We start from the raw sequence: 43,256 nt of genomic DNA on the forward strand, positions 1-43,256 counted from the left end.
TTTTTAATTAAAAATTACTCAGCAATTAAAAAGTTAGTGGTTGAAACCTGATGCTCAATTACATCATCTTGTGTGCGGTCTTTTAAATTAACCCCAGTTAGTTTTAGTTTTTTAGCTTCACGTAATAAGTACAGTGCGCGTCTCGCCGCTTCTGTATAAGATAGGCCTGCAGGGCGAATATTCGATATGCAATTACGACATGCATCGTTAAGTCCTGTTTTGGGCTCCCATGTTAAATACAAGCCAAGGCTATCTGGCGAACTAAGTCCTGGGCGCTCTCCTATTAACACCATAACCACCTGCGCATTTAGCAACTCACCTATATCGTCGCCAATCGCTACTCGCCCTTGCTCAACCAAAGTAATGGGAGCAATTTTAAATTGCTTGTCTGTTGTAAGGTGCGTTAATAGCTCTGTTATAAATGGGTATGCATTTTTTTGTACCGCCAACGACGAAAGTCCATCAACCACTACAATCGCTAAATCGTATTTAGCCTGCGCAGTGTGCTTTTGTTTATTCATATAGCTGAGAAGTACTTGCCTACCATTTTCATCAAGTTTGCGGCCTAAATCGGGTCGCTGAAGGTAAGTAACCCTGTCAACGGCTTGGCTGTGTAAATGCAGGGGAGGGGCAACCTCTTTTAGATCACTAATACTGCCTAGTTGCTCAGTCATTTCGTTAATATCAAGCGGAAAACTCACCGCATCACGCGCTTGTGCATGAGATAGCTGAAAAGCCAGCATTTCTGAGGTTGGCAAACTTATACCAGCGCGACCAAGCCCAATACGGGCGTCGGTAAAACGCCGTAAATCACTCCAAGGGTTGTGCACTACATTACCGTTATTTTTATGCTCATTTACTGAGTTATCTAATGGAGTGGTCGGTTTTGAACGTGATTTCATGAGCCACCTCCAGCAATTGCACCCAGAGGTTTAGCAAAAGCGGGAGGCAAGGTATCTGAAAGTGTGATGTCGGTAGTGCTTTGCATAATTTTCATTTTGCTTAGCCATGCTTCAAACTCAGGGGCGGGTCTAGAGCCAAGAACTCGACGCACATATAATGCATCATGAAACGACGTAGTTTGGTAGTTAAGCATAATATCGTCAGAGCCAGGTATTCCCATTACAAACGAGCAACCTGCAACACCTAATAGCGTTAGCAAATTATCCATATCGTTTTGATCGGCCTCTGCATGATTGGTGTAACACACGTCGCACCCCATCGGTATGCCTAGTAACTTAGCGCAAAAGTGATCCTCAAGTCCTGCTCGGGTAATTTCTTTACCATCAAACAAATATTCAGGGCCAATAAACCCCACCACGGTATTAACCAGTAACGGATCAAACTTACGAGCAACTGCATAAGCGCGAGCTTCACACGTTTGCTGATCAAGCCCATGATGCGCATTTGCTGAAAGCGAACTGCCTTGCCCAGTTTCAAAATACATCACATTATTGCCAACAGTGCCGCGCTTTAAACTCAAAGCGGCATCTTGCGCTTCAGCTAAGGTATTTAAATTAAAACCAAAACTTGAGTTAGTAGCCTCCGTGCCGCCAATCGACTGAAATACCAAATCAACCGGTGCGCCAGCTTCTATACATTCAATAGTGTTAGTAACATGTGTAAGCACACAGCTTTGCGTCGGTATGGCGTATTTTTGAATAACATCATCCATTAATGTCATTAATTTAATGGCCTGGGCAACGTTGTCGGTTGCTGGGTTTATACCTATTACGGCATCGCCATTACCGTATAGCAGACCATCGAGCATGCATGCAGCAATACCGTTAATATCGTCAGTTGGATGATTTGGTTGTAAACGTGTAGATAAATGCCCAGGGAGGCCAATAGTGTTTCTAAAAGCACTTGTAACATGGCACTTTTTAGCAATTAATATGAGATCTTGATTGCGCATTATTTTGCTAACAGCAGCAGCCATTTCAGGCGTAATACCTTGCCTTATACTTGCAAGTACAGCGGGTGTTGCAAAGTCGCTTAAAAGCCAATTACGAAAATCACCTACGGTTAAATGTGCAATAGCCATAAAGGCATTGGCATCGTGCTCGTCAATAATTAAGCGTGTAATTTCGTCATCTTCGTAGGGAATAAGTACCTCATTTAAAAATGTTTTAAGAGGTACATCGGCCAATGTCATTTGAGCCACAGCACGTTCTTGTGCTGATTGTGCAATGACACCCGCTAAGCGATCACCCGAACGTTGCGGCGTTGCTTTAGCCATTAACTGGGCTAAGTTCTTGAATTTATAAGTGTGTGTACCTAAAGTGTAACTGTACGCTTGCCCCATGATTTACTCCACATAACTAATATGATAAACCTTGGTATAGGTTTTGCTGCATCTTTAGCTATAAATCAATTTTCAATAGTTACAAGACAGCTTATTTTGTACCAAGTAACTATCGAATTTCGGCAAAAGATTATTTATTAATCCAATTCAATTGGTTACACACGCAAAGCGGTGTTAACTTAACCATAATAAAAGTGTAACGAAAAAGAGCATCCCCTATATGGCGCAGCAAAGTAGCTACAACGCACCACTAAAGAGCAAGGTGCAAACACACGATATAGACGAGCAAGCGCATAGCCTTACTCAATGGCAGCAAAAATACGATCAAATGAGCGACGGCAGCTTTTATGGTTTTATTGAAGAAACAGATTACGCCAATATTCATGTGTTTAAAGAATACACCGAGCGAGCGCTTCGTCAGCAATGTAACATCGCCCCCAATTCTGTTTGGCTTGGCATTCCTTGTCAGTCGCAGCAAAGTAAGATTAATGGTCTAAGTGTGGCAAGTAATCAATTTATGTGCCGTACAAGTGATAATGACTTTGAGCTGATAACCCCTGAGCAATTTAATATTTATGGTTTGGTAATCGATTGGAATTCAATTGAATATATGGCGCAGCTACAAGGCGTAACATTGAAAAACCTGTCATCTGCACAATCAGCTCGCTTATCGGTGAGCAACTCATCATTACAAACGGCAAGGCAAATAATTAATAGCATGGTTGTAGGCAAGGGCTTTGGACTTAAAACCGAATCGCAACAAGATATGCTAAACATGTTGGCACTACACTTATTACAGGCAGATAATCCACAACAAAATATTGCGCCAAGTTATAAACATAGAAAAGCCGTAGTAGATAAAGTAAAAGATTACGTGGCCACAAATCCACAAAACCCAATAACCATAACCGAGCTGTGCGAGCTTGCTTTTGTAAGTAGGCGCACACTTCAGTATAGTTTTGAGAGTATTTTAGGAATTAACCCTTTGCGGTTTTTACGTTTAACACGCTTAAATAATGTAAGGCGGGAACTAAAAAAATTAAACCAAGATAAGCCAATTTCAGTAATAGCAGCCAATTGGGGATTTTGGCATGCGGGACAATTTGCTAAAGATTACACGCAACTATTTGGTGAAAACCCATCACAAACAGTTAAAAATTCAGCACAGCAGTTTAAACCACCGTGCTCTACAAACTTGTAGGTGCGAATTTACTTCGCGCTCATGTAACGTGGCTTTAATGCTTTAAAAGTGAAAGCGAGGTATAAAACCTCACCTACATCGTGCAAACAGCAAACCCGTAGGCGCGAATTTATTTCGCGCTTATGTAATTTAGCTTTAATACTTTAAAAGTAAAAGCGAGGTATAAAATCTCACCTATATTGTGCAAACACCAAACCCGTAGGCGCGAATTTACTTCGCGCTTATGTAATTTAGCTTTAATACTTTAAAAGTAAAAGCGAGGTATAAAACCTCACCTACATCGTGCAAACACCAAACCCGTAGGTGCGAATTTATTTCGCGCTAATGTAACGTGGCTTAAATGCTCTAAAAGTGAAAGCGAAGTATAAAACCTCACCTACATCAACACCGAACCCGTAGGTGCGAATTTATTTCGCGCTCATGTAACATGGCTTTAATGCTCTAAAAGTGAAAGTGAGGTATAAAACCTCACCTACATCGTGCAAACACCAAACCCGTAGGTGCGAATTTATTTCGCGCTCATGTAACTACATCGTTCAAACACCAAACCCGTAGGTGCGAATTTATTTCGCGCTTATGTAACGTGGCTTGTATGCTTTAAAAGTAAAAGCGAGGTATAAAACCTCGCTTACTATATTCAAAAGCCCTATTTGATCGGTGCTATTTAAGCCGCGATTAAATAGGACTCTTGTCCTGAATGCTTGTTGTTGCGTTTAAACGAACCTTTGCCTTTTTTAGCTTTAACCACTTGTGGTTTAAATAATTTAGAGGTGACCATCGCCGCTAGTGCATTGTGGTTTATAACGCCTCGCCCTGTATCTACCGCGCTGGTGTTTGCGGTTTTTGCTTTAGATTTTTTAGTCATATATTTCCTATCAACTAATGGTTATTTTAAGTTAAATAATAAAGAGGCTTTTATATTAGCCTATTTAAGAGATGGCGATTGTAGGCTTAATTTTCAACCGCGCAAGTATTTTTAATGCCCAACAGGTACTTTTTTATAATAAAAAAGCATAAAAAAAGCGCAGTTAATAACTGCGCTTAATATTACTTAGTTTGCTTTACTTTTTTATAAGATAATTAAAAACTAAAGCTTACTTTTGCATAGTACGTTCTGCCGTCAAAGCCGTATGGCAATGCGCGTACAGGGTATTTAAATGCACCGTTGGTGATAAAGTTAAGTACTTCGTCGTCGCCTAGCTCGTCTGGCGTTTCGTCAAATACGTTATCGGCACCCACCGAAAGCGCAAACATGTCGTTAATTTGGTAGCTCACGTTTAAGTCAACTAACACAGCAGATTCAACCGTACTTGTTGGTTTAAACGACCCTGTTGGCGAAAGCTCACCTGGTAATGAAATATGGTCGTTACCAAAGTATTTTACATCTGTTTCGCCAAAGTAGTTAAAGCGAATGGTTGATGTGTAGGCATCGCGTTCGTAGTCAAAGGTAAGCGTTGCACGTTCGCTCGGTTGTCCGTCGGTAAAAAAGCTACGTTGTAAATCATCAAAAGCAACCGCTTCAGGAATACCGTCTTCAGCATTTACGCCGTCAATTTTAGTATCGTTTAGGTTACCTGCAAAGGTTACTCCTAAATTACCGCCTTCAACTTCAGTGCGGTACGATGCAATAATATCAACACCTTGCGTAGTAGAATCAACCGAGTTTGAGAAGTAATTAGCTTGTACTGCTCCCGTTGCTTGTAGCGCTGCTACAGCGTCTGAGCTAAACGATACGTCGTCAGCCGTAAGTAAGCTGCCAAGCGTAATACGGTCTTCAATTTCTACGCGGTAAAAATCAACCGTTAGTGAAAGCTCGCTTGTTACATCGTAAACAAAACCAGCACTGTAGTTTGTTGAAGTTTCAAGCTCTAAGCTATCTACGCCTAACGCACTTGGGAAGGCTGTACCGGTGTTTGCAGTGAACGACTGCGTTAATGTGCCGTCTGAACCTAAGTTAGTTGTAAAGGCTGTATAACCACTTTGTTGAAGTGATGGCGCTCTAAAACCAGTAGATACCGCACCACGAACTGCAAAGTCATCTGAAAATTCATAACGTGTTGCTAATTTACCAATTAAATCATCCCCAGCATCTGAGAAATCTTCATAGCGTAGCGCACCACTGACGTTCCATGCGTCGGTGATCATAGTTTCTACGTCTACATAAACTGCGTAGCTGTTACGGTCGCTATCGTTAGCCGCTTCAGGGCGTAGGCCGTTATAAGCCTGAAAACCACACTGTGCAAATTGGTCTGGATCATTTACTGATGGGTACGAGGTATCCATATTTGCTAGTCCACAGGCGTATGATGCTTCATCGCCAGGCACTATTTCGTAGTTTTCTTTACGGTATTCAGCGCCTACTGTTACATATAAAGGTTCACCACGGCCAATATCTACAATACCGTTTACATCAAGGTTAACCGTTGTTTGATCAAATCTAAAACCACCTGAGTAACCGCCACTAGGGCCTGAGTTTGCTGCAATATCGGCATCGCTTGCACTTGGGTTGTTAAATAAATACTCAGCCGCGTAAGAAGCGTTTAATGTATTGCGTGATGTAAAGTCGTATTGGTTTTCACCATAAACAGCCGATACATCGTAATTCCAATCTGTGTTTATATCGCCTTTAAAACCAAGCGCGACTGAAATATCTTGTGCTTCGTTATATATGCGCGGTAAAAAACCATCGCTATATACTTGGGTTACGTTTTTAGACGCTTCGTTAAAATTACGGTAAAAACCATTACCCAGCGCCGTGCGCTCTGAGTAGCCACCAAACGAGTAAAGCTCGCCGTCGCCCATTGGTAATGCCATGTTGTAAAATAACGACGTAAATTCACTTTCTGAGTTACCTTGGCCCCAGCGTACGTCTTCACTTAACGTACCTGGTTCAACATTAAGCGAACCACCCGTATCACGCTCGGCGCGGTTAGTGCCATCGGCATCACGGTACTCAAGCGATAGGTTAATAAAGCCGCCTTCGTTGCCTAATTCAAAACCACGGTTTAAACCTGCTGAAATAGTGTCGCCGTCACCTTCACTTGTGCCGCCGTATTGTACAAAACCCGTTGTAATACCGGTTGAGTTATTAAGAGATAAGTTAATTACGCCTGCAATAGCATCAGAGCCATATTGCGCCGCTGCGCCATCGCGTAATACTTCAACGCCTTTAAGGGCCGTTAGCGGAATGGCATTCATATCGGTACCCGCAGCGCCTGCGCCAACCGTACCGTTAAGGCCAAAAATTGATTGGTTATGGCGACGTTTACCATTTACTAATACAAGGGTTTGATCTGGCTGTAAGCCACGAAGTGTGGCGGGTCTAAATAAATCAGAACCGTCAGATACTTGTGTACGCGAAAAGTTAAATGAAGGCGCTGTCGCTTGCAGGCTTTGGCCAAGCTCGGTAAAGCCACCTTTGGTTAAATCATCTGCGTCAATTAAATCAATAGGAGAAGAAGACTCAGTAGAAGTACGGTTAGATACACGCGATCCTAATACAGATATTTGCTCAATGTTTTTAGCAGCTTGCACTGGTGCTTCTTCTGCGTTAACAATGCTTGGTGCGCTAAACGCGAAAGCAACGGCTACAGCAAGTGTGTTTAAACGGTATGTTGGCATAGTGACGACCCTGTTTTTTTGTGTTCTTATAATATGTGTGTGGTTATGATGCTCATAACCTGTTGCAAACATCCTAGCAACATATGCAAACAAAAAGAAATGAAAAAAACTAAATATTTGGTCTAAGTATGCAAATAAAATTCAAGATAAGAAAAAACCACCTTTAATCGATTAAAATACATGCTGCAAGGGCATTAAACTTCAAAAAAAGATCTATTAACTTTTTATTTACATTGTGGTTTTGCTCGTTTGTTTACGCTTTTAAAGGTAATAGGCAGCGGATGGTCGTACCTGTCCCTAATGTGCTGTTAACTTCTATTTTTCCGCTATGATCGCTCACCATAGCGTATACAAGTGTCATACCCATACCGGTACCTTCTCCAACTTCTTTCGTTGTATAAAAAGGGTCAAACATATGCGCTATTGTGTCTTCACTCATTCCACAGCCATTATCTTTTACCTCAATACAGATATTTGTGTCTAGTTCAAAAATATTCACCTCAATAATGCAGCCTTTTTCTAAATCAAGCTCGCATGCTTGCCAAGCATTCATTAATAGATTTACAAAAATTTGATTAATTGATGATAAATTACACCAAATAAGTGGTAGGGGTTCAAACCGCGTTTTTATTTCGCATAATTTAAGTTTGCTACTTAATAATCTTAAAGCATTATTAGCACCCGTTGTTACATCGGTTAGTTGTTTATCTTGCGAGGAGGAGGGGTGGGCAAAGTTTAATAAGTCATGCACAATTTGTTTTATTCGTTTGAGCCCTTCAACGCTGTCGTTAACTTGTCCCTGCAAATTGTTATAAAGCCACGCATACGGATACTGTAAATTGAGTATGTCGATTTCGTGTTTAAAACGGCTTTCTTTAATTTCATTGTTTAAGTATTGCTCGTTAAGTTTTAGCAACGTGATAAGCAAAGGGGTAGAATTTTGTAAGCTTTCTATATTACTCATTGCATAGGCAAGCGGGGTATTTATTTCATGGGCTACGCCTGCACAAAGCGTTCCTAAGGTTGCCATTTTTTCGGTTTGCACAAACAGCATTTGCTGATGTTCTAAATCGGCTACTTTTTTTTGTAATTCATTATTTATGGCAACTAAAACGGTGCTTTTATCTTTGAGTAATTGTTCTGCGGCCAAGCGCAGCTTTTGTTCGTTTAAAAAAGCACGTTCAAAATTACCATCTGATCCATTCATTCCTTTCATCCATATAGATAACTTTATACTTAACGTTTAGTCGTCTACATGCAAATTTGCAACTTTAGTGTGAGCATTTATCTACTTATAGATAATAACCGCATTAGGTGACTCCTACTCTATATAAAAGGTAAGCATAAACAGGTCACGGATGTTTTTTTAAGCTATTATTTAGCCAGAAGTAATTTAAAGGCGGCGCAATGACTCAAGTAACACCAAACACACCCATGAATCAGGTTGATGTACTTTGTATTGATGATGACGAAATAGTACTACGCACGTTAACACGACTACTTGAAGTAAATGGCTTAACGGTTATTGTTTGCGATAATCCGCAAAACGCATTAACACTTTTTAAAAATCATGAATTTGGTTTAATTATTAGCGACATGCGGATGCCAGTAATGAACGGCGCCGAGTTTTTAGAAAAAGCGCGTGCGCTGGCACCCGACACTCAGCGCATTTTATTAACCGGTTACGCCGATATACAAACAACCCTAGCGGCTGTTAACCAAGGGCAAATAAATGGTTATATTCAAAAACCATGGCAAAACGACTTATTACTTCGAAGCATTAAAGATAGCCTAGAAAAATTTGCGCTAAAAAAGCAAAACAAAAAATTAGAAACACAAGTTAAGGCACAAAACCAAGAACTACTTGAGCTAAACAACACGTTAGAGCAACGAGTAGAAAAACGTACCTTACAAATTAAACAAGTTTTAAAAAAGCTAGAAGACGCCAACGAGCGCGAAAAACAAGAGCACAAATCAACCGTTGAGCTGCTATATAATTTTGTTAACGCAAACCCTTACCTTGATGGCAACAAAGCACAAAATATTGCAAATACCTGCACACAAATAGCGCTTTACTTAAACCTGTCGCAAAAAAGCATCGATCTTGCCCCAATGGCGGGTTATTTAGCACAAATAGGTTTGCTTGCTATGGATCCTGAACTTTATAAAAAACCGCTAAATCGGTTAAATGAGCAACAACGTAAGACCTTTTATACTCACCCAAGTACAGCACAATTAATGCTAATGCCAGCAATACATTTACACGATTTATCGGATGCTATTTATTATCAGTTTGAACGTTTTAACGGAAATGGAATGCCCAAAGGCCTTGCCGGAAACGACATACCGATAGGGGCTATGGTATTAGGGTTAGCGCGCGACTATTGGGATGCGTTTGAGCAGAGCAATGCAAGCGATGAAAAGCAGCGCCACGAGGACGCACTCGAAAGTGTAAAACTTTATAGTGGTTCGTTTTACCACCCTAAAATAGTTCGTGCGCTTGAAGCAAGCCATGCAAAACTACACGAACAAAAAAGTTCAGCAGGATCAGTACTAATTTGTAATGCTCATGAACTCAAAGATCAAATGATACTCGGCCATGCTCTGCACAGCCATTCGGGTATAATGCTGCTGCCTAAAGGTCATGTGTTTAGCCGCAAATCAATAGAAAAACTGCAGCAACTAGAATCTAAAAAACCAGCCCCATTTAGAATTATGGTTAAAACTGCTAAATGATTGATCTAAACGGCAGTTTTTTTCGTTACAATGTGCATAAAATACATTATTGAATTTGCTTGAAGGAGCACTCTGTGTCGCGATTTTCTGCGGTTACTGACAATCCCCATGATGGGCGTTTTAACCAAAAAACGGGAATACTGCTTACTAACCTAGGTAGCCCTGATGCACCAACAGCTGCTGCGCTTCTTATATACTTACGTGAGTTTTTATCAGATCCACGCATTGTAGAAATACCACGCCTAGTATGGATGATAATTTTACATGGCATTATTTTGCGTGTGCGCCCTAAGCGTTCAGCTAAATTATACGAAAGTATATGGACCGAAAATGGCTCACCGCTTACTCACATTACTCGCCAACAAAGCGTAAAGCTAAATACCTTATTAAAAGAGCAAGGTTATACCAATACCGAAGTCGTAATGGCTATGCGCTATGGCAATCCCTCAATAGAGGCCGGCCTTGAGGAGCTTCGTGATAAAGGCTTAACGCGTATTATTATATTGCCAATGTATCCGCAATATTCTAGCCCAACCACGGGTTCAACGTTCGATGCTGTATCAAGCGTACTGCGTAAATGGCGCTGGGTGCCAGAGCTGCATTTTATTAATGGCTATCATAAAAACACCCGTTATATTGAGTCACTTGCTAATAGTATTAGTGAGGATTTAGAAGCGAATGGTATGCCACAAAAAATTGTTTTTTCGTATCACGGTATGCCTAAACTATTTTTAGAGCGCGGCGATCCGTACCATTGCCTATGTTTACAAACCACGCGCTTAGTTGTAGAAAAACTAGGCCTTGATAAAGACAAAGTAATTAGTACTTTTCAAAGTCGATTTGGTAAAGCCGAGTGGTTAAAGCCATATACCGATGCAACCCTTGAAGCCCTGCCTGATGAGGGGATTACCGATGTAGCTATTATCAGCCCTGCTTTTAGCGCCGACTGCCTAGAAACACTTGAAGAGCTAGAAGGCGAAAATCGTGAAATATTCGAAAACGCAGGCGGCAAAAAATACCGTTATATAGCGGCACTAAACGACAGAGACGACCATATAGAAGCTGTGTTTGATGTTATAAAACCTATGTTGTAACCCAAGCTTACTAAAGCACATAGCTAAACATATTTCGCATTAAGCGGTGTTAAAATTAACACCGCTTTTTTGTTTTTAGGGCTTTTAAAATTTTGTTGTAGAGGGGCAGCCATGGCAGCATGTAAAAGCGTAGTTTTTAGGTGAGTAAGTAATCAAAAGCTGTGCTTCTCGTGTAAGAAAGTGCTCTACAAGTCATACTCAAACTTTGGTATAAACACCTGTAGACGTGCAGCTTGCTGGCGTTTAAAAGCAACGCTTTTACAGAATTGTTAAGCTACATATGTATCAAACCCTATACACAAAACAAGGAGAAGCTACGCTTCTAACGTGAGCAAGCTCTACCTCTACAAAACAACGTATTACGTCAAATTCGATGCAATGTTTACAGTAGACGCGCAGCTTTTTGGCGAGTAAAAACGTAGTTTTTTAATAGTAATTAAAATAAATAAAAACGCATTGTGGAGGGGAAGAATACCTAAGCAACAGCAATTAAACGCTATCGCTTAAAGTATAAATCAATCGCTTTAGTGAGGAGCTCGTCGAGTTGTTCTTCAAATTCTTCAATATTAATATCAAAGTGCTTTAAGTAAGCTCGAGCCTGAGCAAGTGATAAATTACGGCTGTTAACGCTATATTGTCGCTCGTCTATGGCTTTATCGTAACGAGGTAAAAATACAAATTGGCCATAAAATGGTGACTTAATATGTTTATTTGCAAAACGACAAAAATCTTCAACATGCTCAGCACCCTCAGGGCCAAGGCAACCGGGCTCAATGCGATACATTAAGCGAATTTTTTTGTCGTCATTTATTTGCATATAAAGCCTTTATCTAAAAAACAGTACGCGTACTATTTTTCCATCTTTAATTTGGTAACTCGAAATCAGTTCTGAGCGTTTATCAACTACCTTTTCGTCAGTTGAGCAGGTTTCTGATAGTTCGTGATCAATCACTATATCACCGTGCACTATGCGCTTAATTGGTGATGAGTGAATACACTTTAACTTTTTAAACATTAGCCCATAACGTTCTATTAGTTTTTCTTTACCTTTAAATAATAGCTCATTAGGGAAAATATAAAACTCAACATCTTCGGCATACACACGAAGAAACTCTTCAATGTTACGTGCGTTATATGCTTTAACTAACTGCTCTACTACCGCAAGTGATTCGCGCGATTGCTTAGCTTTTGTTTGTTGCTTAACTGTCAGCGCTTCTTTTGCTTGCGTAACTGCTTTTTCAGCTTCGGCTACAGCCACTGCTTTTTCTATTTTATTTTTAGGTTTTTCAGTAGGTTTAATCTGCTCGTTACCCAATACCTTTGAATCGTCTGGTTTAGTCGCATCAATTGTTGGCTTTTTAAGCTCAGGTGCTTTGTATTCAAGCGTATTTACTTTGTCGTCAGCTTTGACTTGAGTTACTGATTGCTCATCTTCAACTTTTGGTTTTTCAGCGTTTGCTTGAGCTTCAACTTGCTGCTCTTTTTGCTCAGGCTCGCTTTGTTCTGCGGCGTAAGTAATAAGCGCAACGGTGGTAATTAACGAGGCAAAAATAATAGATAACGGTTTCATAACTTTCCTAAAATGAACACTAAACACGTGTAATACCAATTACATTAAATAAGCGATCTATTATAGCGTCAAGAAAATAGCACAATAATAAGGCGAAAATTGTGACATATAGTTGTTCTATATGAATAATTTTTAACGCAGTTAGTGAGTTATTTAATGCGATAGAATGATCATATTTTTGATAATATTGGTATAAGGGTGCAACATAGCAAATTTTAACGTTATCGGGTAGTTAATACCACCACTGTAGCCTACCAGTACTGCTCTACAGTAATGTTACCGGGTGCTTTGCGGCGGTTACGCGTAAAGTTTTTATCGAGAAGTAGCGCGGTGGTGTCTTTTACCATTTGTGGGTTTCCGCAAATCATAAATTGTGCATTACTAGGCTCAGGGTTTAATTTTACATGTTCAAACAAGCCGTTGCTCTCAATTGCGTTAGTAATCCGGCCACTTAAGCCTTGTAATGGCTCTTCTCTACTTACAACAGGAATATAGTTGAGTTGCTCGGGGTACACTCTTAATAACTCGTTAATAAGTGCTTGATAGCTTAAATCGTTATTAAAACGTACACCATGCACTAAGTTTATGCTTTTGTATTTTTTCCACACATCGGGCTGTTGCAATATTGATAAAAAAGGCCCTATGGCAGTGCCAGTACCTAACATCCAAAGCTGATCGCTTTGTGGTATTTCATCAAGGGTAAAAAAGCCAGTTGCGCGTTGTTCTATTAATACGGTTTCGCCAGGTTGTAATGTAGCTAAACGAGGAGAAAGCAAACCGTCAATAACGTTAATAAGGTAAAATTCAAGATCGGGATTTTCAGGGGCATTCACATATGAATAAGCCCGAGCAATACGCTTGTCGCCATCCATTATAGAAAGCTTTGTAAATTGCCCTGCTTTAAACGGCTCTACATTAGCATTAACGGTTAAGCTAAAGAGCGTTTCGCTCCACCATGTTACGCTTTTTACTGTTGCTTCAACCCAATTAGACATAGTTACCTCTTGGTTTAGCCATTAAAGTTTTAAATAACTCACTCCATAAACATTAGCATTAAGTGACAAAGACTTACAGGAGAATATGACTAGATTTAAAGCAGTGATGTATGCAGTATTTACCAATAAAATAATGTGAATAATTAGCTCTGCGATGCTGTATACGTTGAGCTTGCTCACGTCAGAAGTGAAGCTTCTAATTACTTAACTCATGATCACAAAGATAAACACAATCCCAAAATGGATATTCCTCAGCTTTATTCACAAGCCCAGCGCGTAAAGGGTTAGCGATTATATAACGTGCTTGGTTAATTAAATCATCCTCTGCTTTAAGCTGGTGCTCAAAATAGTTTTGCTGCCAAATTTGCCCATTAGAACAATTAAACTTATTAATGTTCACCGTGGTAATACTTTTATATTGCCTTACAACGTCATTAAGAGGTAAATCTTTCAATTGAAACAACCAATGGAGATGATCTGGCATTAGGGTATAGCAGATTGTATTCACCTTATTTTGCATATAAACCAAACCTCTTGTGGCAATACATGCATTTTCAAAGCTCTTGAATAACGGAGTTCTTTGTTTTGTGCATATTGTTACAGAGTAAAATTTATTTTTTGAGGAGTGACGTCCTGTTAATAGCTTTTTAGAGGAATACATAAAGATTTTAATTTATTGGTTTTTATAAATATAGATAAAATGTGTTATACGACAAGTTAAATAAAACCACGGCGTTAAGTTTGGCGGTAGGCGTAGAGCTTGCTCACGCGAGAAGCGTAGCTTCTAATTACTCAATCACTCATCATAAAAACTACGTTTTTAAACGCCAGCAAGCTGCGCGTCTACAGGGGTTATGGCCTCTAAAAATTTAACTATTCACCACACATAAAAAAACGGTGCTAAATTTAGCACCGTTTTTATAAGCAATTAGAAAAAGTTTATGCTTTTTTCTCTTCACAACTTGCTAGGTATTCGTCAAACGTACCTTGGAAGTCGATTACTTTTTTATCTTTAATATCAATGATACGCGTAGCTAATGACGATACAAACTCACGGTCATGGCTTACAAAAATAAGCGTACCTTCAAAGTCTTTAAGCGCATTGTTAAGCGCTTCAATAGCTTCCATATCCATGTGGTTAGTTGGTTCGTCCATAACAAGCACGTTAACGTCTTGCATCATTAACTTACCAAATAACAGGCGGTTTTTTTCACCACCAGAACAGTTACGCGCTTTCTTGTTTGAATCGTCTGCGGTAAACAACAAACGGCCTAACATGCCACGAACCATTAAATCGTTGTGCTTAGCTGTACGCCATTGCGACATCCAATCAAACAACGTTAAATCGTTTTCAAAATCTTTAGTGCTGTCTTGCGGGCAATAACCAAAGGTCGCATTTTCAGACCATTTAATTTCGCCTTCATTACTTTTAAGCTCGTCTACTAAACAGCGTAAAAATGTAGTTTTACCCACACCATTTTCGCCAATTACAGCAAGCTTAGCGCCAGCTTCTAGTAGTAAGTCGCCACCAGTAAATAATGTTTCGCCATCAAAACCATGGCCAAGCTTATTAACTTCAAGCGCTTGGCGGTACATTTTTTTACCTTCGTCAAACGAAAGTGATGGGCTCATACGGCTTGAAGATTTAACTTCATCAAGCTTAATTTTATCCATTTTTTTAGCACGCGAACTCGCTTGCTTAGCTTTTGACGCGTTAGCACCAAAACGATTAACAAAGTCTTGTAGCTCGTCAATCTCAGCGCTCTTTTTAGCGTTTTCAGCTAAAAGTTGCTCGCGTTGTAGGCCCGCAGCATCTAAAAACTTCTCGTAGTTACCAGGGTAAATACGCAGCTCGCCGTAATCAATGTCGGCCATGTGTGTACATACCGAGTTTAAAAAGTGACGGTCATGCGAAATAATAATCATCGTACATTTACGTTTGTTAAGCTCGTTAGCAAGCCACGTAATTGTATGAATATCCAAGTTATTGGTAGGCTCATCCAGTAGCAAAATGTCAGGATTTGCAAATAACGCTTGTGCTAAAAGCACACGTAGTTTCCAACCTGGAGCAACGTTTGCCATTAACCCGTAATGAAATTCTTTATCGATACCCGCTTCAAGCAAAATTTCTTCAGCGCGGCTCTCTGCCGTGTAACCGTCCATTTCAGCAAATATGCTTTCAAGATCGGCTACTTTCATACCGTCGTCTTCGCTCATTTCTGGTAACGAGTAAATACGTTCGCGCTCTTGCTTTACTTTCCAAAGCTCCACGTCGCCCATAATTACCGCGTCTACAACGCTGTATTGCTCAAAAGCAAACTGGTCTTGGCTTAGGTTACCTAATTTCAACCCTGGAGTAATAGATACATTACCCGCACTTGGAACAAGCGCACCGCTTAAAATTTTCATGAAAGTCGACTTGCCGCAGCCGTTAGCGCCAATTAAACCGTAACGGTTACCGTTACCAAATTTAGCTGAAATGTTTTCAAACAACGGCTCTGCGCCAAACTGCATCGTAATATTTGCGGTGGAGATCAAAAAGGGTAATCCTAGATTAGTACTGACAGGAGTACGCTGCAGCAAAACGCCACAAACAAGAACCAGACAATAGGGTAAATTAGCTGGCGAATTATACAGATCAGCCACAACGAATGAAAGATAAAAGGTAGCTAATTTATAACCAAGCGAAAATAACGGCAATTCTCGTTTTTAAGCCACTATTTTTAGCGTGAGCGGTGATGCTTACTTACAGCGGGGAATATAAATAACCACTACCGCCAATAACATTAAATAAGTGTTGTAGCCAAATAACCACGTTATTGCCCATGCTTTAATGCACAGGCTGATAAATTAACTTTATAGCGGCCGCATTTTTGATAATTAGTTGATTAACCGTCGCCACGTCATCAAGAGTTAGCGACTCTTTACTTAGCATAAAATGTACGTTGTTAACGTTAATTGGTGTAATAGACTTTACCTGCGTAATTGAGGGGTGTTTTTTTACAAAGTACTGTGCAACAGCAGAGTCTTCAATAACATAGTCAATTCGTTTTTTATCTAACATGCTAAATCGATTATTTGCTTGGGCAGTAAGCACCACCTGTGTTGGATACTTAGTTTTTAACTGTTCAAGCTCGTTACCAAAAAAGCTCCCACGGTTAATACCAGCTGTAAACTTTTTACTAAAAAGCTCAGCTAAGCTTGTTACATCAGGCGTATCTTTATGTTTATAAAGCCGCATAACCTCGTCGCGGTAAGGCAAGCTAAAATGCGCATATTGAGCGCGTTGTTCTGTATAACTTGCCGCGTAGGTTATATCTACTCGGCCATTTTTAAGCTCAGCTTGAACACGTGAAAAACTCGGAAAATAAGTCCATTTAATACAAAATTTTGAATCTTTAAAAATAGCGTTTGCAGCATCCACTTCTGCGCCTAAAAATGTATCACCTTGCTTAACAAGGTAAGGCGGCCAATTAGTTTCGTTAGTGCCCATTACTAATGTTTTTGAACACGCAAGGGCATTAAAGTGAGTAAATAGCAGTGTAGTAAATGCTAAAAATAAAGTTTTCATTACACTCCTTAAATTAATTTTTAAACAACGCTTTAAGTGCTGTTTTATTTTTGTTTATATATTCATTAATTACCGCAAGCTCAGTAACCGACACCGTTTGTTTGCTAAACATTAAATAAATATCGTCTTTATTTACATGCTCAATATTGGTTACTAATTTTATATTTGAGCCTTTTTTGCCAAAATAAGCCCCCACTAACTCGTCTTCAATAGCAAAATCAATACGTTGTTTATTAAGCATTTCAAAGCGTTTACTGGTTGCACTGGTGTATTCAATCTGCTTTTTATATTTAGTTTTATATTGCTCAAACTTCTCGCCGTAATAGCTTCCAAAGTTAGCGCCAACAATAAAGCCTTGTTTAAAAATGTCTTCGAGGTTTTTAACACTATGCTGATTATTTTTGTTTTCGTATAAGCGCATAACCTCAGTTCGGTAGTTATCACTAAAGTGCACATATTTAGCGCGCTCGTCTGTATAACTTGCAGCCCATCCTAAATCAATACGGCCGTATTTAAGCTCAATAAAAGCCCGCTTAGAATTTGGCAGTAACTTAACTTCAAAACAAAAAGGGGAGTCAGCAAATATAATGTTAAGCGCATCAACCTCCAAGCCTTGCAGCTTACCGTTAATGCCCATTACATAAGGCGGCCAAAAAGCATCGTGCGATGCCACGCTAAAGGTTCTCTCACAAGCAAATACATTAAATGGAGCCGTAAACAGCAAACATAAAAATACAGTAATTAATTTATTCATTGCGCCTCATAGTTATTATTTTTGCTTATTATTACAACAGTATAAACCAGCTTTTGTATTTTAGCGGCGCGGGCTTGTTAAATTTGTAAATATTTCGTTAAAAATTCATTTTTAGGATAAAACAACTAAACTAGCGTTGTTGGTAGCTTTATCTATGGGTACACTAATAATAAATTTATACATAGCAGGGCACGTTATGTCACCAGCCAAAATACGCAGTGATGTTATAAAACTCAGTGAATTAAGCACTAAAAAACCAGATTATTACTTTATCCAAGGCTACTTAATGGGATTAGGTGTATTACCTCAACTACTTGTTCCCAGTGAGTGGCACCCAGATCTATTTGGAGAGTTTAATATTCAAAACGAGACTGAGCTAAAATACCTCGAAAGCTTAATGGCTCTGTATAACCAAAGCATGGATAAAATAATTCAAAACGAATTAAAAATGCCAGCAAAATGCAGCCTATCTAAACAAGACTACCGTGAGTCACTAAAGCCGAATATGCCCCTACCAAATTACTGTAAAGGGGTTTTACAGGCGCTTAAAAATATAAATAAACGCATGCTCAATACAGAGCAAAAACGTTCTATAAACAGCTTTACTACAGTGTTAAAAGCATTTACAAGCCCCAAAATCGCCGCAAAAGAGTTTGGTGAATTTGCCCAATACAACGCCCAAGAATATAAACGTAATTATGTTTATTTTATGGCCGACGCTATTTTTGAACTTCGATTTAGTAACGAGCGAGCAGTATTTGATGAAAACGAAGCCGAATTTAACAACCACTTTTTAGACGAAGAGCCAAATGAATTAGATGAATTTGATGAACTACTTGAACTAGTACTTGCCGATACCGAGCTAAAAGCACTTGAGCCAATGCAAATGCTTTTAGAAATAATGGAAAGTGGGCTCATAACAAAGCAGTTTATTAAAGACAACACCGGGTACTTTTGGGGTTTGCACGAAACCCGACCTTATATGATGCTTCGCGCGCATCGAGCAAAAATACACGCACTGCATGGTTATACCCAAAAAGCGCAATCAGAACTCGAAGAGTTATTAAAGCTAAACCCAAACGACAATCAAGCAAACCGCTTTTTATTAATGAACTGCCTAATTATTAATAAACAATGGGAAAAGTTAGAAGCGCTATTGACCGACTTTGATTTTCAAGAACTACACACAACAGCAAGCCGTGCGCTAAGTGCTTTTGTAATGCATGGTGATTCAAAACCCGCTAACGAATACAAAAAAATGCTCCAGCAGCAAAATAAACACTTTAGCAAAATACTCACCGGACAAGAAAAACTAAAAGAACAACAGCCGCCATACTTCAGCCCAGGCAGTAAAGAAGAAGTCGCTGTTTATCTTGATTCGTTAGGTAAGCAGGCGTGGATTTCGGTGCCAGCGAGTCTTTTTTGGCTAAGAAAAAGGTAACAAAAAACGTTTAGCGTGATTTATATCGCGCTAAACATAACGCAGATTCAATTTTGAAGTGCATAACCGCTTTTTAAGTTTTTATTCAATAGTAGAAGTCACGCTTGTTAAGCGTGCAGCATCAATGTTGCTTATGTTCGCAAAGCGCCATACTTGAAATAATAAATTTCAAACCCGTCAATAAACACATAACATTCAGAAGTCATCGTTAATAACCTGCGCTTTATTGGTTTTACGTTGCCGTGTATTATAGCCACCTACATCGGCGGCTAATTCATTAATTTCATCAAGGAGCGATCCTTGTAATTGCAGCACGACTAAAGCTTCAAATAAAATATCGCTTTTAACTGTCTCGCCTTGCTCAAGTTTTTGCACAGTAGAGCGCGACACACCAATCATTTTTGCAAAGGTGCTTTGCGTGTAATGCAAAGTGCGGTGCTGGCGTATTAAATCCCCTAATCGCTGCGCCATTTTTAAAGCTTGTTCAGATCTCATTAATGAGTGCCTACTCGGTCATTAAGGTGTTAATGATTACTTTGGCGGTATTTGGCTTGTTTGCAAATAAAAGTGATGATTTAAAAGTTATTGGTAATTTGTTTGTTGGTGTTTTAGAGCAGAGGCTTTAGTGAAGGTGATCTGGTGTCTCTTTAGCAGCAAGGGTTGGCAAGCGCCTTTGGAATCTGACAGCACACTAGAAGAACACAGATAAGGGCGTTTGTATTGCATTTTATATTTTATACTGCGTATGTATCACTCAACATCAGTGCTTAATAACAATGGCGTATTAATTTAAAAATTTCTACTTATTAAGCCTATATTTAATGCGCTTGTTCCTGTAGATTAAACAAATAATGAATGCAGTATTAACAGTGCCTTAGCTGTTAAACGATTAGCCAAGGAGCGGTGAGTCTCGTGTCAAACACCACACTTACTTATTACAACCAAAATGCCAAAGCTTTCAGCGACTCAACACTTAACGTTGATATGTCGGCGCTTTATGCTGAGTTTTTACCGCACGTTGCACAACACGGGAGTATTTTAGATGCCGGTTGTGGCAGTGCGCGCGATGCCGCATTTTTTAAAGCGCAGTGTTTCACTGTAAGTGCGTTTGATGCAAGCCCAGAGCTGGCAGAGTTGGCAAGCAGTTACTTACAACAACCTGTAGCGGTTAAAACATTCCAAGAGCTAAATTGTGTAAATCAATACGACGGTATTTGGTGCTGCGCTAGTTTATTGCACGTTCCGAAGGCTGAGTTATCGCAGGTGTTTTTAAACCTACAAAATGCGCTTAAACCCAATGGTGTTTTGTATGTATCGTTTAAATATGGCGATACAGAGCGTGTGCACAATGGTCGTGAATTTACCGATTTAAACGAAACTGCTTTAACGCATTTACTTAGCCATACGCAGTTAAAAGCTATTAAACAATGGCAAAGTGTTGACAAGCGACCAGAGCGCGAAAGCGAAGTGTGGCTAAATGCGCTTATTAAAGTAGTACACGTTTTATGATTGGATCAATGCAGCAACAACTCGACTTTATTGCTTATATTCAGCGCTTATTAGTTGAAGGTGATTTTAGTGCTACTTATAAGTTTGCACTTTTACATGCACTGGCTGATATTAGTATCAAAAAACATCACGCTGATCCACAAGCACAGTTACAAATAAAATTTGATGAATTAGTCGACAAATTTATTACTTTATATTGGCACCAAGCGTCGCCATTTGGTGCAATTGGTAATAATAGAGAGCAACTACTTTTACAAAATACCAACTCTAATAAACAAGCCAAAATTATAACTACGCTTCATGATGCAAAATTAAATAATATTAATTCAATTAGCCAATTAAAAAAGAGCGACGGTTGGAAAAATATACGCAGCTCAACATTACAAACCATTAAAGACGGCCCGCTTTGGTTATTACAAAAATTAAATGGCAAAGAAGAGTGTTTCTTGTATCCCCATATTAAAGGCCAATCATACATTACCTTAAATGAAGGTATTGCAGGCTGCTTTAGGCGTTTTTACGACCTAGTTGTTTATTTAGCAAAAAATGCATGGCTGCAAAAAATTCAAAGTATTAAGCATAACCAGGCCTTAATTGGCCCACAAAGCCAACTACATGATTTTTTATTCGGCTTTGATCGCAATGCATTGAGTAAGGCAAAGCCTGTGTTGATAGAGCTTCAGCACGGTAATTGTTTTTATTGCGAAAAACCATTGAACAGTAAAACCGAGGTTGATCACTTTATACCGTTTGCTCGCTACGCAAATGATTTAGGTCATAACTTTGTGGCAGCACATAGCACCTGTAATAACAGTAAAAGTGACTTTTTAGCTGCGCAACTTCACCGCGAACGCTGGCAAGAACAAAATTTAGTGATTAATAGCCAGCATTTAACAAGTGAACTTAGTGATTACTTTAATTGTGATTTAGATAAGTCGCTTTCGGTTAGTGATTGGGCGTATCAGGTTGCACAGGCTAACAGTGCAAAGTTATGGGTAAAGAAAGGTTATTTTGAAGAAGCGGCTAGTTTTAAATATCAGCAACCAAGTACAGGGCTGGATTTAGTAGCGGAAGAAAAGCCAAGGTATGACGTGTAATGCAGAACTTGTAGTTCGTGCCGTAGGCGGGAGTGTATCTTGGGCTTTAACTTGTAGGCGGGAGTTTGCCTCGCGCTTTGGGTTGTAGGCACAGAGCTTGCTCGCGCGAAAAGCGAAGCTTTTAAATGTTGATTAAATTTGCGGCGTTTATAAATGATGTTTTTGCGTGGGTTTAAAGGATTAAAAACCTCTATTCGAGGTTTTATCGCGTTGGCGATGGCAACCAAAGGGCGGCTGCCGCCAATCGCCCTTTGGAATCCCACGGCGCACCCGAGCATCACACTGTATCTTCAACTTACGTTAATGATGTGAACGTAATCAGCGTAGATAGGCCATCCATGGCCAAGCTACGCTTTGTACAGCATCCATGCTGTACATTACTCATCATTAACTAAGTTTCAGGTGTGATCACGGGGAATTGGAGTGTGTTGGTACATTGGTGTTTATGAATACTTGCAGGTATTTATTCATGCTTTTAGTTATATGAGACATATACAGGAAAATTATGTACGAAAATCGTTTTACTAATAGGATGCGCTGGGTTGATCGAGAACAAAGTGAGGGTATCCAATATCCGGGTATTTATATCTGTGCAATTACAGATGAAGATTTATCTAGTAAAGATTTTTCATGGATTACAAACATAGTGTATGTAGGAATGACGAACTCTGTAAAAGGCTTAAAAGGAAGGCTAAAACAGTTTGATAACACAATAAAAGGCAAAAGTGGTCATGGTGGCGCGGATCGCATGCGATACAAATATCAAAATTATAATGAGTTAGTAAACAAGTTATATGTAGCTGTAGCACCATTTACATGTAATGTTAAATCAAACAGTCCTGAAGACTTACGAACTATGGGTCAAGTAGCAAAGTTCGAATATGATTGCTTTGCACGCTTTACAGAATTATTTGGTTATCTTCCTGAGTTTAATGATTACGCCAAATCGCCTAAATATAGTTTAGCAACAGGGCATGAAGAATAGACTTTGGAGGGAAAAATATATTCAAATAGCTTTAAAGATTAGATACATGCTTCACCTTGATTGGCAACAAAGCGCTATTAGCATTGACTAAATATAATAGTTAATTGAATGGTGAAATTATTGTTTGCTTATATATTCAAACAAACAGTGTGCGCATATTTTCCATTTCACTTTGTTCAGAGATAATGAAAAACTTATTTATAGCAATATGTTAGGTGATTTATTAAAACTATATGAAATAGATAAATGAGCGTGAAGGCTGCAGAAATGTGCGATTCACGCACTACTTAATTGTGATAAAACTAATCGGGCACCGAGTATTATCGTAAAGTTTTTACTGTCAGAGAAAATAAAATAAAAGGAAGTAACATGGCTGCTAAGTCAAATTTGGTAAACCTAGATGCAATGATCAAAAGAGCCGATTTTGCACACAAACAAGATGAAAATTCATCTTTCGAAACCTTTAATAGTATTCCTGCTAGGGAGCTAGCCTCGGGTAGTCCTATAGTGGCTTTACTAAGAAAGCCTGATTTTCAAAGAGAAACAAACCATTGGACGCCAGATCAAGTTGTTTCTTTACTTGAATGCTATATCAATGGCGATCTAATTCCTTCTGTAATTTTATGGATGTCTCCTTCGTTTTTATTTGTTATTGATGGAGGGCATAGACTAAGCGTAATCCGCGCATGGATGGAAGATGATTATGGTGATGGGCAAATATCACACAAGCTATTTGGGCATGATATCTCTTCTGAACAAAAAAAAGCAGCGGAAAAAACGAGGAAACTAGTTAAAGAAAAAATCGGTGCATGGAGTTATTATCAAAGTCTTTTAAAAGACAATGATAATGACGATATAACACATGAACAAAGAAAAAAGTTAAGTACTTTGACTGCCCGTGGGTTACCGGTGCAATGGGTGAAAGGAGATACTGATAAGGCAGAGACATCATTCTTTAACATAAATATGAAAGGGACTCCCCTAGATCCTCTTGAGGAGTTGCTATTGAGGAATAGAAAAAGACCTGTCCCAATCGCTGCACGAGCAATTATTCGAGCAGGCAAGGGACATCGTTATTGGTCATCATTTGAGAAAGAGAAAACAGAAGTTATTGAAATGCAGTCTCTTAAATTGCACCGTTTATTATTTGACCCCGAGATAAAAAAGCCTATAAAGACTTTGGACTTGCCACTAAGTGGTTCAAAAGGTATTAGAACAGCAATTCAAATACTGATCGATTTTATCCTAATTGCAAACTCCAATCAGAAAGATGGTGTGCTGAAATTAGATAAATACCCTGAAGATCTATCTGGTGAGGGCACTCTTAATGTTTTGAAAAAAACGATCACGTTAGCATCAAGGATTACAGGTAATGATCGCGGTAGCCTTGGGCTTCACCCTGCAATATATTTCTATGGTCCTACAGGTCGTCACTCAAGCGCTATGTTTTTAGGTGCTATAACTCTTTTCAATGAAAAACTAATACAAAACAATAAATCTTTTTTTACTAAGTTCACAGATGTCAGAGCACAGTTAGAAGAAATACTTATTAATAATAAAGAGCTCGTCGCTACTATATTACAAAAACACATTAGTCATAAACGGGTTGATATCTTTAAAGACTTGCTAGAGAAGATTGTTGTTAAGTTATCAGAGAGAGAAGAAATAACTCAAAATGACTTAATTGTATTCTCTCAATTGGACGGTAAGTTAATTTCTGGTGATGTTCAAAATGGTAACTCTAAAATAACAGATGAACAGAAAAGTAAATTATTTATTAATGTTGCTTTAAAGAATGCTCTTACATGTCCTATTTGTAATGGTTATTTAGATGTAGATAAATCAGTATCTTATGACCACATACAAAGAGTTAGAGACGGTGGTGTGGGCAGCTCGAATAATGTACAGCTAACACACCCTTATTGTAACCAATCTATTAAGCAGTAAGTATTTATAGCAAGACGTTATCACTGTCCTTTCATGGTATATAACAGTCAACGAAGAGAATTGTTGACTGCTTTTAATTTAGTTAATTCCTAAATTAAAACTGTATAGACCCATCCTTAAATATATCAAATCCATTACCCAACAGCCAACTTCCCAGCCTCATGCCACATTTCACTCGGCATGGGGTTGGTTAACTTCCACGTTATATTCATTGGCTGGCTGCCGTTGTGGCTTTGGTATTTTACCTCGCCGTAGTTTACAAATCCCATAGTTCGGCCGTTTTCATCTTTGCCTTGTTCGCGCACAAATAACAGGATGGTTTTGCCTGTTTGCTGGTGCTGAATATAACTAAGGCCGCGTCCGTGTTCTGGGCGGGCGCTGTTTTGCGTTTGCCAATGGAACAGAGTAGGGCTGATTGCGTAGTCGTGATACAGCGTAGTGGGTGAGTAGGTTTTTTCGCACTTATTGAGCGTTACAAATAACAGCTCTAGGTTTTGGTTTTTAAATTCTAAAACGCCTTCGCGGGCGGTCGATTTTTTATCAAAAGTGTGCGCCCCAAAAGCGGCGAGTATTTGCTGGCGCGTGTAGCGGCTGTGTAATTTTATTGCATGATTAGGTAAGCACACTAAATCGCTTTCTTGCTGGTGTATGCGGTTTATTAATAGCGTAATTACTTGAGCAAGTTCGTGCTGTAGCTCTTTGTGTTTAAGTGCTTGTAAGCTTTGTTCAAGCGTTTTAAATCCCAAGCTTTTACCAGTGCCATCCCAAAAATTGTAATGCACCATAAGCGCGTACTGTTGGTTTTGCGCTGTTGGCATAAAGCTAAAGTCGTTTTTACATAAATCACGTAAAAAGCATAAGTAGCTGAGCGAGTCGCAGCCGAGTAATTGGGTGTTTATAGCACGGTAATATGCGGCGTAAATATCGGCTTGTTTTTCGGGTATTTCATCGCCTTTTAACCAGTGCCAGCCGCCGAGCTTTTTATCTTTTGGTTTGTATATATCTTCAATGGTGACTTGTGGGTTTATGCGTAAAAAGTTACTGAGCGTAAGCGCGTCATTAGTATGTTGCGAATAGCTATTTATAAGCTGCTGTAAACGGCGTTTAGAGTTTATAGCTTGCTGAATATTTTTTAATATTGTTTGTTGTGTGCGCTTTTGTAGCTCTATGCGGCAACCCAACGGTAAATGCGGGAAGTTGTTTTCAATCTCGGTTTTTATAGGCTGGTTGCTTTTACCAATAAGCGCGCGAAATTTACTGGCAAAGTCGTATTCGGGGCGTGCATTGCCTACAAAGTCGAGCACGGTACAGCACTGTTTTTGGCTGTTGTCGGGCAGGCGCAGGCCACGGCCGAGTTGCTGTAAAAAAAGCGTTAGGCTTTCAGTCGGGCGTAAAAATAACAGAGTATCGACCTCTGGAATATCGACACCTTCGTTAAAAATATCAACCACGCAAAGTATTTGTATTTCGCCTTGGCGTAGTACTTGTTGTTTGGCCGCGCGCTCATTGGTGTTTTTGCTGGTGAGTACATCGGCGTTTATACCCGCTAAGTTAAATTTTTCCGCCATAAATACAGCGTGATCTTGGCCTACACAAAACGCGAGTGCTTTAATGGTTTGAACATTGGTTACGATATCGCCAAGGCTCGATATAATTTTGTTAGCGCGGCTGTTCTCCCCTGTATAAAGGTTACTTAACTCACTTATATCGTAACGGCCACCTCGCCATTTTATTTGGCTTAGGTCGGTGTCGTCATCCAATCCAAAGTATTGAAATGGGCATAAATGGCGTTGATTTATTGCCTCTGGTAAGCGAATTTCAGCGGCTATTACCCCGCAAAAGTCATCGAGTATATTTGCGTCATCTTGTCGCTCTGGTGTAGCGGTTAAGCCAAGTAATATTGTGGGCTTAAAGTGATTTAAAATAGCGCGGTAACTTGCAGCACTAACGTGATGTACTTCGTCTATTACGATGTAGTCGTAGTAATCATGGGTTAAATTGAGTGATGCAATTTGGCTGTTCAGCGTTTGGATTGACGCAAATAATTGGTTGTAGCGCTGTGGCTTATAGTTACCTACCCACAGCTCGCCAAAGTCGTTATTTTTAAGCACGCCACGGTAAGCGCTTTGCGCTTGTTTTAGTATTTCTTCACGGTGGGCTACAAACAAAAAGTGTGCGTTTGGGTTTTTATCGTAAACAGTTTTAAAATCGAACGCCGATATGATGGTTTTACCTGTGCCGGTTGCAGCAACCACTAAATTTTTAAAACGATTATGTACGCTGCGCTCAGCACTTAGCTTTTCTAAAATAGCGAGCTGATGCGTTTTTGGTGTTATATCAAAATAAAACTGGCTGCTTGATTGCCCAACACCGCGCTGCTCGTTAAGTGAATTAATGAGCTTGTTTTTACACTCAACAGCGCCTGTAAATAGCTCGAAGTCTTTTGATTCCCAGTAGGTTTCAAACGTACTTTTGGTTTTAGCTATGATGTGCGGGATTTCTTGTGCGGTAATTTTTAAGTTCCACTCAAGGCCGCTGGTAAGCGCCGAATGCGATAAGTTAGACGAGCCAATATAGCCTGTATGAAAACCCGTATTGCGCATAAATAAGTAAGATTTAGCGTGTAGGCGCTCTTGCTGGTTATTGTAACTTAGCTTTACTTCGGTATTTGGTAGGTTTGCCAAAAACTCAACCGCTTTAGCATCCGTTGCGCCCATGTAAGAAGTAGTAATAACTTTGAGTTTATTGCCGCTTTTGGTAAAGGCTTCAAGCTCATTTTTAAATATGCGCAGCCCCGTCCATTTTATAAATGATACAAGCCAGTAAATAGTGTCGGACGATTTAATCTCGCGCTTTAGCTCGGTTTCGAGCGATATGCCCGCATTCGCACCGCTAAATAACTCACTTTGGGTAAGCCCTGTAAGTGGAAATATATCGCTTGAGTAATCTTTAAGATTCGCCGCAATAGGGTTTTGGGTATTAAACAGCGCGGTTAGAATACGCCCTTGGCTGTCGATAAGGTTTTCGTTAATTAGCTCGTCATCGCGAATGTGATCTTTAAGCCAAAGTACAAGGCTGTTAGCTAGGCTAATTTGTTCTTGTAGGCGCTCGTTTGAATTAGGGATAGCATCGATTGCATGCGTTACAAGTTTACTTAAAAAGCGTGAAAGCCATGTTGCTGCTTCGGCTGTTTCAAGCTGGCGCTCGCCCACATAAAATTGATCACGATCTAAGTTTTGCTCAATTACTTGCGTAATTAACTGCTCGTAAATACCAATTTGCTGCATTAAAACCACTCCCTGTTTGCGAGTGGTTAGTTTACTTAAATACGGTACAGCTACAAGTAATAATCGACTAAGTTACTAGTAATCAAGTACAAACGTGTAAGTTAAGTATTAGCCGAGAGAGTAATCAAATGATGATGCTAAGAAATTATCCCCTTCAACTTCACCTTAGAACACATAATTAATGAGTAATTACCTCGCATGGATGCGAGTAAAGCGATGCTTGCACATGGATGTGCTTTCATCGCGTTTACATTCATATTAATTATTTGTTTAAAGATAAGTGAAATTGAGGGGCGCCGTGTGATTCCAAAGAGAGACCGGCGCTTGTCTTTCTTTGGTTGCCATCGCCAATGCGATATTTGTAAATTATTTTAAAAGCTTCGCTTTTCGCGCGAGCAAGCTTTGCGCCTACAGGTGTTTAGGTGGGCTTTGCAGTGTGGCTTTGAATGATGCGACATGTACCTGTTTTTAAGGTATAAAGTAAACATTGTGATTATAGGAACTCATCATGGATGATTTATTAAACCAAGGTTTAAGCCTTTTATTTGTTATTGGTAGTGTTTATTCACTATTAGGTGTTTTGTTTATCAAAATATGGCTTCATCAGAAGAATGCAAAACTACCTGTAGATCGTAAAAAGCTTAAACGTGTTGCAGCGCAGACACTTAATGAACAAGTTAATGATAAAGTTTTAGATGTAATAGGCTTAGTCTTTTTGTCTGCTTTGATAGTAACCATGCCTTTTGCTTTGAAAGGAATTGCTGAAATGTTTGCCAGCGGCAAGCTCAATTACTTTTTAATTATCGTGATTGCATTGGGACTAACGTATGTGGCACGAAAGCTTTGGGTTAAATCTAACGACTTAATAAAGCTAAAACTAGGACGTGATGCAGAATTAGCAGTTGCTTCAGAGCTTATAGAATTACAGTCACACGGTTACCAGGTATTTCATGATATACAAGCAGATGGTTTTAATATTGACCATTTAGTTGTTGGGCCAAATGGAATATTTGCTATTGAAACCAAAGGCAGACATAAACGAATAAAAGACGATATAAATTACAAAGTTAAATTTGAGAATAACCATTTAGCATTTCCTTCTTGGTTTGAAAGTAAGCCGTTAGAGCAAGCTCAAAATCAAGCTAATTGGGTGAATAAATGGCTTTATGAATCTACCGGTTTTAATACTCCGGTTTTACCTGTTTTATGCTTTCCTGGTTGGTTTGTGGAACTAAAGCAGAGACCAACCTTTCCAATCGTTTCTCATAAACAAATAGTTAAAACTATCCTTTCAATGCGACAAGTTAGCTTAAATCAAGAGCAGCAGCGTGCTATTTGCTATCAACTGGTGCAGCGAGCCTTAAACGATAGTAAGGCAATTTAAAAGCTACGCTTTTCGCGCGAGCAAGCTTCGCGCTTACAGGTGTTGAGCTTGGCCTTATTTAAAAGCCAAAGCGCGATATAAAATCGCACCTACGCTTTTGTTAAGAGTGGTGTTTACATTAATGTAGGTGAGGTTTTATACCTCGCTTAAAAATACATTTTTTACCACAGGAAAGTGAATTACTGTTCAATGTAACGCTTAAAAGTAATGAGGCAATTAACTCTTCTATTCGCCTCATTGCATGAGGCAAATAAATAGCATAGACTGAAGCTAATTACCTTTAGGACTAAAGACTATGTGGATATGGCAACAGCAAAACTGGCCAAACTTTACGTGGGATGCTGCAGCGCTTGCTCCTTTACTTAGGGATCTTTCATATAATCAAGGTTTATTAGTAGGGCGTATGGGCGTGCAAAGTGCTCAACAAAAGCAGCAGGCCCTTGATACCTTACTTGCAAATATTATTCACTCCAGTGCGATTGAGGGTGAAAAGCTTAATGCATTTTCGGTTCGCTCTTCGCTTGCTAAAAAGCTCAACATTAATGAGCAACCTTACCCAACAACAGTGCAAAGCGATAATCTTGCAGAGATTATGCTTGATGCAATAAATAACACACACTCACCGCTTAATTTAGAGCGAGTGCTTAATTGGCATCGCTTATTGTTTGCAGGTGAGCAAAGCTTATTTACTAAAATTGAGGGCGGGCAATTGCGTGGTGACGAGCCAATGCAAGTGGTGTCGGGGCGCTTAGATAAACCGGTATTACATTTTACGGCGCCTCCTAAAGAGCGAGTAAATAAAGAGCTTTCGCTATTTTTTAACTGGTTTAACAAAACGCAAAACGATCCTCAAATAGACCCTTTTATTCGGGCAGCTATCGCACATTTATGGTTTGTAACAATACACCCACTTGAGGATGGTAATGGGCGTATTACACGGCTTATAACCGACCTGGCATTAGCGCAAGAACATGCTGAGTCAATTCGGTTTTACGCTATGTCGGTGGCTATTTTAGAAGACAGAAAAAACTACTATGAGGTGCTTGAAGCGACTCAACGTGGAGATCTTTGTATTACCCAATGGGTTAAATGGTTTTTACGTACGCTTAATAATGCGATACACCATACGCTTAATAATATTGAGCAAACAATTTTTAAAACCAATTACTGGGCAAGTAAAGATCAAACAAAGCTAGGTGAGCAGCAAGTAAAAGTGCTTAATAAGTTACTTGATGGCCAATTTGAACAGGGTATTAGTGCGAGTCAGTATCAAAAGGTGGCTAAGGTTAGCCGTGCCACCGCAACACGCCATTTATCGGACTTGCAAACGCTTGGATTTTTAACAAAAACCGCCGCAGGTGGGCGTAGTACACGTTACAAAATTGCCTAATGAGGCAATTACACATATTGTTTGCCTCATTGTATGAGGCGAATAGGTGTTTGAATTGTTGTAGGTGAGGCTTTATACCTCGCTTAATGTTTTTATAAAGCCAAAGCGCGATGTAAAATCGCACCTACGGTTTTGTTCAGTGCAGTGGTTTAATTATTGTAGGTGAGGTTTTATACCTCGCATGGTGTTTTTATAAGAGCAAAGCGCGATGTAAAATCACACCTACGGGTTTATTGAGTGCAGTGGTTTAATTAATGTAGGTGAGGTTTTATACCTCGCATGGTGTTTTTATAAAGCGAAAGCGCGATGTAAAATCGCACCTACGGGTTTGTTGAGTGCGGTGGTTTAATTATTGTAGGTGAGGTTTTATACCTCGCGGGTGTCTTTATAAAGCCAAAGTGCGATGTAAATTTCGGCCTACATTTTAAAAGCCTCGGTTTCCTCTTATCCCAACCGCGTTGCTTTCACTTTTATTTTACCGGCATTAGCGCCATAAAAGCGGCTTAGGTCGTTTGCGAATGGGCAAAACTCGCCTGATTTATCTATTTTAATGTCGGCGCCGTTGGCTATTTCAAAAAGGTGGTCGTCGTTTTTATTTATAGCACCAATGAGTGAAAACCACTGTGCGCGAGGGAATCGTCTAAATGGTTCGAGTACGGCCATTGGGATTTCTTTTACGCCAAGTTGTACGTTGTCGCGGTTCCAGCCTAATGGCGTGCACTTTATGCCATCGTCAAACCAATATTGATTTGGGTATGGGGTAAAGCGGTACGTAGCGCCTTGCTCTAGCATGAGGCCTGTTGCGTTGTATTGCTCAGAGGCAAATACCATTACATCTTGGCTTTGGTTAATGCTCAGCACACTCATGTTTTGATTAGCCAGTTCTATATGTTGGCTTAAACCAATAAAGCTAAGTGTGGTGTTGTCGTTATAGCTAATTTTGTAATGCAGTTTTTTAAGCGATTCTGGGCGGTAACTAGTTAGCTTATTAATACGTTCGGCTACGCTGTAGTGTACTAAGGGCTCAAGGTTGCTAGCTTCGTCATCAATTAATACATAGCACTCTCTATCTACTAATTTAAAAAACGGGTTAAACCAAAAGTAATTTTGTTGATGACTTAATGCGAGCGGATCGGGCGTTACTGTTACGTCATCTTGTGCTACTAAGTTGCTATCGGGGAGTAGGGTTTCGTAGTCTATGTCGTGGCTAGTGAGTAACGATATATTAAGCGGTTGTTCTATTAACCACTCAAGTGCATAGCGCAAGCTAATATCGGCTAGGCCATCGCGGTAGTAACCACCGCCAATGTCTGAATGCGCACCTGCAAACCATAGCTCGGTAATATTGTTTTGATGGTTCATAAGTGTGGGTTCAAAGGCGCGGCGTTTTTCGTCAAGGGCTACGCAGTGCAGCGCGTGAGTAATGTTGTTGGCAATGGTGTGGTTTTCAAAAATAACATGCTCTGCGCCACGTGTGGCTTTACTTACTTTTGACAAACCAATAGAGGCGACAGTATCAAACACACATACGTAAACATTATCAGCAATTAAAGGCTCTAGGATTTTAGCAAAACGTCTGGCAAGCGCAGCGCCTCGGCTAAAGCCCGTTAGCAGTATGGTATCGCCTAATTGATAGTGAGCTTTAAAGTCGCTTAACGCTTGATTTAAAATACTGGCTACGTCGTCACCACGAGGTGCAAGGGCTTGGTTTAAAATGCGTTTAAGGCGGCTGCCTTTAGTACCAATACCTTGATAATAAAAACTGAGTTGGTTTGAAAATGGAGTAACGGGGGAGTCTTCTAATTTACCGCCAAGCAGCAAATGCAGTTTTAGAATATTTGTAATATTAGAGTCTTCTTTAAAATGATCTGAGCTAAATTGTTCTGCGTCACGGGGCTCGTTTCCTGTGCCGTCAAAGTTAAAAATTAGCGTTTTACCCGTCATAACCCAATTCCCTTAGTTGTTTTAAATACTCTACACAGACAATGTTAAAAATTAAAGACAGTGATAACGCTCACTGTCTTTAATTTAGTATATATAGATTAGTGCAACTTCATTTTAGGGCGCACTACACGCAGCACTTTTTCGCTTATCCATAATGCAAAGGTTTTTGCGCTACCGTGTATGGCGCGTTGGTGCATACGGTATAAAGATATATACATAAAGCGGGCAATTTTACCTTCAATAAAAAAGGTATTGCTGGTTAGGTTGCCCATTAAGTTACCTACAGTGCTGTAGCTTGATAAGTTAACAAGTGAGCCATGGTCGCTGTATTTAAAGCCGCGTAGTGGTTGCTGCTTTAGCGTTGCGATTAGATTTTTTTCGACGCACTGCGCCATTTGATGCGCCGATTGTGCACGAGGTGGTACTTGCTTGCCGTCGGCTTGGGTAAATGCGCAGCAATCACCTAATACAAAAATGCTTTCGTCAACGGTGCTTTGTAAAAACTCGTTTACTTGAATTTGGTTGCTGCGCGTCAGCTCAAAAATACCTAAGTCTTTAATAAAATCAGGTGCTTTTACGCCTGCTGCCCACACCATAATATCGGCATCAATGTGTTCTTCGTCTTTGGTGATAAAGCCTTGTGCGGTGCCTTCTTTTACTTGTGTTTGCTCGCGCACGTTTACGCCAAGTTTTAATAGCTCACGTTTAGCACTTACGGCAATACGCTCAGGTAATGCAGGTAAAATACGTGGTCCGGCTTCTATTAAATGAATATGCAAACGCTTAGACGACATATTTGTTAAACCATAAAGCTTTAATAGCTCAGACACATGGTAAAGCTCAGCCGAGAGCTCAACACCGGTAGCACCGCCGCCAACAATGGCAATATTAAGTGATTGTTGTTGGTTGTCGTCTTGATGAAGGCGCGTAAAGCTATCTAGTAATGAGTGCTGAAAGCGCTCTGCTTGTTGGCTTGAATCTAAAAAGTAGCAATGCTCTTTTATACCTGGGGTATTAAAGTCGTTACTTACGCTGCCAATGGCAATAACAAGGTGATCGTAACGAACTGTACGGCCAGGTAAAATAGTGTGGCCTAACTCGTCGTTTAATGGGGAGAGGGTAATTGTTTTATTGCTTTGGTCTATATTGCAAAAGGTGCCAAGTTGAAAACGATAATGATGTTTTGCGGCATGGGCTGAATACACAACGCCATCTAAATCAGGGTCAATAGAGCCTGTCGCTACTTCGTGCAGTAACGGCTTCCATATGTGGGTACGGTTTTTGTCTATTAACAGTATATCTGCTTGTTTTTTTTTCCCTAGCTTATGCCCCAGTTGGGTTGCAAGTTCTAATCCGCCAGCACCACCGCCAATAACGACGATTTTAGGTATTGTAATACTCATAACGTTGCCCTTAAAAATAATATACCCAAGTGATCTGTATTTTTTATTAGTTTTTTAAGGTGACTTGGGTATCAATAAATTATTTTGGCAACAAGCAGTTACTACTCATTTTATGGGTGCCTAGTTTGCGCCTAAATAAAACCGATGTCAGCAATAAATAATGTTATTTGTTGTATACTTATACCCAAACCGTCTCAATATGCAGAATTCAGCGTTTCACAGGGGCTTAATATCAAGGCGTTACTTTGCAAGAATGGCAGCCCCCTTTTAAGAAGTAACAACGATGAGAGTAAGTGCCTGTGAAACGCCCAATGGGTTGGTTTAAAAGCGATTTATACTGCGTTATTGATTTTAACAATAGAACCACTATTACTTGCAATCAATGCCTTGCTTAAATTGCTTTTAACTCCAACTGAAACTCTCATCTTGAGATGGTTTGGGTATACATGCAAATATTTCATACACACCGAGTTGCAAATATTTTATCTACACCGCATTTTTATAAGCATGACTATTGTTTAGCCATCAAAAGGACATTTATGACCACGCCACTAATTCAATCACTTGAGCAGCACTTTGGTTTTAGCCAATTTAGAACAGGGCAACAACAAACTATAGATCAGCTTTTAAATGGTCAATCGTCGTTGGCTATATTTCCGACCGGCTCGGGTAAATCGTTGTGCTATCAATTAACTGCGTTGCATTTACCAAATTTAACCTTAGTGGTTTCGCCTTTACTTGCGTTGATGAAAGATCAAATTAGCTTTTTAAATAGCAAAGGTATTTATGCTGCCAGCCTTGATTCGAGCCAAGATCAAATGCAAAGCAGCACCGTAATGAATGATGTGCGAAATGGTAAAATTAAAGTATTAATGGTGTCGGTTGAGCGCTTTAAAAACGAGCGTTTTAGAGAGTTTATAAGCCAAGTGGCGCTTTCGATGTTAGTGGTAGACGAAGCGCACTGTATATCAGAATGGGGCCATAACTTTAGACCCGACTACCTTAAATTGCCGCGTTACCGCGAAGAGCTTAATATTCCTTTAGTGTTGTTACTTACTGCAACGGCGACTAAAAAAGTAAAACGCGATATGGCAGAGCGCTTTGCTATTGCGCCTGAGTGCATTGTGCAAACGGGCTTTTACCGCGCTAATTTAGATTTAAGTGTGTTGAGCGTTAAAACCGCCGATAAAAACACCGAGCTTACCAACATAGTGCGTGCGCAAAGTGGCCCAGGTATTGTGTATGTAACGCTACAGCAAAGCGCTGAGCAAGTTGCTAATGCGCTAAGTGCGCAAGGTGTGCATGCAGTTGCTTATCATGCAGGGCTTGAAGATACGCTACGCTGGCAAATTCAAGATGACTTTATGGGCGGTAAAATTAACGTTGTTGTGGCAACTATAGCCTTTGGTATGGGCGTTGATAAATCTGATATTCGCTTTGTTATACATTACGACTTACCAAAATCGATAGAAAACTACAGCCAAGAAATTGGCCGAGCAGGGCGCGATGGCAATCCATCAAATTGTTACACGCTTGCTAACCTAGACGGCCTAAATACGGTTGAAAACTTTGTATATGGCGACACCCCTGAGCTTAGCGGTATTGAATACGTAATTAACGATATTCGCCAAAGCCACCAGCAATGGGAAATGCAAGAATATAGCTTATCGAGCGAAAGTAATATTAGGCAACTGGCACTTAAAACCTTACTTGTACAGCTTGAAATGCAAGGCGCTATAACGCCGCAATATGCTTACTACGCCGATTTTAAATATAAATTTTTGGTTGATAAAAACGAGCTACTTGGTCATTTTGATGAGCAACGCCAAGCATTTTTAACACAAATATTTAGCCATACCGATTTTAAAAAAATATGGGGCACGCTAAATTTTGACTCCCTTACACAAGCTGCGCAGGTTGATCGAAAACGCGTAGTGGCTGCTCTTGATTACCTAGCCGAAAAAAATCTAATAACGCTCGAAACCAAACGTATTACCCAAGTATACAAAGTGCATGAAAAGGTTATAAATAACCCAGAACTTGCCCAGCAACTTCATGATTACTTTACCGACAAAGAACAGGCCGAAATTAAACGTATTGCTGCACTGGTACGCTTTTTTGAGCTACAAAGTTGTTTAAGCTATAACTTAGCGCGCTATTTTGACGATCAAAATGCACCTGAGCAATGTGGGCATTGTAGTGTGTGTAGAGGGCATGCGGTTAAGCTTGAATATTCTATAGAGCCTGCATATATTGACGAGCAACTTATTTATCAAAAGGTAGATGAGTTTTTAGCGCATATGGCAGGCAAGGGTAATCATAATGTGGGTATTGAAACCCAATGCCGCTTTTTAGCAGGGATGAGTGTGCCGTTATTTGCGCGTAATAAAGTGCGCCAGCTGAGTGGTTTTGCGCTGTGCGAGCAAATGCGTTACAGCGATATTAAAGCAAAACTACTAGCGCGTTAAATTAGTTACTGTATCCTAGTGGCTTATTCAAAAAAGTAAGCCACTATGCCTCATATTGTTATTCCCGTTGAAAATATTTCTACTACCCCAGAGCCCGTTACGTGTGCTAACTGCCAAGCCTGTTGTTGCCAATTAGAAGTGCGCATAGTAACCGACACCGGCGTGCCTTTTAACTACATTGAATACGATAAATGGGGCAGCGAAGTAATGAAACGCGCTGACGACGGTTGGTGCCAAGCACTCGACCGCAATACGCTTATGTGCTCTATTTACGAAAACCGCCCATTAGTTTGCCGCGAGTTTGAAATGGCGTCGGGTGAGTGTATTACCGAGCGCGATTTAGCGGGTATATAGTCCGCTATTATTAAAGTACATAAACAACAAAGGGGCTTAAAAGCCCCTTTGTTTATTGCTTACTATAAAAATTAAACTTTAAAGTAGCTAATATACTTTTTAAGTGTATTTGAAAGGTCAGCTAATGCAACGGCTTCTTGTGCGTTACTGTTAAGCGACATGCTGGTTTCTTTGGACATACTGGCAATTTCTTCAACGCCGGTACTAATTTGCGCCACGGTGGCTACTTGGTTTGATGTTGATTCAACAATTTCAAGCACGTTACTTAATGAATCGTTAGCTTGTTGCTGTATTTGATGCAGTAACTCGTTTGCTTCGTGAGTAAGCGTTAGGCCATTTTCTACTTGTGGTACTGTGGTTTCCATAGCTGTTACCGACGCTTGCGTGTTTTCTTGTACTTGCAAAATCATCTTCTCAATGTCGCCTGTTGCATCACCAGTACGCTGGGCAAGTTGTCTTACCTCGTCAGCAACAACAGCAAACCCTCGGCCTGTTTCGCCTGCTCTTGCAGCTTCTATTGCTGCATTTAGTGCAAGCAAGTTTGTTTGATCAGAAATACTGCGGATCACACTTAAAATATCGCCAATGTGTTTTACATGTTCTTGCAGCACGTTTACTTGGGTAACTGTGGCTTTTACGGTTACTGAAATTTGCTCAATTTCGGCCGCTACTTTTTGCACTGCAATACTACCTTGCTGCGATAATTGCGCGGTTATTTTTGAGTTATCTTCTGTTTGCCTAACTGAGTCGGCTACAGCATGGATACTACGGCTCATTTCTTCTAGGCTGCTTACTGCCGAGTTTGTATAAGTTACTTGTGCGTCAGCGGCACTAAGTGCTTGCTGCGAGCCAGACGCTACGCTTGCAGAGTGAGTAGAAAGCTCTTCAGATGAGTTAATAATGCTATCTACAATGGTTTTTAATTTAGATTGCATAACCCCTACAGAAGCCATCATGCTATTTGGGCAACACGACTGTACATCACCTCTTAAGTCGCCTTGCGCAATAAGGGCAATTACTTCAGCAGCTTCTTGTGGTTCGCCACCTACTGAATTTCTGATCAGTTGGCTAATAACATACGCAACGCTTATGCCTATTAAAAAGGCAAGTGCGGTGAGCGAAATCATCCAAATTTTAAACGAGCTGGCAATATCGAGAGTATCGATAGTGGTGGTTTGATTTGCTTGCTCTTGCAGGTTTATAAATTGGTTTATAACATTTAGCCACTGGGTAAACGCAGGGCGCGCATCGGTTAATAAAATGCGCTCAGCTTCGTTTAGGTTTCCTGCATTTTTAGCGTTTATTACACCTTGAATGAAAGGTTGAGTGCGCTGCTCTATTTGATTTATTTTATTAATTAGAGCGCGCTCTTCATTATTCATATTACCCATTAGCTCGGCCATAGATCGGCTTGATGTTTGGTAAAATGCGTTTAGCTCTTTTATGCTCTTTAACACGGTGCTTAAACTGCTTTGATCGGTAATTAGCACTACATCGCGCACGGCTATTGCTCTGTCGTGTACGCTGCCTCTAAAGTTAATTGCGTAACGTTGCTTTACCGAATTTACGTCGGTCATGTGGGTAATGTTATTATTAATGAGGCTAACGCGCGAAATGCCAATAATGGTTAAAATAAGCATCATTGATAAAATTACGCCAAAGCCGGTCGTTAAACGCATGTTTATGGTCATGGTTGATCCCAAGTGTGAGTCAATACGCGCAAGAGCAGCTTGTATTATTAGTGATTATTCTAAAACAATAGCAGCATTATGCCTTATTAATTAAAGTTTTATTAGCAATAAGGGATTGTTTGTTAATTTAGTTTACAAGCGTAACTTTAATGAGGAGTGTTTTTCAGGCATTAAAAAAGGGGCTAAATGCCCCTTAGTGTTATATAAAAATATTATATAAAAGTTTAGTCGTACTTTGCTTCTAGCTCATTAGCTGTATGAAACTTCTCATGGCTTTGTAATTGCTCGTCGTATTTAACGAGGTTTTTAAAGTGCGCTAGTTGACCTGAGTTTTTAACTATTTCAACAATAAACGACATCATAAAGTCAGCGCCCGTTAGGGTATCGCCCACTAAATAACGTTTACCTTCAAGGCGGTCGTTAAAGTAGCTAATTACTTTAGCTGTTTCAGCGTCAGCATAGCCTTCTAAAAACTGCGTTTTAGCGCCGTCTTTTAGTACAAACATTTTAAGTAAAAGCGGTAAAATTGCTGAGCTTTCTGCAAAGTGCAGCCATTGCTGATAGTCAACATATTCAGCGGTATCTACTTTTGGTGCAAATTTACCGTTGCCGTATTTAGTAATAAGGTAATCGGTAATAGCGCCTGATTCAGCAATAATTAAACCGCCATCTTCAATTACCGGTGACTTACCAAGTTGATGAATATGCTTTAGTTCGTCAGGAGCTAGGAAGGTGTCTTTATTACGCTGATAAGCCACAATTTCGTAGTCAACATTTAGCTCTTCTAAAAGCCAAATTACGCGTTTAGAACGTGATTTATTTAAATGGTGTAGTTTGATCATGTCAGTCCTTTTTTGGCTTGTAAGGACTTGGCCTTACAAGCCGTTTAAAATTAAAGTGGGTTATTAATTTTAACCACAGTTTTACCAAAGTTTTTACCGCATATCATGTCGTTGAACGCGCCTACTGTATTTTCGATGCCTTCTACCATGTGCTCACGGTATTGAATTTTTCCGTCTTGCAGCCATTTTTGCATGTCTTGTGCAAACTCGTCGTAACGGTCGCCGTAATCATCAAAAATGATAAAGCCTTGCATTTTAATACGCTTAGTAAGCAATTGACCCATTAGCATACCTAAACGGTCTGGGCCTTCTGGCAAGCTAGTAGCGTTATATTGCGATACTAAACCACACAATGGTACGCGTGCTGCGGTATTTAATAGTGGTAATACGGCGTCGAATACTTTACCGCCCACATTTTCGTAGTAAACATCAATGCCTTTATTACAGGCTTTTTCTAACTGCTCTGCAAAGTCATCAGCTTTGTGATCAATACAGGCATCAAACCCTAGTTTTTCAACGGCGTGTGCACATTTTTCGCTACCACCAGCAACACCCACTACTTTACAGCCTTTAATTTTAGCTATTTGACCAACCGTTGCACCTACTGGGCCTGTTGCTGCTGCAACAACTACGGTTTCGCCTTCTTTAGGCTGGCCAATATCAAGTAAACCCATGTAAGCAGTAAAGCCAGGCATACCCATAATACCTAATGCGTATGAAGGGTTTGCAGGCTCTTTACCTAATTGCATTAAGCCTTCGCCGTCGGTAATGGCGTAGTCTTGCCAACCTGTGTAGGCAAGTACCCACTCGCCTTCGTTAAACTTATCGTTTTTAGACTCTTCTACTTGGCACACGGTTGCGCCAACCATTACATCGCCAATATTAACTGGGTCAGCGTACGACTTAGCATCACTCATACGGCCTCGCATATACGGGTCTAATGATAGGTAAATAGTACGTAGTAAAACTTCGCCGTCTTTTAGAGCAGGAAGCTCTACCGTTTTTAATTTAAAGTTTTCATCTGTTGGAGCGCCATTAGGGCGTGATTCAAGAGTAAGTTGGCGACTAGTCGTAGACATAAAAGATCTCCTATTAATATAAATAAACTACTTACCGAATGTTTACGCTTTAAAAATCGTGTTCAGCTAAACAATAATGCGCGGCTAAGCAGTATGAATATGTACAATGCGTACCTTAATAAAGGAGTTTTGGGCGGGTGGTTGATAATTCAACCTTTGCGCAAATTTAATTAGAGTAATTAGTCTGCTTTGAGCTTACTAAATATATGATTGTTGTAAAATACCCCGTTTTTATAAATGGCCTGTTTAAGCACAGCCTCTTGCTCAAAGCCACTTTTAATAAGTGCTTTCATAGAGCCGGTATTACCAGCAAACACAGCGCCAAAAATTCTGTTTATGTTGGATTGCGCAAACGCTTCATTGCATATAAGTTCAATAGCGCGAGTAATAATGCCTTGCCCCCAATAGGCTTTATTTAGCCAATAACCAATTTCGCCACTGTGGCTGTATTCAAATTCGCCGGGAGTTATGCCAATACAGCCGGCAAATTGCCCATTAACCTCAATGGCCTTAGCCGTTGCGTCAATTACGCCGTTTTTTGAGCCTTGGCTTATCCACCAGTTTGCATCGGCTTGCGTATACGGAAACGGAATTTTTGACGATAAATAACGCGTTACCTGTTCATCATTTAAGGTGTTAATAATAAAAGGCGCGTCTTGGGCTTTAAACTCTCTGAGGGTGATCATATTTTTTCATAAATTTTTAGTATGCACACTAACTTAACAATCATTTAAGAGTTAAACAATCAGAACCTAAATTAAACGGTTTACGGCTATTACTTTGTTTTAAAGTCCTCTAATATAAGCAAAATATTACACCTATTTTAGATGCCATTATGCACCCTCACATTAAAGCGCTTTATAACAGCGCCCAAAAACCAAGCCGTTTAATTATTGGTTTAATGAGCGGTACCTCGTTGGACGGGCTTGATGTTGCACTGTGTAAAGTAACGGGCGCGGGCTTAAATACACACATTGAGGTTTTAAATTTTTCCACCGTTGACTACAATGACGATTATAAAACTAAAATAAAGCAGGTATTTGCCAAACGAGAGTGCGATTTAGAGCTTGTAACTTTATTACACCCATGGGTAGGTAAACTCCATGGTGATATGGTTAATCAGTGCTTACATACTTGGCAGATAAATCCGGCAAGTATTGATGTAATAGCCAGCCACGGGCAAACAATTTACCACTGCCCACAGTCGCAACATAACCACAAAAGCTTTACTAATGGCACCTTACAAATTGGCGATAGCGACCAAATAGCTGTTACTACCGGCATTACAACCATTGGTGACTTTAGGCAAAAACACATAGCCGCAGGAGGCGAGGGTGCACCACTTGCTGTGTATGGCGATTATTTGTATTTTTCGAGCGCTGTTGAGAGTCGGGTTTTGCTAAACATGGGCGGCATAGCTAACTTAACGTTTTTACTAAAAAATGGCGATGCAAACGGTGTGTTTAGTAGCGATATTGGCCCTGGTAATACCATTATGGATGCCTACGTACAGCAACATTTTATAGGGCTACATTATGACGATGGCGCAAAAATAGCAAAAGCAGGCAAGGTAAATACGCCATTATTGAATGCTTTATGTAATAACGCATTTTTTAAACTCCCAATGCCTAAAACCACAGGGCCGGAGGTATTTAACTTAGCGTATTTAAACGCCGCACAGCAGCTTACAAATACACAACACTTAAGCCATGAAGATGTGATGGCCACCTTAAATACCTTTACTGCAACCGTTATAGCAAATGCATTAAACGAGTGTGCAGAGCGCGCACAAAATTGTGTGGTGTATGCAAGTGGTGGCGGTATTCATAACCCGTTACTAATGGCGCAACTTACAGCGCTTTGTCCACGTATTAAGGCTTTTAAAAACACCGACGATTTAGGTATAAATCCCGATGCCAAAGAGGCCGTGTTATTTGCTATTTTAGCAAACGAATGCCTAGCAGGAGAGCAGCAACACCTAAGTAATACTGCACAAGGTATTGCGGGAGTTACTATGGGTAAAGTAAGTTTTGCTGATTAATAACTTATAAGACGCGTCGCGTAATTTAAGTGCAGCCAGCACTAAAACAGCGATAAAAACGTAGAACCCATACTCGCAAAGTAGCTACGAACGCCCTGTGACTTGGTATGTTCAGTTTTTATTTGCTCAGGAATATAGCCTTGCTCAAATGCTTTAATGTATACATCGAGTTGTTGGCTTTCTTTTAAAGTCGTGTTTTTTCCATGCAGCATCATTTGCACTACAAAACACTGGCTTTGTGTAATGTCACTTAAAGTTAGATTTACAGTACCAGATTCAAGGTCTGCATTGCTCAGCGTTTTTTCAGTAAAATACTGCGCCCCACGTGCACTGGGCTGCGTTGCACTTAGTGAAATAACATCGCTCTCATTTGCGCCATCAGGCAACACACACTGCAGCGTAATGTTATGCGCAGCATTGGCTTTTAGCGATAGCTTTTCATATTCCATAGCGTGGCTCATCGCCGCAGACATAGAATCATCAAATGATTGCAGTGCAAATGTTAGTTGCACTAAGGGTGTACTCATCTTACTTAGTCTTCTTGAGT

34 protein-coding genes are annotated in these 43,256 nt (G+C 40.0%); 13 read left to right on the forward strand and 21 right to left on the reverse strand.

Annotated elements, in window-relative coordinates; translation table 11 throughout:
- Window positions 1-14: 14 nt before the first annotated feature.
- On the reverse strand, window positions 15-902 hold the full coding sequence (gene eutC / locus CXF89_RS06595) for an ethanolamine ammonia-lyase subunit EutC (protein ID WP_121954137.1): 888 nt from the start codon (window positions 900-902) through the stop codon (window positions 15-17).
- Complete coding sequence (locus tag CXF89_RS06600) at window positions 899-2,305, reverse strand: ethanolamine ammonia-lyase subunit EutB (protein ID WP_024594012.1); 1,407 nt, start codon at window positions 2,303-2,305, stop codon at window positions 899-901. Before CXF89_RS06600 ends, eutC begins: the two co-directional genes overlap by 4 nt.
- Window positions 2,306-2,525: 220 nt before the next feature.
- Between CXF89_RS06600 and CXF89_RS06605 the strand changes: the two genes are divergently transcribed.
- Window positions 2,526-3,506, forward strand: a complete 981-nt coding sequence (locus tag CXF89_RS06605; protein ID WP_121954138.1) for a helix-turn-helix domain-containing protein — start codon at window positions 2,526-2,528, stop codon at window positions 3,504-3,506.
- Between the two features lie 664 nt (window positions 3,507-4,170).
- Here CXF89_RS06605 and arfA read toward each other — a convergent pair.
- The 3 genes from arfA to CXF89_RS06620 all read right to left on the reverse strand — a co-directional run bounded on the left by arfA (window position 4,171) and on the right by CXF89_RS06620 (window position 8,334).
- Entirely contained in the window at window positions 4,171-4,371 is a 201-nt protein-coding gene (arfA, locus tag CXF89_RS06610; RefSeq protein WP_002963106.1) for a ribosome alternative rescue factor ArfA, read from the reverse strand.
- Between the two features lie 215 nt (window positions 4,372-4,586).
- Window positions 4,587-7,127: a TonB-dependent receptor plug domain-containing protein gene (locus CXF89_RS06615; RefSeq protein WP_101216801.1), complete on the reverse strand. Its 2,541-nt coding sequence runs from the start codon at window positions 7,125-7,127 to the stop codon at window positions 4,587-4,589.
- Window positions 7,128-7,380: 253 nt separating this feature from the next.
- Window positions 7,381-8,334, reverse strand: a complete 954-nt coding sequence (locus CXF89_RS06620) for a sensor histidine kinase (protein WP_121954139.1) — start codon at window positions 8,332-8,334, stop codon at window positions 7,381-7,383.
- Window positions 8,335-8,534: 200 nt separating this feature from the next.
- On the opposite strand from CXF89_RS06620, the gene CXF89_RS06625 reads away from it, so the two are divergent.
- Together CXF89_RS06625 and hemH are read left to right on the forward strand one after the other, a co-directional pair.
- Window positions 8,535-9,863, forward strand: a complete 1,329-nt coding sequence (locus CXF89_RS06625) for a response regulator c-di-GMP phosphodiesterase, NosR family (RefSeq protein WP_121954140.1) — start codon at window positions 8,535-8,537, stop codon at window positions 9,861-9,863.
- Between the two features lie 74 nt (window positions 9,864-9,937).
- Window positions 9,938-10,957 carry a ferrochelatase gene (hemH, locus tag CXF89_RS06630; RefSeq protein ID WP_121954141.1) on the forward strand — a complete coding sequence of 340 codons (1,020 nt, stop codon included), beginning with the start codon at window positions 9,938-9,940 and terminating at the stop codon, window positions 10,955-10,957.
- A 496-nt stretch (window positions 10,958-11,453) separates the two neighbouring features.
- Here the strand turns inward: hemH and CXF89_RS06635 are convergent, their stop codons facing one another.
- The 7 genes from CXF89_RS06635 to CXF89_RS06665 all read right to left on the reverse strand — a co-directional run bounded on the left by CXF89_RS06635 (window position 11,454) and on the right by CXF89_RS06665 (window position 17,847).
- The gene (locus CXF89_RS06635) at window positions 11,454-11,774 is read right to left on the reverse strand and encodes a hypothetical protein (RefSeq protein WP_121954142.1); all 321 of its coding nucleotides are present in this window, start codon (window positions 11,772-11,774) and stop codon (window positions 11,454-11,456) included.
- A gap of 9 nt (window positions 11,775-11,783) precedes the next feature.
- Window positions 11,784-12,527 (reverse strand): nuclear transport factor 2 family protein, encoded by a 744-nt coding sequence (locus CXF89_RS06640; protein ID WP_007583507.1) that lies wholly within the window; start codon window positions 12,525-12,527, stop codon window positions 11,784-11,786.
- Between the two features lie 251 nt (window positions 12,528-12,778).
- The gene (locus tag CXF89_RS06645) at window positions 12,779-13,522 is read right to left on the reverse strand and encodes a ferredoxin--NADP reductase (RefSeq protein ID WP_024591141.1); all 744 of its coding nucleotides are present in this window, start codon (window positions 13,520-13,522) and stop codon (window positions 12,779-12,781) included.
- Window positions 13,523-13,718: 196 nt separating this feature from the next.
- Complete coding sequence (locus CXF89_RS06650) at window positions 13,719-14,183, reverse strand: REP-associated tyrosine transposase (RefSeq protein ID WP_121954143.1); 465 nt, start codon at window positions 14,181-14,183, stop codon at window positions 13,719-13,721.
- 278 nt (window positions 14,184-14,461) lie between these two features.
- Window positions 14,462-16,060, reverse strand: coding sequence for an ABC-F family ATPase (locus CXF89_RS06655; RefSeq protein WP_076915521.1), 1,599 nt, complete (start codon window positions 16,058-16,060; stop codon window positions 14,462-14,464).
- 292 nt (window positions 16,061-16,352) lie between these two features.
- Window positions 16,353-17,093 (reverse strand): substrate-binding periplasmic protein, encoded by a 741-nt coding sequence (locus CXF89_RS06660; protein WP_121954144.1) that lies wholly within the window; start codon window positions 17,091-17,093, stop codon window positions 16,353-16,355.
- Window positions 17,094-17,106: 13 nt separating this feature from the next.
- Entirely contained in the window at window positions 17,107-17,847 is a 741-nt protein-coding gene (locus CXF89_RS06665; RefSeq protein WP_121954145.1) for a substrate-binding periplasmic protein, read from the reverse strand.
- 196 nt (window positions 17,848-18,043) lie between these two features.
- On the opposite strand from CXF89_RS06665, the gene CXF89_RS06670 reads away from it, so the two are divergent.
- Window positions 18,044-19,288 (forward strand): UPF0149 family protein, encoded by a 1,245-nt coding sequence (locus tag CXF89_RS06670; protein ID WP_121954161.1) that lies wholly within the window; start codon window positions 18,044-18,046, stop codon window positions 19,286-19,288.
- Between the two features lie 195 nt (window positions 19,289-19,483).
- On the opposite strand, the gene CXF89_RS06675 is transcribed toward CXF89_RS06670, so the two are convergent.
- Window positions 19,484-19,783 carry a helix-turn-helix domain-containing protein gene (locus CXF89_RS06675; RefSeq protein WP_121954146.1) on the reverse strand — a complete coding sequence of 100 codons (300 nt, stop codon included), beginning with the start codon at window positions 19,781-19,783 and terminating at the stop codon, window positions 19,484-19,486.
- Between the two features lie 417 nt (window positions 19,784-20,200).
- Between CXF89_RS06675 and CXF89_RS06680 the strand changes: the two genes are divergently transcribed.
- From CXF89_RS06680 to CXF89_RS06695, 4 genes are all read left to right on the forward strand, one after another.
- Entirely contained in the window at window positions 20,201-20,797 is a 597-nt protein-coding gene (locus CXF89_RS06680; protein ID WP_121954147.1) for a class I SAM-dependent methyltransferase, read from the forward strand.
- A complete protein-coding gene (locus CXF89_RS06685) occupies window positions 20,794-21,894 on the forward strand; it encodes an HNH endonuclease (protein WP_121954148.1) in 1,101 nt (366 codons plus the stop codon). Before CXF89_RS06680 ends, CXF89_RS06685 begins: the two co-directional genes overlap by 4 nt.
- 505 nt (window positions 21,895-22,399) lie before the next feature.
- Entirely contained in the window at window positions 22,400-22,879 is a 480-nt protein-coding gene (locus CXF89_RS06690) for a hypothetical protein (RefSeq protein ID WP_121954149.1), read from the forward strand.
- A 369-nt stretch (window positions 22,880-23,248) separates the two neighbouring features.
- Window positions 23,249-24,826: a GmrSD restriction endonuclease domain-containing protein gene (locus CXF89_RS06695; protein WP_121954150.1), complete on the forward strand. Its 1,578-nt coding sequence runs from the start codon at window positions 23,249-23,251 to the stop codon at window positions 24,824-24,826.
- A 134-nt stretch (window positions 24,827-24,960) separates the two neighbouring features.
- Here the strand turns inward: CXF89_RS06695 and CXF89_RS06700 are convergent, their stop codons facing one another.
- The gene (locus CXF89_RS06700) at window positions 24,961-28,113 is read right to left on the reverse strand and encodes a DEAD/DEAH box helicase (protein ID WP_121954151.1); all 3,153 of its coding nucleotides are present in this window, start codon (window positions 28,111-28,113) and stop codon (window positions 24,961-24,963) included.
- A gap of 508 nt (window positions 28,114-28,621) precedes the next feature.
- Between CXF89_RS06700 and CXF89_RS06705 the strand changes: the two genes are divergently transcribed.
- Together CXF89_RS06705 and CXF89_RS06710 are read left to right on the forward strand one after the other, a co-directional pair.
- Window positions 28,622-29,497: a nuclease-related domain-containing protein gene (locus CXF89_RS06705; RefSeq protein WP_121954152.1), complete on the forward strand. Its 876-nt coding sequence runs from the start codon at window positions 28,622-28,624 to the stop codon at window positions 29,495-29,497.
- Between the two features lie 295 nt (window positions 29,498-29,792).
- Entirely contained in the window at window positions 29,793-30,887 is a 1,095-nt protein-coding gene (locus CXF89_RS06710; RefSeq protein WP_121954153.1) for a Fic family protein, read from the forward strand.
- Between the two features lie 444 nt (window positions 30,888-31,331).
- Here CXF89_RS06710 and CXF89_RS06715 read toward each other — a convergent pair whose 3' ends face one another.
- On the reverse strand, window positions 31,332-32,831 hold the full coding sequence (locus tag CXF89_RS06715) for a phospholipase effector Tle1 domain-containing protein (protein WP_121954154.1): 1,500 nt from the start codon (window positions 32,829-32,831) through the stop codon (window positions 31,332-31,334).
- A gap of 98 nt (window positions 32,832-32,929) precedes the next feature.
- A complete protein-coding gene (locus CXF89_RS06720) occupies window positions 32,930-34,234 on the reverse strand; it encodes an NAD(P)/FAD-dependent oxidoreductase (RefSeq protein WP_076924960.1) in 1,305 nt (434 codons plus the stop codon).
- Window positions 34,235-34,773: 539 nt separating this feature from the next.
- Between CXF89_RS06720 and CXF89_RS06725 the strand changes: the two genes are divergently transcribed.
- Window positions 34,774-36,702, forward strand: coding sequence for a RecQ family ATP-dependent DNA helicase (locus tag CXF89_RS06725; RefSeq protein ID WP_121954155.1), 1,929 nt, complete (start codon window positions 34,774-34,776; stop codon window positions 36,700-36,702).
- Window positions 36,703-36,747: 45 nt separating this feature from the next.
- Window positions 36,748-37,056: a YkgJ family cysteine cluster protein gene (locus tag CXF89_RS06730; protein ID WP_010554993.1), complete on the forward strand. Its 309-nt coding sequence runs from the start codon at window positions 36,748-36,750 to the stop codon at window positions 37,054-37,056.
- A gap of 71 nt (window positions 37,057-37,127) precedes the next feature.
- On the opposite strand, the gene CXF89_RS06735 is transcribed toward CXF89_RS06730, so the two are convergent.
- The 4 genes from CXF89_RS06735 to CXF89_RS06750 all read right to left on the reverse strand — a co-directional run bounded on the left by CXF89_RS06735 (window position 37,128) and on the right by CXF89_RS06750 (window position 41,354).
- Window positions 37,128-38,747: a methyl-accepting chemotaxis protein gene (locus CXF89_RS06735; protein WP_121954156.1), complete on the reverse strand. Its 1,620-nt coding sequence runs from the start codon at window positions 38,745-38,747 to the stop codon at window positions 37,128-37,130.
- A 224-nt stretch (window positions 38,748-38,971) separates the two neighbouring features.
- Complete coding sequence (locus CXF89_RS06740; protein WP_010554991.1) at window positions 38,972-39,589, reverse strand: glutathione S-transferase family protein; 618 nt, start codon at window positions 39,587-39,589, stop codon at window positions 38,972-38,974.
- 50 nt (window positions 39,590-39,639) lie between these two features.
- Window positions 39,640-40,668 (reverse strand): NADP-dependent oxidoreductase, encoded by a 1,029-nt coding sequence (locus tag CXF89_RS06745; protein ID WP_121954157.1) that lies wholly within the window; start codon window positions 40,666-40,668, stop codon window positions 39,640-39,642.
- Between the two features lie 179 nt (window positions 40,669-40,847).
- Window positions 40,848-41,354 carry a GNAT family N-acetyltransferase gene (locus tag CXF89_RS06750; protein WP_121954158.1) on the reverse strand — a complete coding sequence of 169 codons (507 nt, stop codon included), beginning with the start codon at window positions 41,352-41,354 and terminating at the stop codon, window positions 40,848-40,850.
- Between the two features lie 149 nt (window positions 41,355-41,503).
- Here CXF89_RS06750 and CXF89_RS06755 point away from each other — a divergent pair, with 149 nt between their 5' ends.
- Window positions 41,504-42,709 (forward strand): anhydro-N-acetylmuramic acid kinase, encoded by a 1,206-nt coding sequence (locus tag CXF89_RS06755; protein ID WP_121954159.1) that lies wholly within the window; start codon window positions 41,504-41,506, stop codon window positions 42,707-42,709.
- 41 nt (window positions 42,710-42,750) lie between these two features.
- On the opposite strand, the gene CXF89_RS06760 is transcribed toward CXF89_RS06755, so the two are convergent.
- On the reverse strand, window positions 42,751-43,236 hold the full coding sequence (locus CXF89_RS06760) for a hypothetical protein (RefSeq protein WP_121954160.1): 486 nt from the start codon (window positions 43,234-43,236) through the stop codon (window positions 42,751-42,753).
- Window positions 43,237-43,256: the final 20 nt, after the last annotated feature.

Origin of the sequence: Pseudoalteromonas sp. MelDa3, from assembly GCF_002863625.1 — a bacterium.
In the GTDB taxonomy this organism is placed as follows: domain Bacteria; phylum Pseudomonadota; class Gammaproteobacteria; order Enterobacterales; family Alteromonadaceae; genus Pseudoalteromonas; species Pseudoalteromonas arctica.

Coding starts and splice junctions, on each gene's coding strand:
- eutC (WP_121954137.1), bottom strand. CDS start 902: ATGAAATCACGTTCAAAACCGACCACTCCATTAGATAACTCAGTAAAT.
- CXF89_RS06600 (WP_024594012.1), bottom strand. CDS start 2,305: ATGGGGCAAGCGTACAGTTACACTTTAGGTACACACACTTATAAATTC.
- CXF89_RS06605 (WP_121954138.1), top strand. CDS start 2,526: ATGGCGCAGCAAAGTAGCTACAACGCACCACTAAAGAGCAAGGTGCAA.
- arfA (WP_002963106.1), bottom strand. CDS start 4,371: ATGACTAAAAAATCTAAAGCAAAAACCGCAAACACCAGCGCGGTAGAT.
- CXF89_RS06615 (WP_101216801.1), bottom strand. CDS start 7,127: ATGCCAACATACCGTTTAAACACACTTGCTGTAGCCGTTGCTTTCGCG.
- CXF89_RS06620 (WP_121954139.1), bottom strand. CDS start 8,334: ATGAATGGATCAGATGGTAATTTTGAACGTGCTTTTTTAAACGAACAA.
- CXF89_RS06625 (WP_121954140.1), top strand. CDS start 8,535: ATGACTCAAGTAACACCAAACACACCCATGAATCAGGTTGATGTACTT.
- CXF89_RS06635 (WP_121954142.1), bottom strand. CDS start 11,774: ATGCAAATAAATGACGACAAAAAAATTCGCTTAATGTATCGCATTGAG.
- CXF89_RS06640 (WP_007583507.1), bottom strand. CDS start 12,527: ATGAAACCGTTATCTATTATTTTTGCCTCGTTAATTACCACCGTTGCG.
- CXF89_RS06645 (WP_024591141.1), bottom strand. CDS start 13,522: ATGTCTAATTGGGTTGAAGCAACAGTAAAAAGCGTAACATGGTGGAGC.
- CXF89_RS06650 (WP_121954143.1), bottom strand. CDS start 14,183: ATGTATTCCTCTAAAAAGCTATTAACAGGACGTCACTCCTCAAAAAAT.
- CXF89_RS06660 (WP_121954144.1), bottom strand. CDS start 17,093: ATGAAAACTTTATTTTTAGCATTTACTACACTGCTATTTACTCACTTT.
- CXF89_RS06665 (WP_121954145.1), bottom strand. CDS start 17,847: ATGAATAAATTAATTACTGTATTTTTATGTTTGCTGTTTACGGCTCCA.
- CXF89_RS06670 (WP_121954161.1), top strand. CDS start 18,044: ATGTCACCAGCCAAAATACGCAGTGATGTTATAAAACTCAGTGAATTA.
- CXF89_RS06675 (WP_121954146.1), bottom strand. CDS start 19,783: ATGAGATCTGAACAAGCTTTAAAAATGGCGCAGCGATTAGGGGATTTA.
- CXF89_RS06685 (WP_121954148.1), top strand. CDS start 20,794: ATGATTGGATCAATGCAGCAACAACTCGACTTTATTGCTTATATTCAG.
- CXF89_RS06690 (WP_121954149.1), top strand. CDS start 22,400: ATGTACGAAAATCGTTTTACTAATAGGATGCGCTGGGTTGATCGAGAA.
- CXF89_RS06695 (WP_121954150.1), top strand. CDS start 23,249: ATGGCTGCTAAGTCAAATTTGGTAAACCTAGATGCAATGATCAAAAGA.
- CXF89_RS06700 (WP_121954151.1), bottom strand. CDS start 28,113: ATGCAGCAAATTGGTATTTACGAGCAGTTAATTACGCAAGTAATTGAG.
- CXF89_RS06705 (WP_121954152.1), top strand. CDS start 28,622: ATGGATGATTTATTAAACCAAGGTTTAAGCCTTTTATTTGTTATTGGT.
- CXF89_RS06710 (WP_121954153.1), top strand. CDS start 29,793: ATGTGGATATGGCAACAGCAAAACTGGCCAAACTTTACGTGGGATGCT.
- CXF89_RS06715 (WP_121954154.1), bottom strand. CDS start 32,831: ATGACGGGTAAAACGCTAATTTTTAACTTTGACGGCACAGGAAACGAG.
- CXF89_RS06720 (WP_076924960.1), bottom strand. CDS start 34,234: ATGAGTATTACAATACCTAAAATCGTCGTTATTGGCGGTGGTGCTGGC.
- CXF89_RS06725 (WP_121954155.1), top strand. CDS start 34,774: ATGACCACGCCACTAATTCAATCACTTGAGCAGCACTTTGGTTTTAGC.
- CXF89_RS06730 (WP_010554993.1), top strand. CDS start 36,748: ATGCCTCATATTGTTATTCCCGTTGAAAATATTTCTACTACCCCAGAG.
- CXF89_RS06735 (WP_121954156.1), bottom strand. CDS start 38,747: ATGACCATAAACATGCGTTTAACGACCGGCTTTGGCGTAATTTTATCA.
- CXF89_RS06740 (WP_010554991.1), bottom strand. CDS start 39,589: ATGATCAAACTACACCATTTAAATAAATCACGTTCTAAACGCGTAATT.
- CXF89_RS06745 (WP_121954157.1), bottom strand. CDS start 40,668: ATGTCTACGACTAGTCGCCAACTTACTCTTGAATCACGCCCTAATGGC.
- CXF89_RS06750 (WP_121954158.1), bottom strand. CDS start 41,354: ATGATCACCCTCAGAGAGTTTAAAGCCCAAGACGCGCCTTTTATTATT.
- CXF89_RS06755 (WP_121954159.1), top strand. CDS start 41,504: ATGCACCCTCACATTAAAGCGCTTTATAACAGCGCCCAAAAACCAAGC.
- CXF89_RS06760 (WP_121954160.1), bottom strand. CDS start 43,236: ATGAGTACACCCTTAGTGCAACTAACATTTGCACTGCAATCATTTGAT.